The following is a 57671-nucleotide window of genomic DNA, read 5'->3' as shown; positions in this document are numbered from 1 at the left end:
TATTTTTACAAAAATCGGGAAATCAATCTGTTTTGCATGCACGAGTTGTGACTTTTATTAGCAGAATTTTTTCTTATAATCTTTGATAATTTAAGGTGAATTGGCGAAAAATAGGATAGTGATTGTATGTTAAGGGGGAGTATGTGTGGAGTTTTTCAGCTCTCAAGAGACTCTTACTGCGGTTCAATGGATGTTAAGAGCAATCGTCGGTGAACCTGGAGGAACGGTTTCCTTCTTTTTACGGTCCCAATACCAGCCACTGACCCCATCGACGTTTGGTGCGCCAGTTAAACCATTTAAGCTTCCTAAAACGGTAATCAAAGAAAAAAAGATTGACTATAAAGAATTAGAACAGCTGGGAAAAGACGAAGGATGGCTGTTAAACAAACTTTCACTTACATACAACAACATCAACGTGAATGATATTTTGCTGGGTACTATCGATGAAAATGAAAACCTGAATGTTTTCCTTTATCATTCCAGCAGAAATTAAATATTTGTATGGTCCAAACAAGAAAGCGAGCACTTTTGGCTCGCTTTTTTCTAATCTTCTAATTTAGATAAGACGTCTGAAAGGTCGGTAAAAGCATTATAGAGTTTGTGCTGGTCTTCGTCCGTCAAGGAGGACAATCGTTCTTTCAGTATGTTTTCCATCAGCACTTTTTTTTCAGCTAAAAAAGACTTCCCTTGCTCAGTCAATTCTATGAACGTTACCCTTCGGTCTTTTTTTCCTTTTTTACGGATAATTAAATTTTTCTCAATCAATTTATAGACCAATGGAGTTAGATTCGATTTTTTAATCGTAAGCTTCTGGGCGATTTCCGACATGCGAAGGGCCTCTTCCTGCTCTACGAGGTGCAGTATATGAAAGTGAGTAGGGTGTAAGTCTTCTTCTTGCAGCAGCTGAACTTTGCTGAATAATTTTTTAGGTAAAATTGGAATGATGGATAGTGTTTGATCAACCAGCTCATCCATGCTTTCTTCTGTTTTTTTCATCCTTTTCCTCCTACGCCCGTTCACGTTGACTTCTTTTGATTTTAAGCGGATAATGTTTAATAGTTATTATATCATAACTATTTCAGATGGGGGAGACAAGTCTTGGGAACTATCATTTCTGTTAAAGACTTAACGAAAAAATATAAAAAAACAGAAGCTGTTAAAGGTATTGATTTTGAAGTGGAAGAGGGAGAAATCTTCGGCTTTCTTGGCCCGAACGGGGCCGGAAAAAGTACGACCATTAACATGATTTGCACGATGCTGAAACCAACGTCAGGAAGCATTGTGATCAATGGCTATGATGTAAATAAACATAAAGATTCCGTGCGCGGGAGTATCGGTATTATTTTTCAGGAAAACACGCTCGATAAAAAATTGACGGCAAAAGAGAACTTAATGCTGCACTGCCGCTTTTATAATGTCCCTAAAGGTAAACGCCAGGAACGGATTCAGGAAGTATTACAAATTGTCGATCTGATAGAGGAGCAGGAGCAGCGTGTCGAGACATTCTCCGGCGGAATGAAGCGACGTCTGGAAATTGCCCGGGGCCTTCTCCACTATCCGAAAGTATTGTTTTTGGATGAGCCGACGGTGGGGTTGGACCCACAGACACGAGCGCATTTGTGGGAATATATTTTGAAGCTGAAGGAAAAAGAAGGAATCACGATGTTCCTCACCACCCACTACTTGGATGAAGCCGAAATCAGTGACCGTGTCGCTATCATGGATCAAGGCGAAATCATTGCCATTGATTCTCCAACAGCCCTGAAAGACCAGCTGGGCGGTGACATCATTGAACTGTCCACAGAGGACAACAACCAGGCTTTAACTGAAATCGAGGAAAAAGTCCAGGGCGCAGAAGTGACTGTAGAAGGGGATACCATACACCTGAAAGTGGCCAGCAGTGACGCATTTATTTCGTCTTTCATAAAAACATTAGAAATCCCGATTACAAGACTGAATATCCGTAAGCCGACACTGAACGATGTATTCCTGGCATTCACAGGTAGAAAAATCGGAGAAACAGAGGAATAGGAGGCTGCTTATGGAAGGAATTATTGCTATCTGGCAACGCGACTTAACAAAATTTTTCAGGGACAGAGCGAGGCTTTTCGGTTCATTTACCATGCCGATTTTATTTTTATTGATTTTCGGTGGAGGAATGAGCGGAACGATGGAAACAATGATGACAGGAAGCATGCCGGCAGGAGCGGAAGATTTCAATTATGTAGAATTTGTCTTTCCGGGAATCGTAGCGATGACACTTTTAATGACTTCTATTTTTTCAGCAATGTCAGTCATAGAAGATAAAGATTTCGGCTATATGAAAGAGATTCTTGTGTCCCCAATATCACGCGTGAGTATTGCTATAGGAAAGATGCTCGGAGCAGCTACAATTGCAACGATTCAGGGTGTCATCCTTTTTTTGCTTATTCCATTCTTGGGGTTGTCTTATACTATTACGGCACTGGTTCAGGTCATCCCGTTCATGTTTTTATTAGGTTGTGCTTTATCAGGACTGGGGTTATTATTTGCAAGTTTCATCAGGTCCACTCAAGGCTTCCAGCTTACGGTGCAAGTTCTTGTCATGCCGATGATCTTCTTATCGGGCGCATTATTCCCTGTCAATAATATGCCACCCTGGATGGACTTCATTGTGAAGGTTAATCCTGTCACCTATGGTGTGGATGTCATGAAAAAAATTATGATTGATATCGAAAGTATGCCTTCGCCCGTACTGGACGCGATGGGGCTAAACCTTACTGTTTTCGGCCAACAAGTGACGATGTTTGCAGAAGTCATGTTCATCCTTGGATTCGCCGTTGTGCTCGTGTTACTGGCAACACTCAGCTTCAAACGAGCTAACGCTTGAATAAGCGGGCTAGTATCTATAAGTTTACGAAATCCGGCATCTATTATAAAACTTATTGAAAATGAAGCCATAAAAAAGCAGCTATGAAAAGCTGCTTTTTTTGTGACTTATTGTTTTAAATCAGGATTTTCTCTTTTTGCTTCATTGACTTTCTGCTTTCGATATCCACCAGCTTTATCTGCCTGTTTGAATTCTTTCGCATAGTGGACTTCCTGTGCATCTGTTGGATCAATCCCATTTCCGCCAACAGGCTGATACTGTGCCTTTCTTGCCATAGTAGTACTCATCCTTTCTGTTGGAATTGGGTTATATAAATTTTTTCCCGCTACGACCTGCCACTAAACATGGAGGTCGGTTCTCGCTTAAATGACAAGATAGAAAGTAGTCAACGTGAGTGTAGGGTTTTTTTTCAACGAAGAAAGAGCGATTTTCTTATTCGGTTTTAAAATATATGTAGAAATTTTCGGAAAATTGAGTGATAGGGGGGAGGAAACATAATAATTTTAATCGAATAAAAGAAGTAGTATGCTCTTTTTCTGACTAAATTTAAAACCATTCAAAGAGGTGAAGGATTCCGTGGTGGAACAAATCACAAAAGGTGATTGGAGACGATTTGTCCAGGAAGGTGTATTGGATGATTCACGTATTAATGAGCGAATTCAAACATCGTGGAACCATTGTAGAAGTCTTGGGGTCGACCCTTACAACGGGAAAGGAACCCAATTGTTGTCTTATGATGCGTTACAGAAACGGAGAAGAGAAAATAGCCGCTTGATACAATTGGCAGAACCCTTTATCAAAAAGCTTGCAGCAATGTACCATGATTCTAATGTGATTTTGCTTCTTGTCGATCGTGACGGCTATGTCCTTCGGATGGTAGGGGAGAAACAAGTGAAAGCTACAGCGGGTCAGATAAACTTTACAGAGGGCGTGAAATGGACGGAAGAACAAGTCGGAACGAATGCAATAGGAACTGCATTGTCAATTGGAGAACCAATCGCCATCAATGGCATGGAACATTTTTCAGTAGCTTCGCAAACTTGGGGCTGTTCCGCTGCGCCCATTAAAGATGAAAATGGCGAGGTGATTGGTGCTTTGGACATCTCAAGTCCTTATATTCCCTATCACTATCAACATGTGCTTGCGACAGTTGTGGCTGCTGCATATGCGATTGAAAGCAAGTGGCAGCATATGATGAAGGAAGAAGAGCTTGAGTTAATCCATTTTGGATTGAAAGAAGAAAAAGGCAGTGACCGTTCCTTCATGCTTTATAATCGTAATCACCAGTTGGTTTACGCATCCCCTGCGATTACAAATGGTCCTGCTGCCATTTCTGAATTACCGACAAACCACAAAAAGTCTCCTGTATACGCAAAAGATTCAAGGGAAATCATCGGTCATCAAATCACTTTAACAAATCAAAAAAAATCACCTGCAGTCCAAGGTTGGAACTCCTCGTTCCAATTTCATGGTGTAGCCGGGAAAAGCAGCGCATTTCAAAAAGTAATAGATCGTGCGAAAAAGGCTGCTGAAAAGAATGTCACCATTCATATTACTGGAGACACAGGGACAGGAAAAGAAGTAATGGCAAGATCGCTTCATGATTGCAGTAAATCCAATGGCCCGTTTGTTGCGGTCAATTGTGGTGCCATACCTGAAAACCTGTTGGAAAGCGAACTGTTTGGTTATACAGGAGGAGCATTCACTGGTGCTCAAAAGGGTGGTTATGAAGGAAAAATTGTTCAGGCCGATGGCGGAACATTATTTTTGGATGAAATTGGTGACATCTCGGTAAAGACCCAGGTTGCCCTCCTGCGTACGCTGCAAGAGAAAAAGGTAGTGCCTATTGGCGGTAAAAAGCCAATACCTGTCTCATTTCGTCTCATTACAGCAACCAATAGGTCCCTTGGAGTGCTCGTTAAGAAAGGGCAATTCAGGGAAGATCTTTATTATCGAATATATGTCTATCCTCTTCACATGCCGCCGTTAAAAAGCAGGCTGTCGGACATCCCTGAGTTAGTTGATTATTATTTTCAGAAACAAAATTGGCAGTTCACCTGGAGAGAAGAAGCTATTCGAGCTTTACAAAGCTACCATTGGCCAGGTAATATTCGTGAGCTTTTTAATGTGTTGGAAGGTATTTATACCGAATATGGTGAGCAATCACCAGAGTCTGCAGAAGTTGAAGCCTATATTCGGAAAATTACTCCATATGAGAGTGGCAAGAGTTTTTCTGTTGAATTATCTACACGTGAGCAAATGGAGAAAGAGTATATTGAAAAAGCGTTGAGACAGCACGGAGGAAAAGCTTCGGCCGCTGCCCGGCAGCTTGGGATACCACGCAGCACTTTTTATCGGAAATTGAAAAAATACAATCTGGGATAATGGAACATATTGAGACAGAATGAGACAGTTTCCCGATTTGTCTCATTTTCCAGTCGAAATTTAATAAATGAATGTTTAAAAACGCTTATCATGTAAGCGTTTTCTTTTTTGGCATGAAACTTGCAACAGTTAAAAGTAGAACGCTCCATAGGCAAATTCCGTTAGAGCGTTACAAAAATCAAGGAGGGCGACGTGTATGAGAGTGTCGGAAGTCCAGCAAGAGTCACTGACAGCTAAAAAAGCCAAATGGATGTATCAGAAGATGGTAGAGATTCGTAGATTTGAAGATCAGGTCCATGAAACGTTCAGCACCGGAACCATACCAGGATTCGTACATCTATATGCTGGGGAAGAGGCGGTTGCGGTCGGCGTTTGTTCCCATTTAGATGACAAGGACTACATTACGAGTACACACCGTGGACATGGACATTGTATTGCTAAAGGGTGCGATTTGAAAGGCATGATGGCAGAAATCTATGGAAAAGCCACGGGGTTATGTAAAGGAAAGGGCGGCTCCATGCACATTGCCGATGTCAGTAAAGGGATGCTTGGAGCAAATGGTATTGTCGGTGGCGGTTTCCCGCTGGCGACTGGAGCAGGCTTATCGGCTAAATTAAGAAAAACTGGTGGGGTTGCGGTTTGCTTCTTTGGTGATGGAGCCAACAACCACGGAACTTTCCATGAAGGAATCAACCAGGCAGCTATCTGGGACCTTCCTGTCATTTTTGTAGCGGAAAACAATGGATATGGAGAATCGACTCCGTTTGAATATGCCTCCAGTTGTAAATCGATTGCTGATCGGGCAGCCGGATATAATATCCCGGGTGAAACGGTGGACGGAAAAGATACAATGGCCGTGTATGAAGCGGCACAACGAGCGGTAGAACGTGCCCGTAATGGAGAAGGACCTAGTCTGATCGAGTGTGTCACATATCGAAACTATGGACATTTTGAAGGCGATGCCCAGACCTATAAAACATCAGAGGAACGGGAGCAGCACCTGAATGAATTAGATGCAATTATTCGATTCCGGGAACATCTGTTATCGAATAATCTTGCATCCGAGGATGAGCTCCACTCCATTGATGAAAACGTACGGAAAGCTGTCGCAGATGCTGTGGAGTTTGCGGAGAAAAGTCCAATGCCGGATGCCGATCAGCTGATTACGGATGTGTACGTGAACTATAAACCAGGCGGGGAGGAATAAACGATGGCAAGACAAATTTCATTTGCTGACGCGATTAATGAAGCGATAAAGGAAACGATGAGAAATGATGAAAATGTTATTTTGCTGGGAGAAGATGTAGCCGGTGGAGCGGACCTTGATCATCTCGGAGATGAAGATGCCTGGGGCGGAGTAATGGGGGTAACAAAAGGCTTAGTCCAGGAGTTTGGACGGGATCGGATTCTTGATACGCCAATTGCTGAAGCAGGCTATGTTGGAGCAGCTGTAAGTGCTGCCGCCACTGGTATGCGGCCAATTGCTGAATTGATGTTTAATGACTTTATCGGCAGCTGTCTGGATGAAGTGATGAACCAGGGTGCAAAATTAAGATACATGTTTGGCGGCCATGCAAAAATTCCCCTTGTAATTCGGACGATGCATGGGGCTGGATTCCGTGCAGCAGCTCAGCACTCCCAGACCCTTTATGGCATGTTTACGGCAATTCCAGGTGTTAAGGTTGTTGTACCTTCCACCCCGGCTGATGCCAAAGGACTGCTGATTTCAGCTATAGAAGATGACGATATGGTAGTGTTCTTTGAAGATAAAACCCTCTATAACGTCAAAGGCGAAGTACCTGAAGGGCATTATACCATTCCGATTGGAAAGGCGGACATCAAACGTGCCGGGGACGACTTAACGATTGTAGCAATCGGAAAGCAAGTCAACACAGCGCTTGCTGCGGCTGAACAACTTGCCCAAAAAGGAATCGAAGCCGAAGTTGTTGATCCTAGAAGTCTTTCTCCATTGGATGAGAATTCAATTTTGAAATCCGTTCAGAAGACAAGCCGGCTGGTCATCGTCGATGAAGCCAACCCACGCTGCAATGCAGCAACAGATATTTCAGCACTGGTAGCAGACAAAGGGTTTGATTATCTGGATGCACCAATCAAGATGGTTACAGCACCTCATAGCCCGGTACCGTTCTCGCCAGCTTTAGAAGACTTGTATTTGCCAACACCTGAAAAAATATTAGCCGTAGTTTCTGAGTTGATTGATGATGAATCAATCGTAACTATCTGACTAGTTTTTAATCTGATGAAAGAAGGAGTGGGAATGCCATGGCGGAGAAAGTGGTGATGCCGAAATTCGGAATGAGCATGCAGGAGGGCACCATTGCTGAATGGTTGAAAAAGGAAAACGAACCAGTAAAGAAAGGGGAACCCCTGGTTACAATCAGCTCAGAGAAAATAACCAATGAATTAGAGGCTCCGGCGAATGGAGTAATCTTGAAAATTATGGCGAAAGAAGATGAAACGTTAAAAGTGGGCAATACATTAGCCTATATTGGAGAAGTAGGTGAAAATATCGACACTTCTTCTAATGAGGGAGACAAGCCTTCAACATCTTCTAAAGAAACATCAGCTGCAAGGGAGGTAGCTGCCACTGCGGTTATGACCGAGGAAAAACTGGCACCAGATACGGGTAAGAGAATAAAAATATCACCAGCTGCTAAAAAAATGGCGAAATCCAATGGAGTTCCAATGGAAGAATTAGTCGGGACAGGCCCACAAGGACGGATTACCAAGCAGGACGTACAGAATTATTTAGACCAAAATTCAGCTGTTGAGGAAGAAAAGGAAAGTCTGGCAGCTGCACCGACTTCTTCACATGAACAACCTTCCCAGGACCATGCAAATTCAAGAGTAGCTCCAGCTAAAGGAATGAGGAAAGTAATTGCAGATCGAATGCATCAAAGTCTACAGGAAAGCGCTCAGTTGACTCTGATGAAAAAGGCAGATATCACCGAGTTACAGGAAATTCAAAAACAAGCGAAACAGGAATTGCAAAAAACAGATGCCGACATTTCTCTAACATTGACAGCGTTTATTGCCAAGGCAACAGTAATGGCCTTAGGAAAACATAAAGCAGCTAACAGTGCTTATATCAATGATGAAATCCATACGTACGAAACGATTAATCTGGGAATGGCAACATCTTTGGATGATGGACTAGTTGTTCCGGTCGTTTTCCAGGCTGAAAATAAAACCATCCTGGAGTTAGCGGAAAGTGTTTATACTCTAAGTAAAAAAGCAAGAGAAAACAGGCTTTCCAATGATGAGATGAAGGGATCCACATTTACCATCACCAATTTAGGTGCGTCCGGAATTGAATACTTCACACCGATCTTGAATCCACCAGAAGCCGGGATTTTAGGAGTAGGAACTTATCAAACATCGGTCGTATTCCAGGGCGGAGAATTAGCAGAACGAACCCTTTTACCACTTAGCTTGACGTTTGATCACCGGGCTCTTGATGGAGATCCTGCCAGTTCCTTTTTAAATGAAATCGTCTATTATCTTGAGCATCCTTATCAAATGCTATTGTGAGAAAGGGAGAAATTAACATGCTTAATACGGATGTTCTCATTATTGGAGCCGGGCCAGGTGGTTATGTGGCAGCATTACGGGCAGCACAGTTTGGAATGAAGGTCACACTAGTGGAAAAAGAGAAGCTGGGAGGCACTTGCTTGAATGTCGGATGCATCCCCTCCAAAGCACTGATTGAGGCCAGCCACTATGCCGCAATACCGCAAAAAGCTGCAGAAGCAGGTGTGCATTTTCCAAAGGCAAAGGTGGACTTCGCAGAATTGCAAACCTGGAAAAATAATATTGTCAGGCAGCTGACCGACGGAGTTGCCGGGTTGCTTCACCATCGAAACGTAAAGGTGATACAAGGAGAGGCCGCTTTTCTCGATTCTAATACAGTAACCGTTTCTGGCGAAGAAGATATGGTAGTTTCATTCAATTCGTGCATTATCGCCACAGGATCTAAGCCTATCAACGTTACTGCATTTCCTTTTGGAGAGCGAATTCTATCTTCTGAAGGCGCCTTATCACTAAATGAAAAACCCTCCTCCATCGCTGTCATTGGAGGAGGGTACATTGGAATTGAACTGGGCACCATGTTTGCAAACTTCGGAACAGAGGTGAGTATCCTGGAGGGACTGCCTTCCATACTTTCAGGTTTCTCACCAGAAATGAGTACACTGGTGCAGGAGGAGCTGAATAGTAGAGAGAATGTCGCCATTCATACCACTGCAACCGTGTCTACAGTTGAGAGCTCGAACGATGGTGTGGTGGTTAATTTTGATGTCAACGGAGAATGCAGGCAGGTTGCAGCGGATTATGCGCTAGTAACCGTTGGAAGAAAGCCCAACACAGAAGCTTTGGGGTTAGATAAAGCGGGAATTGAATCGACAGAGAAAGGATTCATTCCAATAGACTCCGCCTGTCGTACTGATCAGTCCCATATTTTTGCTATTGGAGATGTGACCTCAGGCCAGGCTCTTGCTCACCGTGCTTCGCTGCAAGGGAAAATAGTTGCAGAAACTATCATTGGAGACACGGTAGATCAATCCGATTATGTCATTCCGACGGTGGTATTTTCGGATCCGCCTCTTGCTACCTTAGGGCCTTCGAAAGAGGAATTAACAACAGATGGAGTCACAGTAGATGTACACCATTTCCCTTTCAGCCATAATGGCAGGTCGTTAACCATGAATAAGGGGGAAGGGTTTGTGAACCTGCTGGTTGATTCACTTGACCAGACAATCCTTTCTGCAGAAGTGGCAGGAGAAGGGGCGCCGGAGTTAATTAATGAACTTGCTATTGCTATTCAGTCCGGTCTTACTGCAGAAGATGTTTCCCTTGTTGTCCATGCCCATCCGACTCTTGGAGAAAGCATCATGGAAGCGGCTGACAAAGCGATCGGTCTTCCTGTCCACAGTTTATGAGATGTATAAAATTTGAGAAAAAGTGAAGGCGCTGCTATTGCAGCGCCTTGTTATTGCTTATCCATTTTTGTCTACAGACACTAATTCTGCCTGGACAATGTAACGGTCTGGTGCAGAACCGATAAAATCGAAGGGATAACAAGTAGTCAACGTGAGTGTCGGTTTGTTTTTATCCACGATGACAGAACGGTCTTCTTCGTCTGTTATCCATGTCTTACGAATCTGATAATCATACGTTTTTTCTTCAAAATTGACATAAAGGTGGTCCCCTTCTTTTACCTTATCCAGCTGCCTGAACACCGTATCACGATGACCGGAGAGAACCACATGACCAGGATTATCCGGAGCGACCGTCCACTTGCTGTCATACATCCCTACACCTTGTTTTAGCGTATCAGCACCTGTACCCCAGTAGACATCATATTGGCTGCCGATACGGGGGATGTCCAACTTTCCGACACTTTCTCCATGCTGATAAGACTTGGTGTGGGACTTTTGCTTGTCATCGATGGATGTCAGCTGTTGCTGATAGACGGTATCATCCCAATTTTCGTACTGCTGGTGAAGTTCCTCCGTATTGTTGGTGACTGCCTGGGTCTGTTCCCACCAGGAATAGCCGCTCCAGGCTATCATCACCAGTCCTGTGAGCAATAGCAAAATACCGAGCTTCTTCATGTGGTTACACCCTTATTTAGACAGTTGATTTTCTTCGGAAAATAAGGAGAAGTGCTCCTATTGCCATAACAGCACCACCGGAAGCCATTACGATTGGAAGGGAAGTAGCTGTGTCAGGCAATTCTCCGCCACCCTCGGAGGAGGAAACATGATTCATCCGATCACCGAATACCCATTTACCAGCTTCATAGCTGTAAGTGATATTCAATGTGTACTCGCCTCGCAGTTGATTTTCTCCTTGCTGGGTCAGTTTGTACTTATCGTCGCTGACCTTTTCCAGTGTATAATCCTGGTCGGTGTTCAACTGAACAGGACCGTCCATTTCTTTCAAGTATAATTTTCCGTCACGCTCTTCAAAATAGGTATCCAAATAATGGTCTGCCAGCGGCCAAACCATGATACTCTTCATTTCTTCTTCTAATCTGTCCATGGAATCATATTTTTTCACTTCGCCATCCTCTGTAGTCTCTAAATAAATCAAATCATTGAACTGCTGTTCCAGTTCTTTGACAGGTGTCTCCCCGTGATTGTCCGCAAAAACAGGATTGTGAAACCCTGTAAGCGCTACCAAAAACATGACTACTACTGCAGAAAATCTTTTTAACAACCTAAAACCTCCTTTAAGTAGTTACGTTCATTGTAGTATCCATATAATGGTGTGTAAACATGTTATTGTAAATTTTTCGCAATCTTTTTAATGTGTTTGATATGAAATTGCAATAAAAAAAACAAACCCTTGGCTGGCAAGAGTTTGTTTAATAGATGAATCAATCCATTGTTACGATAGAATGCATTTCTTCCTTTACTAAAGATTGCTTTGCCATTTCGATGAATTCACGTACTGCAAACGGGAGGTATTTGTTCTTCTTCCATATCATCCCCAACTCCAAACTTGCGTTGGAATTAATCAATGGAACTGTAACCAAACTTCGTCCGTTAATTTCATTGGCAATTTTACCAGGAAGCAAAGCGACACCAAGTTTTGCCTCAACCATTTCAATCATAAAATCCCGTTGCGAACTGTGACAGACAACATTGGGAGTAAAACCTCTTTTCGAGCATTCTTCGATGATCCGGTCGTGGAGGGTGAAATCCTGCCGGTATAAAATGAAAGGTTCATCTTCAAGTTCAGCGAGATCTATCTGTTCTTTTTTGGCTAAAGGATGATTTTTGTGTACAAGCAAGGTCAGTGGGTCATTGATGACTTCGATCATTTCGAATAACTCTTGTTTTTTGGCCGGTAAATTACAGACCAGCCCAATATCCAGTGAACCATCTTCTACGCCCTGCTTGATCATTTTTGACCCGACCTCATTCAGCAGGATTTCCACTTGTGGATATTCCTCTTTATAACGGGTGATGATGCTGGAAAAGAAAGCAGCGCCGATAATCGGGGGAATGCCGATTTTCACTTCTCCTTTTTTCAAATCAATGACATCGTTCAGTTCAGAATTCAAATTATGGAAAGCATCCAGCACATTTTTTGCGTTGACCAGGACAGCCTTTCCGGCATCGGTCAAGGTCAGTTGCTTGGCACGGTAAAATAAAGGTACGCCCAGCTCATCCTCCAGCTGCTTAATCGCTTTGCTGAGGGAGGGCTGTGATACATGCAAGGTGAAAGCGGCTTTGGTAAAACTCAGCTGTTTTGCTACCTCTGAAAAGTATTCCAGATGGCGGATATCCACATCAATCACTCCTGTTTACTGTTTCGGACCTCTGTAATAAAACAGTTTTAATATGTATTTATTGTACTATAACTAAAAGGAATAATGTTAATTCCAAATATGTATTTTTGATATGTTCGCTTTTATTATAAGATAAATGATAACGAATGGATAGAAAATTCGGAATTTTGAATCGTTACTCCTATTGATGTGTCAATTTACCCTGCTATCTATTCTAACCATTGATCTTAAGGAGGAATTTACAGTGAAAGACTACGTACAAATCGGTAATCTTCAAGTAGCTCCTGAACTTTATTCATTCATTAATGACGAAGCTATCCCGGAAAGCGGGGTTACAAGCGAAGACTTCTGGGCTGGATTGGATGCGATCATCCAAAATCTTGCCCCTGATAATAGGGCGTTATTAAAAAAACGTGAAGATATTCAAAAGAAAATCGATGCCTGGCATAAAGAAAACCAGAGCTTCAACTATGAAAAATATAAATCTTTTTTAAACGATATGAATTATTTAGAGCCGGAGGTCGACAATTTTGAAGTGACTACACAAAATGTCGATGATGAAATCACGGTACAAGCCGGCCCACAGCTGGTTGTGCCGGTCAATAATGCCCGCTATGCTATCAATGCCGCTAATGCGCGCTGGGGCAGCCTGTATGATGCCTTGTATGGCACAGATGCCATCAGTGAAGAAGATGGCGCGGAAATCAAAGGGGATTACAATCCGGTCCGAGGAGATAAAGTCATTGCCTATTCCAAAGGATTCCTTGATGAAACGGCTGCTTTAAAAGAAGGGTCCCATAAAAATGTAACCGCCTACAAAGTCAGCGGTGGCAAGCTATCTGCCGAGTTGACGGATGGAAGAAGTGTAGGTCTTGAAGACTCCTCTCAATTCGCCGGTTATATTGGTGAGCAGGAGGAGCCGGAGGCAATATTGCTGAAAAACAACGGCATCCATCTTGAGATCCAGATTGACCATAGCCATCCAATCGGAAGAACAGATCAGGCTGGGGTGAAAGATGTCCTGGTAGAATCCGCTTTGACTACAATCATGGACTTTGAAGATTCTGTCACAGCTGTAGATGCCGAAGATAAAGTGCTTGTCTACCGAAATTACCTTGGTCTCTTGAAAGGGGATCTGAGCGTTAAGTTCCAAAAAGGTAAAAAAGAAATGACACGTAAGCTGAATCCGGACCGTTCTTATACTACTCCTGATGGCGATGAATTGACGCTTTCCGGACGTTCCTTAATGTTTGCGCGGAATGTCGGTCACTTGATGACCAATAACGCTGTGCTGGATGAAAACGGGGAAGAGGTTCCAGAAGGGATTCTTGATACGGTAATCACCGGTCTGCTTGCTAAGCATGACGTGCTAGGGAATGGACAATATCAAAACTCTCGCAAAGGCTCCGTTTACATCGTCAAGCCGAAAATGCATGGTTCTGAAGAAGTTGCTTTTGCTGAGGAACTATTCAGACGTACAGAAGTCTTGCTTGGATATGAAAGGAATACGTTGAAAATAGGCGTCATGGATGAAGAACGACGCACAACGCTTAATTTGAAAAACTGTATCAGTAAAGTAAAAGATCGTATCGCATTCATCAATACAGGCTTCTTAGATCGTACCGGAGATGAAATCCATACCTCCATGGAAGCAGGACCGATGATCAGAAAAGGTGATATGAAAGGTTCTACATGGCTAAACGCCTACGAGAAGTCGAATGTCAGTGTCGGTCTTTACAGCGGTTTCCGCGGTAAGGCACAAATTGGCAAAGGGATGTGGGCGATGCCTGATTTGATGGCTGCCATGCTGGAACAAAAAGGCGGCCAGCTGAAAGCAGGTGCCAACACGGCCTGGGTGCCTTCTCCTACTGCCGCAACACTGCATGCCCTCCATTATCATCAGATTGATGTTGCAGATGTACAAAACGAGCTTGCTTCATCAACTGGAAGTTATGAGGATGAAATTTTGCAGATTCCGTTTGCCGAAAATCCGAATTGGAGCCAGGAGGAAATCCAGGAGGAATTGGATAATAACGCACAAGGCATCCTTGGCTATGTCGTCCGCTGGGTCGAACATGGGGTAGGCTGCTCTAAGGTTCCGGATATCAATAATATCGATTTGATGGAAGACCGCGCGACCCTTCGTATTTCCAGCCAGCACATCGCGAACTGGCTCCATCATGGCATCTGCACCGAAGAGCAAGTGATGGAGACATTGGAGCGGATGGCGAAAGTCGTAGACCAGCAGAATGCCGGAGATGCAAATTACCGTCCGATGGCTTCTGATTTTGATAATTCTGTAGCGTTCCAGGCGGCTTGTGATCTGGTCTTTAAAGGATGCGAACAGCCTAGCGGATATACCGAGCCAATCCTGCATCGCCGCCGCATCGAAGCGAAGTCCAAAGAATTGGCGAAAAGGTAAAGGAACTGAACAAGAGCCATTAACGATAAGTTAATGGCTCCTTTTATAGAATATGTACTTTGGTAAGTTTATCGATCCTAAACATAAGAGGTGAATGAAATGGAAATTCAGGATATGCCTCAAACATCAATAACAGCTTCATCCACGTTAAAGGATGACAAATTCGGAAACAACGGTGCTGAAATGGCAGCGCCGGTAAGTGAGGAAGAAACCGCGGATGTTCTTCGCAAAGCAAATGAGGACGACAAAAAGGTAGCTATTATTTCCGGAGGTACAAAGCGGGGATATGGCGGTTTGAAAAATGACTATGATATCCTCCTTTCGTTATCTCAGTATAAAGGAGTCGTTGAGCATACTGCCGGTGACATGACCGTTACCGTTCGTCCGGGGACTACCATCAAGGAACTGCAGGATTTTCTTCGTGAGTTTGATCAAATGGCTTCCATTGACCCAGCCTGGCCCGAACAGGCGACCATTGGCGGTGTCATCGCCGCAAATGAAAGCGGTCCCAAAAGGATGAAGTATGGCTCGGCAAGGGATCTCGTTATCGGATTGAGAGTGGCCTATCCTGATGGGACGGTCATCCGTACCGGTGGTAAAGTAGTTAAAAATGTCGCGGGCTATGACATGAATAAGCTATTTATCGGATCGATGGGCACGTTAGGAGTCATTACGGAAATAACAATGAAACTTCGACCTGTTTCAAAATGTGAAAGTCTAGTAAAACTTTTTGTATCAAAGGAACAGCTGCAAGATTTGAAGGCATTTGTAGTACAAATACAAGATTCCATGATAGAGCCCGCTTCTCTGGAACTGGTGAATCCTGCCCTTTCTAAGAAACTGTTTAAACGTGATGCCTATACGCTACTTGCTGCGTTTGAAGATGTGGAAAACTCAGTCCGCTATCAGGAACAGTGGATAGAAGAAAACAAGCCGGAAGGAATGGACATGGATGTTTCAAGTCAAACCGAAGCAACAGCTTTTTGGAATGCGTTCTCCACAATTGCACCGAACAGCCTTACAGATTACGAATCAAATGTTGTCAGGGCTGTCGTTAAAATAGGCAGCAAAAATATGGATGTGTTCGAATGGCTGACAGAAGCTGAAACGTTACAGACACAGAATCTGACGATCGAAATGCATGGTGGATTAGGCCATGGGATCACCAACGCTATATGCACGGGTGATGAAAATGAAGTCAAGCAGGCTATTGAACGGATCCGTAGTCGAACGGAAGAAAGGAAGGGCTATGCGATAGTGAAACATTTGCCATACTCACTACGGCATGAAATTGATGTGTGGGGACACAAGCCTGCTTACTTTTTCTTGTTCGAAGGCATAAAGAAGAAAAATGACCCAAACAACACGTTGAACCATCAGCGTTTTGTAGGAGGGATATAAATGGCTAAAAGCTTAGCAGCTCAACTGGAAGAATCAGCCCCGCCATGTGCTGACAACAGTCCCAGCAATTATCTATTGATGGATCATCCTGACGAAAATAAATGGGCCGACTGTGTCCATTGCGGAATGTGTTTAGAATCTTGTCCTACATATTTGGAGACAGGGAAGGAGCAGCATTCTCCCCGAGGACGTGTCCATTTGATCAAATCGGTAGCCGAAGGGAAGCTCAACGTAAATGCGCAGTTTGCCGACCCGGTATTCCAATGTCTCGACTGCCGCGCCTGCACTACAGCCTGCCCGGCCGATGTCGATGTAGGCGGCTTGATAGAAGAAGCACGGGGGCAGGTAAGGAAGGCGATGCCACTCAAAGGATGGAAAGGAGCAGTCAGCAGCTTTTTCCTGAAGGGGCTTTTCCCTCATCCAGAGCGGATGCGGACGGTCAGCGGCCTGTTGAAATTCTATCAAAAAAGCGGTATCCAATCCGCTGTTCGAAAGACAGGAGCTCTCAAAATCATGCCCGCACATTTGGCTGATATGGAAGCAATCATGCCTGAGTTGAAGCAGCCTGTCCAAAAGAAATATAAAGATTATAAATTCATTCCAGCCAAAGGCAATCCTAAAGCACGAGTTGCGATGCTCACCGGATGTATTATGGATGTCATGTTCAGTGATATCAATGAATCTACGATTAATGTATTAACTCATAACGATAATGATGTGGTAATTCCTAAGAACCAGACCTGCTGCGGAGCGCTTCATGTCCATGCGGGGGACCGGGATATGGGCAGGAAGCTTGCCAAACAAAATATTGAAGCCTTTCAGGGAGAAGAAAAAGTGGTCGTAAATGCGGCAGGCTGCGGATGTGCTTTGAAGGAATATCCTGAATTATTCAAGGACGACCCTGAATGGAAAGCAAAAGCGGAGTTATTTTCTGAAAAAGTAGAGGACATTTCCAAGTACCTTTATGACACTGGCTATGAAAAACCGAAAAGTACGGTGAATAAGAAGATTACGTATCACGATGCCTGTCATTTAGCTCATGGGCAGGGCGTCCGTCATGAACCACGCCAGCTTCTCAAGGATATTCCGGGAGTGGAATATACGGAAATGGCCAACGCCGATACATGCTGCGGGAGCGCTGGGATCTACAATATTACGAATCCCGAAATGGCGGGGGCTGTGTTAGAAAGAAAAATGGAGAATGTTCCGGATGAAGTAGAAATGATTTCTATGGGCAACCCAGGCTGCATGCTGCAAATGGCGATGGGTGTACAAAAGTATGGCCGGAGAAGTGAAATCGTCCACACTGTCCAGCTTCTTGATTGGGCTTACCAAAAAGATCAGGAAAACCTAGGGGCAAATCAGGAAGCAACTTCAAGGAAGGGGTGAGTTCGATTGTTCAGATCCAGAAGAAAGAAACAGACGCGGAAAGACATACATGTAGCACAACTGGAAGCCATCGTTGGCCCGACTGAAATTCTTTATGAAAAAGAAGACCTGCTTTCTTATGACTGTGATGGATTCACCGTCCATAAGGCGATGCCAAAGGCAGTGGTTTTCCCTAAGAACACGGAAGAGGTAGCAGCGATTGTCCGATATTGTTCCGTGCATAACCTCCCGTTTCTGGCACGTGGAGCTGGGACGGGGTTAAGTGGCGGTGCAATTCCGTTGAATGGAGAAGTAATCATCAGCTTAGGCAAAATGAGGAACCTGCTCAGTGTCGACTATGAAAACCGGCAGGCGGTCGTCCAGCCTGGATTCGTTAATCTGAAATTGACGAACTCCATTTCAAGTAAGGGGTATTATTACGCTCCCGACCCATCCAGTCAATATGTGTGTACCATCGGAGGGAATGTAGCAGAAAATGCCGGCGGCGCACATTGCTTGAAGTACGGGGTGACCACCAATCATATTCTTGGTTTGGAGGTTGTGTTGCCAAATGGGGAAGTGATCGAAATCAGTGATGGGGGAATTCCGGACAGTCCTGGATATGACCTGATGGGTCTATTGACAGGATCGGAAGGGACACTTGGTATTGTCACAAAGATCACTGTGCGTATTTTGAAAAATCCACAAGGAAAGCAAACTGTGCTTGCCTACTTTGATCATGTCGAGGATGGGAGCCGTGCCGTTTCTGGGATTATCTCGGCTGGTATTGTCCCTGCCGCGCTCGAGATGATGGACAAAACAGCGATTGAAGGCGTGGAAGCGGGCGCTTATCCAGTCGGACATCCCAAAGATATCGAAGCACTGCTCTTGATTGAAGTGGATGGAATCAAGGCAGGAATTGATGAACAGATTGACGAGATCCTTGCCGTTTGTAAATCAAGAAATGTTAGAGAAGTAAAAGTAGCCGAGAGCGAAGAGGAAAGAGGGAAATGGTGGGCGAACAGAAAGACCGGATTCGGAGCCATGGGAGCGATATCTCCGGACTATTTAGTACAGGATGGCGTCATCCCGAGGAGTAAGCTTCCCGAGGTTCTCCAGCGAATCAATGAAATCAGTGAAGAATCCGGATTAAGAATTGCCAATATCTTTCATGCCGGTGATGGGAATCTCCACCCGCTGATTCTATTTGATTCCCGAGTTCCTGGTGAAACGGAAAAAGCCCTCGAAGCAGGGACCGCTAGTTTAAAGGCCTGCGCAGATGTTGGCGGATCGATAACAGGAGAACATGGGGTCGGTATTGAAAAGAAAGAAGAAATGCGTTTCATTTTCACCGACGAAGAACTGGAAGCGCAAACCCTTATCAGGGAAGTTTTCAATCCGGATGACCTGCTTAATAAAGGGAAGCTGTTCCCGACACCGAGTCGTTGTATGGACGTGAAAAAAGTAGTCAAAGACACAGTAGCAGCAAAATAATCGTTTTGGAATGGAGGAAGTCATATGAAATTTGCACGATTCACTCATAATGGAAACAAACGAGCTGGAGTAGTAACCGATAATGGAATCCATATAATCACAGGGGATATGCTTTCCGATTGGGAGTATACAGATGAAATAGTGCAGGAGGAGGAAGTCGAATTGCTGGCCCCTGTGACACCGGGAAAAGTAATCGGTATCGGCGCCAACTATGTCAAGAGCAAAGAGGAAGTGCCTGAGCAGATTCCGGATCTGCCAGTGTTCTTTTTCAAACCATCTTCATCGGTCATCGGTCCTGAAGCGGACATTCAAATACCAGACTTGATCGAAGAAGTGAAGTTCGAATCAGAACTCGCTGTAATCATCGGAAAAGACATGAAAGATGTACCGAAGGAAAAGGTTCTGGATTATGTGTTTGGCTATACGGTTGGGAACGATGTCACCGCACCGCAATTTTTCCATGATGACGGACATTGGACGGTTGGGAAGTCATTCGATACCTTCACCCCACTCGGACCATATATCGAAACAGAATTGGACCCCTATCAGATCCATGTAAAGGCGGACATCAATGGTGTGGAAAAACAAAACAGTCCAACAAATCTTATGATTGTACCGTTAGTAGAGATGGTTTCCTATCTATCAAAGGTGATGACACTAAAACCTGGAGACTGCATTTTGACAGGCAGCCCGTTGGGAGCCTATATGATCAAAGCGGATGATGTAGTCGAATGCAAGATAGACGAAATCGGAACATTGAAAAATAAAACAGTGAAAACCTCGGTTTCCGTCAGTACTTAAGGAAATAGTTTACGTTATGCCAGGACTAGGTTGAATTGTTAACAGTTGTCATACTCAACAGCATTAAATCAACGAAAGTCCTGGCTTTTTAATATTAAGGAAAGAACAATGGGAGGAGTATGGCGTTTCTTAGCGAAGCAGTTAATTAAAAATGGAGGGTGATTCATGAATACTGGAACCTTAGCAATTTTGTCGCTGTTACCGATTGTTGCGGTCGGAGTATTTCTTGTAGGACTCAGGTGGCCGGCAAGCAAAGCCATGCCTATTTCCTACATAGTCGCGGTCCTGTTAGCCCTATTTGTCTGGAAAGTTCCTGGTGCAATTGTTGCTGCCGCTTCTGTCAATGGATTGGTTGTCGCAGGTACGCTGCTCTATATCATATTTGGCGCAATACTTTTATTAAATACTTTACAAGAGAGCGGCGGAATCAAAACAATTCGCCAGGGGTTTGTCGATATATCACCGGATAGACGGATCCAGGTCATTATCATCGCGTGGCTGTTTGGTTCATTCATCGAAGGTTCAGCAGGATTCGGAACGCCTGCAGCGGTAGCTGTTCCGTTGCTGGTTGGTTTAGGCTTTCCTGCCATGGCAGCAGTTGTGGCTGGGATGGTGATCCAAAGTACACCAGTTTCGTTCGGCGCAGTCGGAACACCGATTCTTGTCGGTGTTCAGACAGGGTTGGCTGCTGATGCCACAATTACCGATAACTTCCTATCCCTCGTGACTATGGTTGGTGGTAGAGTGGCCCTCATCCATGCAATTGTAGGTACGCTGATTCCACTTTTTGTAGTAGCTCTGATGACAAGGTTTTTTGGGAAGAACAAGTCATTCAGTGAAGGGCTTCAAGTATGGAAGTTCGCTCTGTTTGCAGCCTTTGCAATGACGATTCCATATGTGATTGTCGCCAATCTGCTTGGACCGGAGTTTCCTTCCATGGTAGGCGGGCTGGTGGGTCTTGCCATTGTAGTCCCGGCTGCTAAAAAGGGTTTCTTGATGCCTCCGAAAGAAGAGTATTGGGATTTTGAAGATAAAGCCAATTGGGATCCATCCTGGACTGGCAGAATCGAGATAAAAGACGTTGCTCATAAAAGCGGCAGTATGAGCATGATGCGCGCTTGGACGCCATATCTGTTGATAGGACTGTTTCTTGTTTTGACAAGATTGAAAGCGTTACCATTTTTGGAATGGATCAAAGCCTGGAATGTTGAAATTCCAAATATATTCGGTACCGAAATTACTTCCAGCTTCCAGCCGCTATATCTACCTGGTACCATTTTTGTATTGGTATCTCTGATCACGTTCTTTATCCATCAAATGAGTGGTAGCTCTTATAAAAAGGCGTGGGCTCATTCAGGTAAAACAATGATACCAGCATCAGCAGCACTGGTTTTCACCGTTCCGATGGTACAGGTGTTTTTGAACTCTGGTGGCGGCGCTTCCGGCTTTGAAAGTATGCCGATGGAATTAGCCACTGGTGTTGCTGCATTGACTGGTGACTTTTGGCCGCTGTTTTCTACATTCGTAGGGGGACTAGGCGCCTTTATTGCGGGAAGCAACACAGTCAGCAACATGATGTTTTCTTTGTTCCAATTCAATGTCGGCTCGCAAATTGGAGTCGATGCTCCTTGGATCGTAGCACTTCAGGCGGTTGGAGGGGCAGCAGGGAATATGATTTGTGTTCACAATGTTGTCGCGGCAAGCGCTGTTGTAGGGTTAGTAGGAAAGGAAGGGGATGTCATTCGAAAAACCATTATCCCATTCATTTATTATGCTACTTTTGCCGGCGGTTTAGGGTACACGATTGTCTGGACGGCTGAAAAGGGTATCTTCAATATTGGTACGATCATTGTCGCTGTTATCAGCACAATTGCTGTTTATATCCTGGCTACTAACCGGAACAGACTGGCAGCTATGTCACTTGAAAATCAAAAGCACTTGAGCTCAGCAAAATAACAATAAAAAGCTTGTAGCTAAGCCATTTGGCTTTCTACAAGCTTTTTTTAATCATTTACCTTTATAAAGAGTTGACTCGTTTCATGGCCGTTTTCATTGAAGTCATCGTCTTTTTCATTATATTGAAGGTCTGCGATGATCAGATAGGTTAATATCAATCCAATGACAACCAATAGGACAGTAACAGCAGCGGCCAGATAATTAAGTATCCTTTTCATAGTCATCCTTCCCCCTTGTTCCTACCATAAGGCTACCAAACCAAATATTGCCTGTAAATAATATGGAAGGAAAGGAGATCAAGTACGTGGAACCAGACTCAGCACCCTGTCTCCAGGATGGCCTTCCAAACTGTTTTCGATTGTGAAAAATTGTACTTCTCCTTCTTTTTTCTGTATCAATATCATCACAGCTTCTTCCGGGAGCTTTGCTTTGTAATCTTCGAGGGAATAAGACTCCGATAATTCCTCTGTTTTGAAAAAGAATCCATCCTCCATCCGTTTGATTAAAGCATCCCAGCTCATACCTTCTTCAAATAAGATGGTGCCATGGTTAGTATGTGCAATGTCATTTAGGTGGCCCTCTTCATTTGATTTCAGGCTCAATTGGTAAACATTGCTTCGTCCGAACTCTGCCATAAAGTTCGTGCAGACCAGAGCGTTATAAGAATCCAATTCTGTCCCGGCCAGTAACTTGTCATAAGGAGTCATATCTAACCGATACTCCGTTTTCTCCGCTAATATTTCTCCATAATATACTTTTTTGAAATCATTTTGTTTCGCAAGCTGAACACGGTTCCAGGAGGATTCGGTAATCAGGACTGGAATGTCAAGATCACGGAGTGTAGAAGCGAGCTTGACAGTGAAATGGTTGCTGCCGACGATTAGAATACCTGGTTTCTCTTTCGCAGCCATTCCTAACTTTTGAGCCAGCCATGTGATAGAAAAACCATGGACAACAACAGTGGCAAAAACCAGACCAAAGGTTAATGGCACTAAAATGGAGGCATCCGTAAAACCTTCATCAACAAGCACACTGGCAAAATAACCAGACACCGTAAGTGCTACAATTCCACGTGGTGCTATCCAGCCTACTAGGATCCTTTCGCGTATGGACAGCTCCGTTTGGATGGTAGATATCCAGATGGAAAGGGGGCGAACAATAAATAGCATCAACAATACATAGAAAAGAATATTTATTTCCAGCATTGAAATTAAAGTATCCAGTGATAAAGAAGCTGTCAGCATGATGAAAATCGTTGAAATCAGCAATACAGATATGTTTTCTTTGAAATGACGCATGTCGTTAATGGAAGAAATTTGCAAGTTTGCCATCGTAATCCCCATGGCAGTCACAGAAAGAAGGCCGGTTTCATGCATGATTTCATTCGGGATGGTAAAACAAAAGATGACCACGACGAATACAATCGGTGACTTAAGAAATTCGGGAATATGCCCATGTTTGAACATCCAGGCGATGCACCACCCTAACAGCCAGCCAAGCAGAATGGCAAATCCGGATACTAAGATAAATAGTAAGAGTTCAGACATGCCCACTTCTTCCAGTACAAGAAAACGAATGATTTCATATGAAAATACGGCAAGCAAGGCACCCAGCGGGTCTACAATAATACCTTCCCATTTTAAAATGGAGGCAGGACGCGGCTTTAATTTAGCCTGTCTCAGCATCGGCAAGACGACAGTAGGACCGGTGACGATCAACAGACCACCAATGACAAACGATACAGCCCAGGACAGTCCTGCTACATAATGTGCAGCGAAGGAACCGAGTATCCATCCTAACAAGGCACCAAGAGTAACAATTCTTAACACAGAGCGTTCCATCCCTTTTATTTCCCGGAACGAAAGCTTAAGGCTTCCTTCAAATAAAATGATGGCCACAGCAACAGAAATAATCGGTTCATAAAGTCCGGCAAAATTTTCTTCCGGGTTCATGAAACCAAAAATGGGACCCGCTAACAAGCCGACTACTGACATGACGACGATCGAAGGCCATTGAAAACGCCAGGCCACCCACTGTGACCCGATACCAAGCAAACCGATCATCATAAATAAAAACAGGGTAGAATCAAGCATCGCTCTATCTCCTTTTATCCATTCTTCTCCTTAGATTTTGTTAGTCCTGGCTGTTACATGCGTATAAGTGGAAAGAATAGAAAAAAACAGCAGCCCTTTGGTTAGGGCTACTGTCTGTGAAGAAAAAATTTACGGTTTTAAGACTACCTTGATATTTCCGTCTTCTTTTTTATCGAAAATATCATAAGCTTTTGCTGCATCATCAATCGACATTCGGTGGGTGATAATATCAGTCGGATCGAATTCATTGTTTTCTACCATATCATATAGCTTTGGCATCAAGTGGATAACCGGTGCCTGTCCCATTTTCAAGGAAACATTTCGGCTGAACAAGTCACCGATTGGGAAGCCATTCGCTTCAGTTCCATACACACCAGTCAATTGGACAGTACCGAATTTACGGACTGCCTGAGAAGCTGTCACGATCGGGCTGATTGTCCCGAATTGGTTATCGTGTTCGGAACCGAACTCTTCATTCGGAGGCACGGTGCCATCCATTCCGACGCAATCGATGACAACATCGGCACCGCCTTTAGTTTCTTCATGCAATATAGAACCGATGTCTGGATTTTCTTTGAAATCGAATGTCTCTACCTGGTTAGTCTTTTTAGCATGTGCAAGACGGTGATCTACCTGATCGACAGCTATGACTCGCTCAGCGCCCTTCAAGCGAGCAAACTTCTGAGCCATCAATCCGATTGGCCCGCTTCCTAATACAATGACAGTGTCACCCTCTTTCACACCACTGTGCTCGACACTCCAGTAAGCAGTTGGGATGACGTCAGATAAGAATAGGACACTTTCATCATCAAGATTACTGTTTTCGGGAACCTTGAACGAAGTGAAATCTGCATAAGGTACCCTTAAGTACTCTGCCTGGCCTCCTGGGAAGTTACCGAACATTTCTGTAAAACCGAATAAGCCGCCTATTTCACCGTGTGGATTGGAGTTATCACACTGGCTTTCCATCTGGTTTTTACAGAAAAAGCATTCGCCACACCCAATGTTGAATGGGATGACGACGCGGTCACCTTTTTTCAAGTTCTTTACTTCAGGTCCAACCTCTTCGACAATCCCCATCGGTTCATGGCCAACGATGTAATCCTGTTCCGGCTCGATTCCGCCTTTGTATAAATGGAGGTCAGAACCGCATATGCCACTTGCTGTAATTTTTACGATCATATCATCCGGCTGTTGGATGGATGGAGCTTCAACGTCTTTCACTTTCATGTTTTCTTTTCCTTGAAACGTTACTGCTTTCATTCCTTCACATCCTTTCCGTGTTTTAATGGGCTATAACCATTTTATAGAAGTTCTAAACTCTGTGACTTTAGGATGATAGGAATGAGAGTGTTTTGTGTTGATTTTTACAGTTCTCCCTTTACTTGAAGACTCAGTTTCGAGAGAAACTGTTTCCGTTACGGTTGGGAGCGTTTGGAGGTCCGGGATATCACTCGCTTTCCAGACGCCCTTACTCCTGACTCGGCAACGGACCCGAAGTATCTCGAAATCAAGTCTTCGACTTTTCGTATCTATGTTGAATATGCTTTTATGGTAAATCAACAACCATGTTTAACAGAGAGACTTTCCATAAGAAAAACGACCAGATTATATCCGGCCGTTTCAATGTTTTGGTGTAACACCTTGTTATTTGTTTTCCTTAAAGAGTTAAGGTATATGCCAAGTGTTTCTAATGTTTATTCAGGTAATCAACGATTCCCATGGCACATACTTCGAAATCAACTTCCAGCACCTGATAGACAGGATGATCGTCAGGGATGTTCTGGGTTTGTAAATAATCTGAAACCAGCTCGTATAGGCGTTTTTTGACACCGGCTTGTCCTTCATCATTAGCCAATGCTTCTTCGCCGGCTGCTACAAACTTTGGCAGCCATGATTCTGTCTGCTGGAACACTTCTTCCGGTTCGGCAGATTCACCGAAGTGGCCGAAGTAAATCCGGTCGACACCCAGCTGACGGAACCTGTTGATGGAAGCGCGCATAGCATCGGGGTCGAACTGGTTTGGTGACGTAGAAGGCAAATAGAAGGTCAATCCTTTATCCTGGGTTTGATGATATCTTACACCAACCGTGTCTCCAGTGAAAATGCCGTTGCTTTTGGAGTCGTGGATACTGAAATGGTGTTTGGCATGTCCGGGTGAATCATAAAAAGTAAGGGTGCAGTCCGGACCGATATCCAAGGTTTCTCCATCTTCTTTCACAAGCAGGCGATCTTCTGGAATCGGAACGATCGGATCGAACAGTTCATCGAACTTGTCTACATAGACGGCACGGGCACCGGCAATCAATCGGGATGGATCAGCGAGGTGCCGTTTACCGCGCGGATGGACGACTACTTCTGCATTGGGACACTCTTTCAATAAAAGTCCTGCTCCGCCTGCATGGTCCAGGTGGATATGGGTCACAATGATATAGCGGATAGCTTCAGGATTGATATCCAATTCTTTCAAACCCTCAAGTACATAAGGAATAGAGGGACTGGGACCAGTTTCAACAAGGGTCAAGTGCTCTTCATTAAGCACATAGGTGCCCGTTCTGCCGGGCATCCCCAAATCAAAACCATCAATTAACTGGATGCGGTTTCCTAATTCGATTGGAGCTTTTGTTTTCATTTGGCTCACCTCATAAAGAATTTCTGTCACTTCTTTACTACATTCACTTTTCAAACAAAAAATCCTTCTTTCTGACAGTCATTTCAATGGGGAAAAAATCTAATCAGTCAAAAGTCATAAATACACTAGACCAATTAGCTGTTTTTTGAATAATTGTTAAAATTTTCAGTATTTTTTGCTACGGTTGAAGTATTAATTATTCAAGGAGGAAGATACATAAGATGCTGCCTGCAAAAGCGAAACAAATGGTTGTTATGTTTCTATGTTCTTTAATGTTGTTTGCCCCTTATCAAGCCTATGATAACCCGCAAGTGACCGCCTCTTCTGAAAATGAGGCGTTGACCGATCAGCTGAATATGATTATGACAGATGAAAAATTAGAAGGGGCACTGGCAGGCGTTAGTATCCGCTCTGCCGAAACCGGGGAAGTAATTTACGAGCATGACGCTGGTAAGCGGCTGAAGCCGGCTTCTAATATGAAGCTGTTGACAGCGGCTGCCGCATTAGAGATTCTTGGTCCTGACTACACTTTCCCGACTGAAGTTCTTGCCGATGGAGAAATAAAAGGGAATAAACTGCATGGCGATCTATATTTAAAAGGAAAAGGCGACCCTACATTGCTGGAAGAAGACTTTGACACTTTAGCCAATGCGTTAAAAGAAGCAGGGATTAAGGAAGTGAAAGGGAATGTGATAGCAGATGACAGCTGGTACGATGATGTCCGGTTGTCCGAAGATATTTCCTGGAACGATGAAACGAACTATTATGCTGCTCAGGTTTCTGCCTTGACTGCGGCTCCTAATGAAGACTACGATGCAGGCACCGTCATCGTTGAAGCTCATCCAGCAGAGACTGCTGGAGAACCTGCAGATGTAAAAGTTGTACCGGAAAACGATTATGTAGAAGTAATTAACAACGCAAAAACAGTGCCAATGGATCAGGAGAAAGATATTTCTATTGAACGCAAGCATGGCACCAATCAAATTATTGTTGAAGGGGAGATCCCTGTAGAAGGATATCGCTCCCGCTCCTGGGTTGCCGTCGATGAACCGGCAGGATTGGCTTTAAACTTGTTCGGCAAAGCATTAGATAAGGAAGGCATAAAAGTGAAAGGTGAGTTATCGGAAGACAGTGAAGCACCGGAAACTGCCGAACTGCTTACTTCCAAACAGTCAATGCCATTGGAAGAGCTGTTGATCCCCTTCATGAAACTAAGCAACAATGGACATGCGGAAGTTTTGATTAAAGAGATGGGGAAAGTCGTTCATGATGAAGGAAGCTGGGAAAAAGGGCTGGAAGTAGTGGAAGAATTTCTGGAGGAGACCGGCGTTGATGCTGATACGATGCGTTTGCGAGATGGTTCCGGCATGTCCCACGTCAACATGGTACCCGCTCATGAAATTTCAGAACTACTGTATCAAGTAAGAGGGAAAGAATGGTTCCCTGCTTACTTAGCTTCACTGCCTGTAGCCGGGAACAGTGAACGGTTTGTCGGTGGAACACTCCGCTACCGGATGAATGATACACCAGCAGAAGACAACGTCAAGGCTAAGACCGGCTCTTTGACCGGTGTCACTTCACTGTCCGGTTATGTAACCAGCAAAGACGGAGAAGAGTTGATTTTCGCTGTCGTATTAAATAATTACCTGGGATCGGTTCAGGATATTGAAGATGAAATTGCTATTACATTGGCTGAACATAAATTCAGCACAGAAGAATAAATGAACAAACGGACTCCTGTCTTTACGGAGTCCGTTTGTTATGTTTTTTTTCGGGGGATACTCCTGACAAACAGGATACTTTTTAATCCATATCTAAAATAAAAAAGTCGATGCTGGAATGTGGTGTCCAGTATCGACGCTTTTTGCCTAGTATTCGTTAGAAGTTTCTAGTAAAAAATTGAAAATGTCTAGTGTTTTCCTCACTATGTCTAGTAAACTTTAGAAAAAGTATAGGAACCGACCTGCCTTGTCTAGTACTTGGCCATGCTGTCTAGTAAAGAACAGAAAAAGCATAAATGAGCATCATGAAATAGGATTACGCAGCTGGATCGGAATCTGCTTCCTCATTGCGGTCAATGACGGCAGAGCCGACGATATCCCCTAAAACATTCGATGCCGTACCGGCCATGCCGATCAGGACATCCACGCCTGCAATCAGGGCTACAATTTCCAGCGGCAAGTTGAATAGAGTGAGCACGGCTGCCAATGTCACCAGTCCGGCGGCTGGAATTCCAGCTGTCCCGATCGATAGCAGCGTCCCTACTACTACAATGGTGAGAAAGTCCATGACTGATAAATCCAGGCCAGTGATATTGGCGGCAAATACAATTGAGACTCCCATCCGCAGTGCCCCGCCGTCTGAGTTGAATACGGCTCCGATCGGCAAGGAAAAATTAGCTGTCCGCTCGGAAATACCGGCTTTTTTTGCCGATTCGATCGCAACAGGCAGGGAAGCTATGCTGCTGGATGTAAAGAAAGCGGTAAAATACGCTTCTTTCGTCTGTTTAAAAAAGTCCTTGATACTGATTTTTGCATACTTGAGAAAAGCAGTGTAGATGAAAAGCCACAGTAGAACCACCCCGAGATAAAATACCCCGGTAAACGCCAGTAGCGATTGGAAAGTCTGCCAACCCTGGCTCCCGAAGGAAGAAGCACTAATGGCGAATATTCCAATAGGAGCATATAGAAGAATTCCTTTTAATAGTAAAAAGAATAACTCATTGGCAGCAGAAAAGAATCGGTGCAGTGTCTCTCCCGAATCACGCAAGTCGACTTTATCGGCGTAGCGCATCCTGGCCATCCCCAATCCGATGATGACGGCTAAGAAAAGAATGCCCATCAGCTCCCCGGATGCGAAAACCTGGAAGATATTGTCCGGTACAATATTCAATAATACGTCCGAAAAACCTGGGGTTTCCGGCTTTTCTACCTGGGCATCAGGTAATGAAAGCTGGGAACCTGGATTGATCCATAGCGCAAGAGCTACACCGATGACTACTGCTGCGCCTGTCGTCAGCCCGTAGTAGATAAGCAGTTTCCCGCCCAGGCGACCTAAATGTTTTGGCTTCATCTGATTGATGGCCAGGACGACGGTCAGGAAAATGACTGGAATTGCAATCAAGCTTAATAGGTTGATAAGTATCGTACCGAGCGGTTTCAGTACTTCCGCCTGCTGTCCGAAGATGATACCAACAGCAATACCAAGCAGAAAACCAATTGTCATTTTTAGAATGAATGAAGAATGTTTGTATGTATGCCAGATTTTTTGCATGATTGAACCTCACTTTCATGTAGATAGTTAAAGTATAACAGGAAGTGAGTGGCACGATTAGGAGATTAGCATTATTTTTGATAATGTAAGTGTTTTCATTGTAAGAATAGAGAAAAAAGTCAGAAAATATATTGACATTCATCCGAGCATCTTGTAGGGTAGAATTTAACTTAATTACGGAAAACATCCTTATCGCGAGCAGGGGAGGAAATTGGTCCCGTGAACCTGCAGCAACCTGTTATTTTCTTTGGGGAAATAATAAGGTGCTACGTCCAACAGACGCTGTTGTCTGAAAGATGAGGAAGAGAAAAAACCTCTTCCTCCGGGAGAGGTTTTTTCTATATTAAAACGGAGGTTTTCTTAGTATCAAGGGGATATTTATTGGTTTTAAACTTACTAAACTGATAAATATAATCAACTTTGCAACAGGCACGAAGGTAACATATTTTTAAGGAGGCAAAAGAATGACAACAGTAGGATATTGGTTTATCGGTTTTGCTTTGGCCTATACGTTCTTTTTAATTTTTATGAGCCAGCTTGGAATGAGGCGGGCGAAAGATGGCAATGGATTTTTCGTAGGAGGGCGCGGGTTCAATACCCTGTTCGTTACGGTATGCATCACGGGATTGTTCTCCGGTTCGTCGTACATAGCGGTTCTGGAGCTCAGCTATCTGACAGGGGTGTCGGCCATCTGGTATGGCGTGGCGGAAACAGTGCATGTCTTGATTATCGCCCTTGTTTTGATTGCACCATTCCGAAAACGGGCACTGGTGACAATCTCTGGTCTGCTTGGGGACCGTTACGGTGAAAAAGTCCGAGGACTTGCCGGAGCGATTACAGCTTTCACATTCCCGATGTGGTCAGTGGCTACTGCGCTGGCGTTTGCATCCGCGTTGTCTGTTTTTACAGGTATATCGCTGGTATTATCCGTAGCTTTAACTGCTTTATTACTATTTGTTTATCTGCAATTCGGCGGCATGTGGTCTGTCGGTTTTACACAATTGAGCAACGTCGTGGTGTTTTTCATGATGCTTGCGATCGGGACTTACGCATTTTTTATCAATCCAGGGATCGATGGCATTCAGACATTGTTTCAGGAAAGACCCGAGTACGCGTCATGGAGTGCAGCCGGCCTGCAGACGATCCTGGCCTGGTTCGGGACATTCCTTTTCAATGTCATTCTTGCCCAGGCAGCATTCCAGATGGCATTGTCCTGTAAAACCCCGGAACAGGGGCGCCGAGGTTTAATTTACGCTTCGCTGCTCGGCATTCCGTTGATAATTGGTGCTGTTTTATTCGGACTGGCGGCCGCTCAGGTAGTGCCTGGGGAAACACGCGGACTGGTGGCAGTTCCGCTTTACTTGATGGAAACACTACCGGCACCGTTAGTCGGTCTGTTTTTCCTCGGATTTTGGGCAGCAGCACTCAGTTGGGGAGCGCCTTGCCAATTCTCCGGAGCCACCAGCCTCGGCCGTGATGTCGGAAAAGCTTTGAATCCTAAAGCAAATGAACTGCAGCTGATCAAGTATACCAAATGGTCCTTGTTGTTGTTGACTGGGTTAATGATCGTATTCGCCCTGCTGCGTTCCGAACAATCAGCGTGGTGGAATGTTTTTGCTTGGGTAACGCGGAATTCGGCGACATTTGCCCCGGTTGTTGCGGCAATATTCTGGCCGGTTGTTACGAAGCGGGCTGCCTTGGTCTCGTTGTTCACCGGCTCGGCATCAGGCCTGCTTTGGTATCATCTCAGCGGCTGGGCAATCAACGACTTTTTCATGAATACGCATCCAGTATGGATCGGGATGGGTATCAACATCATCACCATTGTGTTAGTCAGCCTGATCGACAACTCTGGCAACTGGGTATGGAAAGCATCGTTTAACAGCGTAGGGTTTTATTCCCTGCTCACTGCTGTCGGACTGGCCATCGTTTTCTTCAGCTCGTTTGACTTTTTACTTGCAAAAGGATTGGCCGGTATGGTCGGTTTGCTGATCATATCAGGGTTGTTCATTACCTGTATGAATTTTATTAAAGAGAAAAAAGAAACGGTTCCTGTGACGAAACAATGGAAGACGGGATGATTAGAAAAACTTGGCTTATCGCCAAGTCCTTATGGCGAAAGCCTTAGTATTTTCTTATACTTTAACCCTTTAACAAAGTTAAACTTTCCTAAAGTATAAAAAGAGAACGCGGCTTTTTGATCCGCGTTCTTTCTTTCGTTTCTTTAGGCTTGCTTTGATTTTTTGTTCGGGAATAGCAAACTGAATACGATACCGAAAAATGCTGCGATAAAGAAGGTAGTGAAGCGTGACGTAATGATGGAGTCCAGTGGTGTGCTGATCCAAAGTACCGTAAAAACGAAACCGGAAACGATGGTAGCAATGACACCGACTCCGGAATAACGTTTCCAGAAAAATGTCAGAATAATGGCAGGAGAGAGTGTGCCGCCGACTCCTGCCCATGCCCAGCCGACAATTAAGTACAGGAGGGTATCGGAAACAAGAGCGATTACCATACCAATCAGACCGCAGACGATGATGATGATCCGTGAAGCAGTGAGTAGTTGTTTTTCAGATAGATCCAGTTTCAAGGCTTTGTGGAGGATGTCTTCACTGACCGAACTGGTGACAACCATCAACTGGGAATCCGCAGTCGTGATGATTGCCGCCAGGATTCCGGATAATAGAATGCCGGCAATCCAGGCAGGCATCAAATCCATGACCATATGAGGGAGGACGGTTTCTGTGTCGGCAAAAGTTGTCTGACTATAGATGGTAATGGCTGTGACACCGATCATGAATGCCCCGCCGTAAGCAAGGAAAGTCCAAAGGATGGCAACATTACGTCCGGTCTTGACGTCTTTTTCCCCTCTTAAAGCCATGAACCTGGCACTTAACTGTGGCTGGCCTCCAAGGAATCCGAAGAACCAGGAAAAGTTATTGAAGAATAACAGACCGATGGCAAAACCGGCTGCCCCACCAAACCAGGCATCGTGAGTGGAACCGGCTTCTGCTAATGCCGATGAAATCGATAAATCATTCGTGTTGATATAAACGAGTGCGACAATTGGCAAGGCGACAAGTGTGATCAGCATCATGACGCTCTGGATCATATCTGTCCATACGACTGAAATAAAGCCTCCGGTAAAAGCCAAACCAATGACCACGATTGTAGCCAGCACCACCCCTGTCGTTTCATTCAATCCGAAAGTAGTGAACAGCATTTTCCCAGCACCTGCAACTTGAGCACTTAAATAAAACATAAGGAAGCTGCTGATCAAAATTGTTGCGAACCAGCGAATCAAATTCGCCTGGGCGCCGAACCGTGCTGCCAAATAATCAGGGAGTGTCAATACATTGTATTTATCACGTTCTTCCATGAATTTTTTTGCAAGGAACAACCATGAGAAAATGATACCAAGCGCTATACCGGCAGCTACCCAGATGCCGGACAGGCCGGTGGCGAAAACGAAACCGGTATAACCGAGCAGCAGCCAGGCCGACTCGCCAGTTGCTCGTTCGGAAAATGCCAGCGCCCATCCAGGCAGTTTTTTCCCACCTAGCAGAAAAGCGGAGTGATCAAGCTTTGTGCGGCTGAAATAATAGCCGATTCCAAGGATGATAAGACAATACAGGATGAATTCAACAATAATGATATTATTCATCTAATCTCCCCTTTGTAAGTTTTCATCACTTATAAAGTCAGTGAGGTACCGAGGTTTTGTTGTTTTGCTTTTTGATAGATCTGATGTGCTGCCACCGCATCGAATAAGGCCATTCCCGTAGATTTAAACACTACTGTTTTTTCCCTGGAAACGTGGTGGACGCCGGTGACGACTTTGGAAAAAGAGATTATTTGAGAAGGGTGGAGCCATTTTTGCTCCAATGGTTGTGCAAGATCTCCTGACTCCTGGATCGCATCGGTGCTGTCGACATAGATATTGTCAATCAGCCGGTAAACGGAATGGGGGAATTCGCGCATGTCCTGGCGATAAGATCCAATGCCGATAATCAACTTTCCTTTTAACAGGGCTTCATCATCTGGCAGTACAGGATGAGACGAGTTAGTGGCAGTGATGATGATGTCGCTTTTCGCAGCCGCGTCAGCAGCAGAATGATGGATGCTTATTTTGATGTGCTCACCTAATTCCGCCTGGAGCTTTTCCACGAAATCGATCATGCGTGCTTTGGATCGGTTGAATAGATGGATATGAGTGATGTTCCGCTCCGCACAAGCCGCAACTACCTGATAGAATCCTTGTGCCCCTGTTCCTATGAGCGCCAGGCTGTCTGCGTCAGGACTGCTCAAATGCCTGACAGCTGATCCACCGATCGCTCCGGTTCGAAGCCCGGTCAAAATTGCCCCATTCAAAATCGCAATGGGGGTACCGGTTTTCGCATCATTAACAGTGACCAGTCCCTGAATAACCGGCTCGTTCAGATTTTCGGGATGTACCGCAACTAATTTGGTGCCGATCACATCTTTGGTCAAACAGGGCATAAGCAAATAATCGTTGACACCGTGGGAAACTCTCATCCTGGACGGCATCTGGTATTGTTTCGCTTCATAAGTTTGATAAGCAAGGTCGATACTGTCGATGACCTGGCTCATAGTAATTGCTTGTTTGATCGTTTGTTCATTCAGATACAGCACGAAGAAAAACCTCCTGTTTTCATTAAACGATGGCTCCTTCCACGACGAGGTCCTTTTCCTCGAACCGTTCGAATCGGAGCGGCCTCAGGTCGAGCGTCTGATAGCTGCCGGTCATCAACAGCTCGGCCAGGCATTTTCCGACTGCGGGCGCCTGCTGCATGCCATGGCCACTGAATCCGCAAGCCAGATAATAACCGGCAAGTCCAGGGTGTCGGCCGATGATGGCGTTCTGGTCGCTGGTGTTATGACTATATAAGCCAGCCCATCCGCCTGTGATTTTTGCCCGTTCGAAGTTTTTGATACGCTGGGCCAGAACAGGCCACAATTGTTCCTCAAAAAACGCACGTGTCCAGCGGAAATCATAACCAGGCTTCACCTTTTCAGAAAAACCGGAGATGATTTCTTTACCTTCATGCCGGAAATAGACCCCAGTCGGGTCGATCGTTAACGGGAGATCTTTTGTGAGAGGGTTTGCAATATCAAATTGGATAACCTGTCGTTTCAAAGGAACAATCGGGAGCGGCAAATTCAATTTTTCGCTGAGCACAGGCGCCCACGGACCAGCGCAATTGATAACACGAGGTGCATAATAAATTTCTCCATTTTCCAACTGCACACCGGTGACACCGTTCCGGTCTGTTAGTATCTGGTCAATTCCTTCATAAACATAGCTGGCGCCCAGCTGCTTCGCTTTTTTGATGTAGCCTTGCATGACTGAATAGGGATCGAGGTAGCCATCTTCCGCACAATATAACCCGCCTGCGAGATCATCTGTTGTAAGTTCCGGAATGATATCCTTCAGTTCTTCCGGAGAGAGAAGCTGGGAGGGAACGCCGTATTGCTGCTGCTTTTTCATCTGATGCTCCAATTGTTTGTGCGTTTCCTGATACCCCAGAAAAAGGTAGCCTCTTTGTTTGAAGTCGATTTCAGCATGTTCGCCATCAATCGCCATATCCTCGGGGAAGCTCAAATATTTTTTCAAACTATAGCGGCTGATCTGTATATTGATGTCGGTTGTGAACAACTGCCGGATGCCACCCGCACTGCGGGGCGTTGAGGAAAATTCATATAGTCTATCTTTCTCAAAAACAGTCACTTCACCAGTAAAGCCATCCTGTAACAAGTGGCAGGCGATGCTTGATCCCATCACGCCACCGCCAGCGATTATGATGTCGGTATGTTTTGCCATAGATTCACCTCTTTTCAGCTTGTACTATGAAAATATTCGAGAAGGGGGGATTTCATGAATGAAGGAGGAGAGACTATCTGAGGGTTGGCCAATAAAATCAAAAAAGAAAGGCAGGAAATACCGTTTGCCAGCAATCAGTCAAGCGTACTTTTTACCAGATAATGAATGATAGCTTTTATAATTGCGGCTGTCCTTCCATTTAGAATTAAACACTTTTGTCCATTCCTGTGCCATTTTCCTGTCACGTATAATGACGATTACTTCATCGTTCCTGTGCTCAGCAGAATAGGTGAAGTTATAGGAACCGGTCGTAATGATCTGTTGATCGGCGATCATCATTTTCAGGTGCATAATGCCTGCATGGTTATTGACTTTAATTGGAACGCCGCAGTGTAAAAGCCTATGGACATTGTCAGTCTGCTTGCTAAGGGTCTTCACCTGGTTGTCATCCGTCAGCACCCGAACATGTACCCCTCGTTTAGATGCTTTACAAATATGCGTAACAAAGTCTTCCTCTGTCAAAATGAACACAGCAACATCAAGCGTATGATTTGTATCATCAATGATTCGAAGCAATTCTTCTTTCGGCGATCGAGTGCTTTTGGAAAAAATATAATCCGTGCTTTTATTTGTTAGTGCCTGATATTTTCGATAGGCCATATAGGAAACTGCCCCAGTAATCAGAGTGAAACCAGCCACAGTTAACAATTCCATACACATCCATCCTCTCCCGATAAATATATGAAGAAAATGGTTTGTCCTATACGAAAGCTTAAATGTAAAACTTCCGCAACCGCCCACCCCCATTTAGGTATCTGTCATAGTCTGTAGCGTAGGCATTCGACTTGCTTTTATAATACAAGGAGGCGAATTGACAGTATGGAACACGAATTTTATCCGTATCCGATGCCAGAACACATGGCTTCATACCCACCGATGGAAATGGATTATGATATGCGTGCGTATGGCGATGAAAGGAATTATCCTTTTATAGGGACATTTGCGACAGGACTTGCGGGTGGTTTACTCGGCGGCTTGCTGGTTCCAGGATTGTATGGCGGTTATGGAGGCTACGGAGGATATGGTTATCCTTATGGCGGCTATTACCCCTATGGCGGTTATTACCCATACGGCGGGTATTACGGCCGGCCATGGTGGTAATCAAGAACAATAGAAACACCAGTTACCGGAGTCAAACCGGTAACTGGTGTTTTTTTTTGATAAAATGAAATATTGCGACTTTTTCTCAACTCGCAAATTAGCTCCTGAACTGCTATTTGACGACTTCTGTTCGCTCTGAAATGAGATAAATAGAAATGGAAGCGTTTACGCTGACTATCTCGCGTATATACATATAAATTACGAAAAACCCCTTGAATAATAAAAACAGCGTGTTACTATGAAAAACATTGAATTCACACACACGAGAACTGCAAATAAAAGGAGAGATGTCATTGTTTAAACAAACAGTAGCTTTTTTAGGAGCCGGTTCGATGGCAGAGGCTATGATCAGTGGAGTAGTAGAAGCCGAAACGATTCCGGTCAACCAGGTGATCGTAACTAACCGGAGCAATCAAGACCGGTTGAATCATATACAATCCAAATATGGAGTGCGTACAACTCCACTCCATCAATTGAATTATGACGAAGTAGATATTTTCATTCTGGCGATGAAGCCGAAAGATATAGATAGTGTTCTGGAATCATTGAAAGATAAAATTAACCCAGACCAAGTGCTTCTTTCTGTATTAGCTGGTATTTCTACATCGCATATGGAAGATAACATGAACGAAGGACAGCAGGTCATCCGTGCAATGCCGAATACTTCTAGCATGGTCGGTGAATCAGCAACAGCTATTTCACCGGGAAAATATACAGGGATCGATAATGTCATGGCTGCTAAGAAGCTATTGAAATGTATCGGAAATGTATATGTTATCGACGAAGCACAGATGGATATTTTCACTGGAATCGCTGGAAGCGGACCTGCATATTTCTACTATTTAATGGAGCATATCGAAAAAGCAGGCCAGGAAGGCGGACTTGATCGTGAAACGGCAAGGGAAATTGGTGCACAAACGATTTTAGGTGCAGCCAGGATGCTTCAGGAACAGGACGACACATCAGCTCAACTACGTGAAAAAGTAACCTCACCAAATGGTACGACTGCTGCCGGGCTGGATGCCTTAAACGAACATGGCGGAGGAAACGCCATCGCCCAGGCAGTCAAAGGAGCTGCAGCCAAGTCTAATGAAATGAGTAAAGTAAGCAGCGAAAAAGAAAAAGAACTTGTCATAAAATAAAGGTAGCATAAAAATGCATCAGAGTGTATAATTATTTAAAAATTAATGATTATTAGAGTTGAACGAGAGGATAGGAGTGATAGATTGACACAAACACAGAAAAAACGCGTAGTCATCAAAATCGGAAGTAGTTCACTAACAAGCTTACATGGAGAAATCAGCCGCAGAAAATTAGAAAAGATAGTAGATGAAGTAGTTCGTTTGAAAGATGACGGACATGAAGTATTGCTCGTATCCTCAGGAGCAGTAGCTGCAGGCTACCGCAAGCTTGGATGTCTCTCAAGACCAAGCACTTTGCCGGAGAAGCAGGCAGCAGCATCCATCGGGCAAGGATTACTAATCGAATCTTATTCAGACCTCTTTTTATCCCACGGGTATGTTGCTTCACAAATCCTGATTACACGCAGTGATTTTTCAGATGAAAATCGCTACGAGAATGCCAGAAATACCATCAATGTTCTACTGGAAAGAGGAATCATTCCGATTATAAACGAGAATGACACCATCACGATCGACCGGTTGAAATTCGGTGATAATGATACTCTTTCTGCTAAAGTAAGTGCTCTTGTCGATGCAGATAAGCTGATTATTCTTTCTGATATCGATGGGTTGTATGATGCAGATCCTCGCAAAAATAAAGATGCTAAATTACTGGATAAAGTTCATGAAATTACACCGGAAATCGAGGCAGCGGCAGGCGACCCGGGAAGTGCGGTCGGTACCGGCGGTATGAAATCAAAGATTGATGCCTTCAAAATCACGATGGCTTCTGGGATTGCCGCATTTTTAGGGAAAGCCAATGCGCCAAACATTATCTATGATGCTGTTTATCAAAACGCCCGTGGCACTTATTTTGAATCGAAACCAGAAACGCTGAATCTCGACAGCAAAAAGCAATGGATCGCCTTTAACTCAGGACCAGAAGGAGAGGTCGTCATTGACGAGGAAGGAAAGGATTCAATTGTCGTGAGCAAAGAAGGATTGCTGCCGGGCAATATCCATCATGTGAAAGGGCGTTTCAGAGAAGGAGCGGTTGTACGGATCAAAGATGTACATGGAGAAGATATCGGTCTTGGGGTCGTCAACTATTCTTCTAAAAAGATTAGCCAGATTGTAAGTATGACAGAGGAAGAGATTGCCGAATACAAGCAAGCTGCTGTAGAAAAGAAACATCTTGTGTGTCATCTGGAAGTTTCTGTTCCAGTCGGTGTTTAAAATAATAAGGAGGGAAATGATGACAACCATCAAACCAACAGTGAACGTGGAAGCGCAAGCGATTGAAGCCAAAAAAGCTGCTAAAAAACTAGCGATGCTTACGACAGAGGAAAAGAATGAAGCATTGACCCATTTAGCTTCCATTCTTGAAGCGGAATATAAATCTATTTTAGAAGCGAATGAGCAAGACTTGGAAAATGGACGTGAAAAAGGTTTTGAAGATGCATTCATGGATCGCCTGGCTCTCACAAAAGAACGCATTTTTGATTTTGCCAATGGTCTGCGTGAAGTTGCTGAACTTGAAGACCCGACAGGTCACGTTTTGTCTGATTGGACGCTTGAAAACGGTCTTGGTGTAGAAAAAGTGACGGTACCACTCGGAGTAATCGGTATGATTTATGAAGCACGCCCGAACGTGACCGTTGATTCTACCGGACTTGCTTTGAAATCAGGAAACGCGATTGTCCTTAAGGGTGGATCTTCCGCAATCAATTCAAATCGCGCTATTGTAGAAGTACTTCATCGCGGATTGGAAGAGACCAAGGTGCCGAAAGAAGCGGTACAATTCATCGACAGTACAGAACGTGAAGCGACCCAGCAGTTGTTCACCATGAAAGAACATGTGGATGTCCTGATTCCGCGCGGAGGCGGATCGCTGATCAGTGCAGTCGTGAACAATGCGACGGTGCCGGTTCTTGAGACAGGAGTAGGAAACTGCCACGTGTATATTGATAAGGAAGCTGAAGTTGAAAAAGCGTTGAACATTATGGTAAATGCTAAAACAGACCGTCCGGCCGTATGTAATGCAGCTGAGACACTGATCGTTCACAAAGACTGGTTGAATGAAAACCTTGAGGCTTTGACGAAAGCACTGAAAGATAATGTAATCAGCGTCCATGGTGATGAAGAAATTCTTAAAGTTATGCCTGACGCTCAAGAAGCAGGCGAATCTGACTGGGCGAATGAATATTTAAGTAAAGATATCGCTATTAAAACAGTCAGTAATGTAGAAGAAGCGATCGATCATATTGAAACGTATGGTACGAAGCATTCGGAAGCAATCGTCACTGAAAATGGGGATACAGCGAAAACATTTATGAGCCTGGTAGATGCTGCTGCAATCTATCATAATGCTTCTACTCGTTTTACCGATGGCGGTGCATTAGGATTTGGTGCAGAAATCGGAATTTCAACACAGAAGTTGCATGCCCGAGGTCCAATGGGCTTGCCAGCATTGACCACAGTTAAATATATTATGTCTGGTAACGGACAAATCCGTTAACTACACTTTTGCTATCTAATATGATAATGCCTGGATTCTCCACAAATGGAGATCCAGGTTTTTTTATACTTTAAAAAGCTTAAGTTTGTTAAAGGTTTAAGTATAAGAAATACTAACGCTTTTGCCATAAGTACTTGAGGACAAGCCGAATTTTCTAATGAAATTTTTTAAAAAGTCTATGATTTTTTCGTATGTCTGTGGTAATCTATGTTATATGTTAACCAATCATTAATTATGGTTAACGTTAACAGATGATACTCAGGAGGATGAAACATATGAAAAGAAAAAAGTTTACAGCCCTTGATCTGACCATGGGGAGTTTATTTGTTGCTTTGACAGCTGTCGGAGCAAATATCACATCCATTGCCCCGTTCATGGTCGTTGGAGGAGTGCCTATTACCTTGCAGACATTCTTTGCAATCCTGGCCGGCATCGTCCTTGGCAGCCGCCTTGGTGCATTTTCAATGTTCGTCTATATGATTCTTGGATTAGCAGGAGCGCCGATATTTGCTCAATTCAAAGGTGGGGCAGGGGTCATGCTCTCCCCAACATTCGGATTCATTGTATCTTTTATTCTATTGGCCTATGTGGCAGGAAAAATGGTGGAAATGAAGCGTAGTTTTCCAATGTACGTAAGTGCAGCACTTGTGGGAATGGTGATTAATTATATTGTAGGAACAAACTGGATGTATGCGGCATACCTTTTCTGGTTCGAAGCTCCAGAAGGTCTAACTTATCCAATGGTATGGGGATGGATGATGGTTCCACTTCCGAAAGATATTGTTCTTTCTGTGCTTGCGGGTTACCTTGCGTTCCGATTAGAAAAAGGGGCATTATCAAATACCAAGTTCCGTAGACAAAAAGAAGCTGTTTAATATGGAAAAGGGGGAAAATATATGAATTGGAACCTGCTGGCTGAGCAAGTTTTAGCGGGACATGAGCTTACAGATGAAGAAGGACTTTCCATTCTGAATAGTTCTGATGATGACATCCTGGAACTGCTTCATAGTGCCTACCAAATCAGAAAGCATCATTATGGCAATAAAGTGAAGTTGAATATGATTATTAATACGAAGTCTGGCTTTTGTCCTGAAAATTGCGGCTACTGCGCCCAATCGATTGATTCTGAGGCACCGATCCAGAAGTATCGCATGATGGCCAAGGATACGATTGTGAAGGGAGCAGAACAAGCTCACCAGCTTCATTCCGGCACCTACTGTATTGTAGCAAGCGGTCGCGGACCTACTAATCGGGAGCTGAATGAAGTTACGTCGGCTGTAGAAGAAATTAAGCAAAAATATGATTTGAAAATTTGTGCTTGCCTTGGCTTATTGAAGCCAGAGCAAGCCCGGCAGCTAAAAGAAGCTGGAGTGGACCGTTATAACCACAACATCAACACGTCAGAAAACCACCACGATGCTATTACAACCACCCACTCCTACGATGACCGTGTCGATACGGTCAATCATGCTAAACAGGCGGGAATTTCTCCTTGTTCCGGAGTGATTGTTGGGATGAAGGAAACGAGGCTTGATGTCGTACATATGGCAAAAGCATTGAAGGAATTGGATGCTGATTCCATTCCTGTGAACTTCCTTCATGCAATTGATGGGACTGCATTAGAAGGAACCAATGAACTTAACCCGATTTATTGTCTGAAAGTGCTCGCATTATTCCGGTTCATCAATCCTTCAAAAGAAATCCGGATCTCAGGTGGCAGAGAAGTCAACTTGCGCAGCCTGCAGCCATTAGGTTTGTATGCAGCTAACTCGATTTTCGTCGGAGACTATTTGACCACCGCCGGTCAGGAAGGCACGAAAGATCATCAAATGCTGAAAGATTCAGGTTTTGAAATAGAATATCCAAATCCTCAGCATACAGGTGTTTAAGTCTGTAAAAAGCATGAAGCTGCCAACAGTTTCATGCTTTTTATGATGGATAAAATTAGTCTCTGTTCAAAAAGAGACTTATTCAGGCCGAATTATGGAAGACTCGATTTCGAGATGTTTATCTGAATAAAGGTCCTGTGGGGAACGACTCCCTTTCCGCGGGCATGCGCTGAGCCTCCTCAGACTTCGTCTTCCGGGGTCTCACCTGTCATTTTCATCCCGCAGGAGTCTCGCCGTTCCCCTCCGGACCTTGCCGTAGAAAGTTCTCGAAATCACACTTATGGCAAAACATCTTTGAAGAAGACTTCTGCCTCTTTATATCCTTAATAAATGCTTTTAGGATGAAATTTTTAGTTGTACATTCTTTCTGTTTTTGAAGGGTCCGTTTAATACAACACTGGCTGGATGGGAAGGGAAACGGCGAGACTCCCGCGGGAGAAGGGACTAGGCGAGATCCCACAGGGCTTTAGCCCGAGGAAGCTTGCCAGGTCCCCCGCAGGAAAGTGAGTCGTTTCCAAGACCATCTCCTTACACACATGGTAACAGACCCAACTATCTCGAAACTGAGTCTTCAACAATAGGGAACTTAGCTGTAAAATCAACACTGAAATTTAACACAACCAAAAGTTTAAATAATACCTGGAAGGATAAAGATAAATAGGTAAGCCTATGATGTAAGGAGTGGGGACATGACAAGATTATCAAATGACTACATACAAGAGATCGTCAAAGAATGCCGGCCATTTGCATCTTCAGGGGTGGTCGCCGATCACCTGCCGGGGAAAGACCAATCCGACCTGACCAACTTAGCAATCACCATAATTTCAGACAAGGGAGATGTTTATTCTGCTGGGGACGATGGCTATGTTTTTTCCTTGCAAAGTATCTCCAAGGTGATCAACTTACTAATGGCTCTTGAGGATTTTGGAGAGGAGACCGTGTTTCAAAAGGTAGATAAAGAGCCGACCGATGATTTTTTCAACTCCATCTCCAATCTTGAAAATTACGAAAATCACAAACCCTATAATCCGATGTTGAATTCAGGAGCGATTGCGGTGGCTAGCCTGATTAAAGGCTCAACCGTTGAAGAGCGTTTTAAACGCGTATTAACCTTTCTCCGTACCATTACGAATAATGATGGAATAGAGATGGATGAAAATGTCTACCAATCTGAAGTGAAAAATGGCTCGCGAAACCGCTCCCTGGCTTATTTTATGGAAAGTTTGGGGATATTACCGTATCAAGAATTAGAGGCAGCGCTTGATTTATATTTCCGTGTCAACTCTCTGAGAGTGACATCCCGTGATCTTGCAGAAATAGGCTGCTTCCTGGCAAAACAAGGTATGAAAGATGGAGAAAGACTAATCGATCCAAACCATGTCCGAACCACATTGGCTATCATGATGACCTCTGGAATGTATAACGAATCTGGTTCCTATGCGGTAGATGTAGGTTTTCCAGTTAAAAGCGGTGTGTCAGGCGGTATTACAGGAGTTGTGACCGGGAAAATGGGCATCGGTATCGTAGGACCAGCTATCAACAAAAAAGGGAACAGTATCGCCGGTGGTAAAGCCTTGAGAAAATTATCTAAAGACCTTAATTTAAACCTCTTTAACCTATGAATGCTCCCAGTCCCTGCTCCTAAGGGGCTTTTTTGCTATGCTGTTCCCTGTTAAAAAATTGTAATGAAAAAGTAAGATTAATCTGCTAGGAAAAAAGGAACTTAGAAAGGAATCTGTAATTATAACGTTTATTATTTTTTGATATTTGGGAGGGCGATTCTATGAAGGGAATTATTTTGGCAGGAGGCAGTGGCACCAGGTTGTCCCCAAGCACGGACAGTATTAATAAGCATCTGCTTGCTGTCTATGATAAGCCAATGATCTATTATCCTTTATCGATACTGATGCTTGCCGGGATAAAAGAAATTCTGATCATCAGTACGGTAGAAGATGTGCCTCGTTTTCAAAAGTTATTGGGCGATGGTTCATCGTTAGGAATCTCCATCTCGTATGAAGTCCAGGAAGATCCCAATGGTATTCCGGAAGCGTTCATTGTCGGGGAAGATTTTATCGGCGATGATGATGTGACTTTGATTCTCGGTGATAACATTTTTTATGGGCAAGGACTGACGGATATGCTGCGGAAAGCGATCCGTAACCATCAAGGTGCAACTGTTTTCGGTTACCGGGTAGGAAACCCGCAGCGGTTCGGTGTAGTGGAATTCGATCAAAATAAAAAAGTAATTTCTTTAGAAGAAAAACCGGAAGATCCTAAGTCTGATTTTGCTGTCACAGGATTATATATCTATGATAATCGCGTGATTGAAATGTCGAAGCAGCTGGATTTCTCTGATCGGGGAGAGCTTGAGATCACTGATATCAATAAACTGTATCTCGAAAGTGGAGAACTGGATGTACAGTTATTAGGAAGAGGATTCGCCTGGCTTGATGCAGGTACGCATGACTCCTTATTCGAATCGTCCCAGTTCATTAAAAATATCGAGCAGCGGCAGGGATTCAAGGTTGCCTGCATTGAAGAAATCGCATATTATATGGGCTACATTTCACGTGAAGAACTTTATGAAAAAGGGGAAGCGATGCAGAAGAATGACTACGGAAAATATTTGATGGATATTGCTAATCGGAGACACGTCCAGCAATACTGGGAAGACGTAGTCGATCAAAATCCAATGATAGGAACGGTGGATCATGATTAGAGATAAAAAAACATTATTGATTACAGGGGGAGCTGGTTTCATCGGCTCCAATTTCATCACTTATTTTTTGAAAACCCATGACAACTACGAGATTGTCAATCTTGATAAATTGACCTACGCTGGATCATTAGCGAACTTGCGAGAGGCAGAAGGCTATCGTAACTATCATTTTATTGAAGGTGACATTGCAGATGAATCAGTAGTAGAGAAGGTGTTTGCTGATTTTGACATTGACGGGATCATCCATTTTGCTGCGGAATCGCATGTAGATAAATCAATTGCTGATACGAAGCCTTTCATTACGACCAATGTTGTTGGCACTGTCAACTTGCTGCAAACCGCAAAACGGGATTGGGAACAGAAAGGGGTACTTGCTGATCGACGGTTCCACCATATTTCCACCGACGAAGTATATGGGTCGCTGGATGAAGATGGAGCTTTTACAGAAGAAACCCCGTATGATCCAAGAAATCCATATAGTGCTTCGAAAGCGAGCGCAAATATGCTGGTTAAGAGCTACCATAACACGTATGACATGAACGTCGTGATATCAAGCAGTTCCAATAACTATGGACCGAGACAGCATGACGAGAAACTGATTCCGACAATCATTCGAAAAGCGCTTGCGGGTGAGTCGATTCCTATTTATGGAGATGGACAAAATATTCGTGACTGGCTGTATGTAACCGATCATTGCCAGGCACTTGATGCTGTCTTCCATCATGGTAATACAGGTGAAAGTTATAACATCGGTGGTAGAAGTGAACGGACGAATTTAGATATGACGAATCGCATTTGTGAATTGTTGGACCACAACCAGCCTGATCGAAAAAAGCAGCTGAAGCTTACTACTTTCAAGGATTTGATTACCTTTGTTGATGATAGACCAGGACATGATCGCAGATATGCCGTAGATGATAATAAAATCAGAGAGACGCTGGGATGGAAGCCGGAGGTCAAGCTGGAGCAAGGGCTGGCAGAAACAGTCTCCTGGTATATCAATAAATGGGAGCAGCAAGTCCAGTGATTTCCGTTGTAGTGCCAATCTACGGATGTGAAAAATGTCTGAATGAGTTATATGTACGAGTGAATAAAACAATGAGCTCTATTCCAATGAATTACGAGCTTATCCTGGTCAACGACGCCAGTCCGGATGATGCCTGGCCGACGATTCAACAGCTTCACCAAAAGGATCCAAGGGTAAAAGGCCTCAACCTATCCAGGAACTTCGGACAGCATCATGCTATTACAGCGGGATTGGATTACACGCAAGGTGACTGGGTGGTTGTAATGGATTGTGATCTGCAGGATCAGCCTGAAGATATCAAGAAGTTATATGAAAAAGCCTACGAAGGCTACGATGTCGTTTTTGGTTCCAGAGTAGAACGTCAGGATCATCCGCTTAAGCGGGTGACCTCTAAACTTTTCTACAAAGTTTACGATTATCTGACGGAGCGGTCTTCAGACCATACCATTGCTAACTTTAGCATCAGCCGCAAGAAAGTCATCGAAAGCTTCCGTCAGATGAGGGAGCAAAACCGGCTTTTCCCGCTATTTATCCAATGGATGGGTTATAAATCCACAAGAATACCAGTCAATCACCATCAGCGTGAGCATGGTAAATCTTCCTATAATTTAAAAAAGTTAATCAGTCTGGCTACCGATGTCATCATTTCTCAATCGAATAAACCACTCCGATTGTCGATCCAGTTCGGGTTTACCATTTCACTTGTATCCTTTTTGTATGGCCTGTATTTGATTTTTAAGCGCCTTATGCTGGAGCATCATGTTCCAGGCTGGACGAGTGTCATGGTGTCGATCTATTTTATCGGTGGATTGGTTTTCTTCAATTTTGGGGTGTTAGGGTTATATATCGGTAAAGTATTCAATGAAACAAAAGGCAGACCACTATACATTATCAGCGAAACAACAGAAGATGAAGAATGATATGAGGTGATAGGATGATGAAACATTTACGGGAAGCTCCCTGGGATAGACGGAATTTTGGGATGGATACCTATGAAGTCCTGTCTCCTGAGGAGGAAGCATTGCAAGAAACGGATGAGACACCGGGACATTTTACTTTAAAGGTCGATCCCATGGTCAATAAAAAGCCGATACTGGAGCATGGATTTTATTATGCCGATACATTAATCACACCGGTATGTAAAGCCGAGCAATTGCGGACATTTTCTAATGAACAGGTTGGAATTACCCGAGAAGGAAGCTTTGATATCATTGCTTCAATTTCTGCCGGTGCCTTTAAAGTAGGGCGCTATCATAGAGATTTTAATGTAAAGGAAGAAACGGCAGAACAGCGATACATCAACTGGCTCCGAGATTTATATGAAGCGGGGCAGGTAATGTTCCTTACTTATGAAGGAGAAATCGTTGCCTACTATGCCTATCAGAACAACCGGATTCTATTGATCGGGATGGATGAAAAGGTGCGGGGGAAGGGACTAGCCAAGCCATTGGTAAGTAAAGCGTGTGAAGTGTTGTTTTCTTATGGCCATGAGGAACTGGAGACTTCCGTATCAGCAATTAACTTTCCTTCGATGCAGATGTTCTATTCGCTCGGGTTCAAAATGAAGCGAGCAGTAGATGTTTATCATAAATGGAATATAAAAATGCCTGACGGGGTCTGATGATGGGTTATTTTTATATCTTTGCAACCATTTTATTTACTGTCTATGGCCAATTGATATTGAAGTGGCGGATTGAGAAATACGGCAGTCTGCCACTGGAACTGAAAGATAAAGTCGTATTCTTATTCCAGCTTTTGCTCGACCCGTTGATTCTGTCGGGTTTTCTTTCTGCCTTTGTCGCTTCAATTTTCTGGATGGCGGCGATGACAAAATTCAATATCAGTTACGCGTATCCGTTCATGAGCCTTTCATTTGTGCTGGTGTTTCTGCTATCCGTCTTTTTGTTCGGAGAGCCGGTCACACCTCAAAAAGTGATCGGATTATCCTTGATTGTGCTAGGTATTATAGTAACGAGTCAATCTATTTGAGGTGTTAAGATGATTCCATTCAATAAACCATGTGTAACAGGAAAAGAAAATGAATATATCCAGGAAGCAATCCATAATCAGAAACTTTCCGGCAACGGGCCATTCGGAAAAAAATGTTCCAGCTGGTTAGAGTCTCATTTGGGAACGGAGAAGGTGCTTTTGACACCTTCTTGTACGCATGCCCTGGAAATGGCGGCGTTACTGGTCGATATCCAGGAAGGTGATGAAGTGATCATGCCTTCTTTTACATTCGTTTCTACGGCAAATGCGTTCGCTTTACGTGGAGCCCATATCAAATTTGTCGATGTTGATCCGTCTACAATGAATATGGATGCTACACTTGTCGAGGAAGCTATTTCGGAACGTACGAAGGCGCTTGTGGTCGTTCACTATGCTGGTGTGGGATGCGATATGGATGTCATCATGTCTCTCGCTGATCAGTATGAACTTTATGTGATCGAGGATGCTGCTCAAGGTCTGCTAAGTGCATATAAAGGAAAGGCATTAGGTACGATTGGCCATCTTGGTACATTCAGCTTCCATGAAACAAAAAACTATACGTGCGGAGAAGGCGGGGCGTTGATTATCAATGACTCCCGTTTCATCGACCGCGCGGAAATCATCCAGGAAAAAGGGACGAACCGCTCGCAGTTCATCCAGGGCAGGGTGGACAAATATACATGGCGGGATATTGGTTCTTCATACCTCTTGAGTGATTTGAATGCTGCTTATTTATTAGCTCAGCTGGAAGCGGCTGACAGAATCAATAAAAACCGTCTGGAAACATGGCAGCTCTACTGGGAAGGGCTGAAGCCGCTAGAAGGGCAAAAGGAGATCGAGCTGCCATTCATCCCGAAAGACAGGGAACATAATGCCCACATGTTTTATATCAAAACCAAGGATGAAAAGGAACGTAAACAGCTGATACAATACTTGAAAGAAAATGATATTATGGCCGTCCCTCACTATGTCCCGCTCCACTCTTCCCATGCAGGGGAGAAGTTCGGAGAAATGAGCGGCCCGGATACGTATACAAGTAAAAATAGTGAACGATTGCTGCGTTTACCGCTTTATTATCAAATGGCAAAAGAGGATGTCCGTCATGTGGTACACCATATTCGAGCGTTTTACTAGGCATAAATTATTATTTGTCGCCTGTTTGATTCTGGCAGCTTATTTGCTGCCTTATTATATTTTAGGTGAAGATACGCATATCAGGGTACATGATAATCTGGATTCAAATATTGTCTGGTATAAGCTGGTGGTTGAAAACAATCTGATTTTCGCCTCACCGAATGAAATGCTGTCGAGTATCATCAACGGTCTTCCACGGAGCGCTTTGCCTTCAGGCTTGGATGCGATGGTATGGCTGTATGCTTTGTTCGAGCCCTTTACCGCTTATACCATCAACCAGACCATCATGCGAGTGGTCGCTTTATTTGGCATGTATTTTCTACTGGCTTATGTTTTTGAAAAACAGACAGGTACATGGAGAAATTATCAGTTACCGATTGCGGGGGCCGCCTTGACGTTTGCGCTGCTTCCGTATTGGCCATCCGGCGCCCTTTCCATGGCAGGAATGCCGCTTGCATTACTTGCGTTTTTGAAAATCCGTGAGCTCGGCAGACAAGCGAAAAAGAGATACTGGATCCTGATTGGATTCATCCCGTTCCATTCCAATTTCATCCTGGCTTTTTCCTTTTTTATCTCGGTCATTGGTGTCATCTGGCTGGTGGATTGGATTCGCTTTAAAAAGTTCAATCGGCCATTTTTCAGTTCGATTGTATTGATGACAAGTATCTTTCTGATCAAAAATTATATGATTATTTACTCGATGTTTCTGGATAGTGCATTTGTACCCCATCGAGAAGAATTCACTTTGGGAGATAAGGATGCAGTTGGGGCGTTCCAGCTGGGAATTGAAAATTTTCTCTTTGCCCATACACATGATGAAACATTTCATTACCGCTTCATTCTCCCGGCGGCTATGGCTGCGATTCTCATTACTGTATGGAGAAGGGCCGTGGTACCTAAGCTGCTCCTATCTCTGCTGGCAGCCAATTTAATCCTGTCGATTTGGTATGGCTACTGGTACTGGGAAGGATGGCGTGTACTAAAAGATACGATTTCTTTGTTGAACAATTTCAATTTCAGCCGCTATCACTTCCTGCATCCAATACTCTGGTATCTTGTGTTTGGTCTTGCTATGGGGATTATCCAAAAAAGAGTATTTCTGGGTAAATTTATTGTACTTATGCTCATCCTTGGACAGATCGCTATATTGTTTCCGCTTGCCGAAGAATTTAAGTACAGAGAGTTTGATTCTTTCACATATAAGGGGTTTTACTCAGAAGCGCTGTTTGACGATATTAAAGAATATATCGGAGAAGAGCCTTCTGATTACAGGGTGGTGTCGATCGGCATGCACCCGACGATCGCCCAATACAACGGTATGTGGACATTGGATACCTATAATACAACAATACCGCTTTCTTATAAACATGAGTGGAGGGAAGTAATAGCACCCGAATTGGAAAAGAACGATAAGCTAAGGCATTATTTTGATACATGGGGAAGCAGGTTATATTTGTATGTGGATGAACTAGGGAAGAATTATGATTTCACAAGGGACAGTGACAAAAAAATTGAGAACCTCGATATCAATACCGACAAGTTGGAAAGTATGGGGGGAGACTATATTCTTTCAGCTGTTCCCATTGAGAATTATGAAGCGAACGACCTTGTTTTTGAGCGAGTGTTTGAATCTGAGGATTCACCATGGAGAATCCATTTATATAAAATAGATGGATAATAAAAGCTGTATTTCACCAATCAGATTGGAGAAATACAGCTTTTTAAGTACTCCATTATTCATATGTCTGGGAACGATTTTCGAGTGCGCTATATATCGTAGGCAAGAGGTTGTAATAGCGGGGTTTCATGAGGAAATTATCGACATTATAATCCATCGATATCTTAATGGTATCTTCGTTTTGATGATGTAATAAGATAATGACACTTGTATCTTTGGCGATACTGTTCAATTCAGCTAGCAGAGAGAAACAAGACTCATCAAGCAAAATGACATTGATATCATTTTCCTCTAAAAGGGATTTGACATCCGCTATATCGATGTCTTCACATCGACTGTATATACCTTCGTCGTAGAAGACATGTTGTAGATGTTCCAGGTCTGATGCATCTTTGGACAGCAACAATATTCTTGGCTGCATGGTAATCCTCCTTTCATGAACCCGTTGGTAACGGAGTGGGTAGGGCAATTCGGAAAAACGGAGGATAAACTTTAAACACAACATGAATGTTGATCAGCAATTCCTATGACCCTTTCTCCATGCTAACAGACAAATGACGACATTTAAACAGCCGTTAGTACGAGGTTATCTGCTGGCAGGTCATCAATGGGAGCATGCAGGGTGGGGGACATCGCTTCTCCCGCAATGGGCGGCCACTGACAATTTTTTCTTTCCTCAAAAATATCTGCCCGATATCCATATTGTTCTAACGTGATCACGTATGATAATCCTGCTAAGCCGGCATCGATAATGGCGATTTTTACCCTTCATCCTTATCAACATTTTCTACCTTAAGACATGGTTTTATACGCCAAACATAAATGCAGTTAATGTGTAGAAACTAAGGAGGAAGGAGGTTTTCGATATGAAGAAACAAACGAAACGAGACATTCAGGCAGATAGAACTTATCAGCCATCTGATTATGAAAAAGGTGATCAATTTTCACAAGGACTTGCAATTACACACGAGCAGGCATCCGATACATTGACAGAAGGGACTATTGATGGACAGATTGACCAGGTAGATGAAGAAGGCAAGCTGGTCAGTCATGAAGGAAAAGAATTAACAAGGGTGGAGCAGCGTCATGGGAAGAAAAAATAAAATCCTCGTTCCGGAAGCGCGTGAAGGTCTTGATCAATTGAAAGAAAAGTTATTAAATGAACGCTATGGAACGAACGACAAATATGAAATAGCACAAGAACAGAATGTGCCGATCTCAGAGGGGTATAACGGAGAAATAAAAGCCAAAGATGCCGGGAGAATGGGCGGAGCTATTGGTGGAAGTATGGTCAGAGAACTGGTCAGGTTGGCCGAACACCAGCTGGGACAAAATAAAGAACAGCACAAATAAATCGTGTGCTGTTCTTTTACATAACTGTTATGGCTGCATTGATTTGATTTTCGCTTCGTTTCGTGCGATTTTTTCTTCCCAGTTATTCGTGTAAACACTTAAAATATCGTTGATTTTATCAATTAATCCAAGCCTCACTAAGCCGTTACCTTCGGCCTGTTTTGTATAACCGAGGGGCATTGTTCGTTTAATCAGTTGGGCATAGAGTTCAGCTTCTGTTAATTTACGTTTGAACTGCGATTCTGACAAATTAATCAACAAGGCAAGAGCGCCGGACACGTGGGGAGTGGCCATGGAAGTCCCGCTCAATCGAGCATATTCACCATTTAAATAAGTGGAGAGAATATTGACTCCAGGAGCTACTAAATCAATTTCATTATTTGTATTGGTGAAATCCGCTAATTTTCTTTCAAAGTTGATTGCGCCGACCTGAATGACTTCGTTATAAGCGCCAGGGTATCCGAACTCATCGGTATCTTCCCGGCCATCACCAGCGTTTCCGGCAGCGCATACGACGGATATATCCTGATTGACGGCCTGCTTAATCGCCTCATGCAGTTCTGGAATGTCGCTTGGTCCACCTAACGACATTGACATGACTCGAACACGCTCTCCGTTCGGTCCTTCCCAGTTAGTGGCGTATTCAATTGCATCGATAATCCAATCCATACGGCCTCTGCCGCTACCTGTCAATACTTTCAAAATCAGAAGATCTGACTGGGGTGCGACACCAACGACTCCGGTGCCATTTTCCGTGGCGGCGATCGTTCCGGCAACATGAGTGCCATGCCCGTTGTTATCCGAGAAATTATTCTCATCACCATCATAATCAGTGGTAAAGTTTCTGCCGCCAATAATTCTATCTTTCAATTCAGGATGATCCGGCTGGCAACCGGTGTCAATGACTGCAACGACATTTCCTTTTCCCTGATCGGTCTGCTCCCAGAGTAGAGGTGCTTCAATCATTTCCACACCTTCTGGCACATTTGATGACATTGGGAGAACTTCTTCTACTTGAAAGGGAATCAGTTTAAGCTCGTCCATTTCTCATCCTCCTTCAACTTACATGTTTAGAATATTCTTACAATTTAATTCTATCAAAGCTGTCAGGTATTTTGAATGGGTCAAATATCCCTCGTTTTGGGTATTTGCACATAGAAATTGAATTCTTTAATGAAAAATATTATGTTTGACTTTCGTTAAATGGAGGAAGGATTTATACTAGAGAATGAGACCGGAATAAAACGTCCTGTCTTAAAAAAGGAATGAATGATATGGATAAACAATCACTGCAAGCAGAAATCGCCAGTTATACAGGAAAATTATTACGAGATAATTTTGGCAAGGGGCCTTCCTCTGTATATGTGTCGATTGAAGAGCCATATATCACCATCTATTTGCGCGAATTTTTAGCACCGATGGAACGGGTATTGGTCAGCCAGAAAAACGATATGAAAGTCGAAGAAACAAGGGACTTGCTGATGGAAGAACTGCTTCCGGATATGCGGGCTACTTTAAGGATAATGACCGGGTTAGAGATTGATGATCTCTTTTATGACTGGTCCCTTAATAATCGTTCCGGTGTTTTCTTAGCGGTAATTGCAAAAGAACATCAGGACGAAGAGATTCATCTGGCTGATTATCCAGACAAGGAAAAAATCCATGAAGAGATAATCCGTGTGAGTGAACAGGCAGAAAAAGCTCCTACGAAAGTAGATTCATTCATGTTGAATGAGCGGACACTAATGGTGGTCCGTGATGGTATATTAGTACGGATTGAAAAAGAATTGATACGTTCAGGCTTTGGTGAAACGTTAAAGCTTACTAAACGAAAGCTGGAAAAAGGCCTGTTAAGCCAATCTTATTGTGAAAACATTCTCGATACCCAAGTCATCGATGTATTTGTGGATTGGGATTTTAATGAAGATAAAAGTTACATCATTTTTATTTTAAAACCGAAGAAGCCAGGTGGAAATGGGCTGGACAATTAGAGCCAGACATAAGCCGGAAAAGGGATCGTACCTTTTTCGGCTTTTTTATTTTTAATCTGAAAGAAAGAAAGGGGTATCTATGAAATACATTGTAGTAGCAGAAGATGCTAATCAATTAAGAGTAGGATTTGCGCAGCAACAAGAGGAGGTCATATTTTCGACTTATGAAGAGGCACAAGCGTTCATCAAAAGTGTCCATGAAGAGAATGTCCTTCCAGATAAATATAGGTTGAAAATAGAATCCTACGACGAAGCAGCAGAACATTTGAACCAGCAACAGCAAGAATAAGCAAATTCTAAACTTTCTTACCAATCTATCCCGTAGTATGGCTGCGGGATCCCCGGGTGGTTCCCCCCGATCCCTTCTTACTTATACCTTCTATTGTAATCTGTTCCCCTGTGATCGGCTTTCGTTTAACTTAATGGCGCATGTGTAATATAAAAAGCAGGAGGTTTTTTATGAAACATACTGTCTTTTATGATGCGCAATGTCCGCTTTGCTTTAACATAAAACGTGTATTACGCAGGCTTGATTGGTTTCATAAACTTGAATGGCTTTCCGTGCAGGAAGTTGAAAATAGCGAGGATTTTCGATACTTAGATGGGAAAGACATATATGATCAAATCTATATGAGGACTTCAAATGGTAAGTTGCTGTCGGGTTTTTATACAATCAGAAAGCTGTTCGTTTCACTGCCGCTGACATTTTATGCAGGCGCGTTGATGTATCTCCCTTTCGCAAGCCGCCTAGGTTCTCCGTTATATAAATGGATATCCAAGAACCGTTATGACTGGTTTGGGAGATATGAAACGCCAAGAAAATAACCAGTTCACTTCAATTAATGACTCGCTTTTATAAAAGGGGTTGTTTGATTATTATGAGAAACTTATTCAACAATAGGACCGAAAAGTCGAAGACTTGATTTCGAGATATTGTTGGAATTAGGGACTCCGGGAAACGATTCGCTTTCCGTGGGCGTGTGCTGAGTCTCCTCAGGCTTCGCCTTGCGGGGCCTCATCTATCACTCAATTCCCACAGGACTTTGAATTTTCTTCTTGACCTAACCCACGCACGAAGGAAATGCGTAGCATTTTCGAGGAGTCTCACCGTTTCCCTACGCCCCTTGCATAATAGGAAATTCTCGAAATCACACTTATGGAAATCGACCATGATAGAAAGAAGGCTTTGGCGCCCTTATATCCTTTTTAAATGCGTCAACATGAAGGTTTCAGCTACATTCTCTCTCTTTTTGAAGGGTCCGTTTAGTACAACACTGGCTGGATGGGCAGGGAAACGTCGAGACTCCCGCGGGAGAAGGGGCTAGGCAAGATCCCGCAGGGCTTTATCGTTTCACGAACCATCCCATTTCTCTTATGGTAACGGCTTAACTGTCTCGAAACTGAGTTTTCAAGTAAAGGGAGCTTTAACTGTAAAATCAACACGGGGATTTAACAAAGCTTAACAAAAAAGTGCTGCCCTTCATTGGGCAGCACTTTTTGCATGCAAGCTGGCTTTAAATTTTTTGGAAAGTTCTTTGTTATGCCGATCAGCTATTGCTGAATTTTGGTGCGCCTTCACGTACAGCGATGAATTCAGGACGTTCTTTCCCTGCAGAGAAAGGCTTTACTAATTGATTTTCCACACTATTATAAACCATGAACAGGTTGTTACGGCTGTATGGTGTAATATTGCCATTAGAACCATGCATGGTATTGCTTTCGAATAAAGTGATAGAACCTGCTTTTCCAGTCGGTACGGAAATACCGCCGCCCTGCTCAGCAAGCCATCTCAAACTTTCCTGATCCGGTACACCGAGCTTCTGCTTTTTCAAAGATTCTTTGTAGTTGTCATCTGGTGTTTCACCTACACAACTGACATAGTAGTTTTGGGACCCTGGTATAAGCATCAAAGGCCCGTTAAAGGAATAGTTGTCAGATAATGCGATAGACATACTGACTGCTCTCATCCTGGGCATTCCATCTTCAACATGCCAAGTTTCAAAGTCAGAGTGCCAATCAAACTCTTTACCGGTGAAGCCTGGTTTATAGTTGATACGGGACTGATGGATGTAGACGTCGCTTCCGAGCAAGTGGTTTACTATGTCGAGTAAACGTTGGTCATAAGCTACTTTTTTGAAATATTCGTCATCGTTATGCACATGGAATATGGATCTAATTTCATCACTTTGTGGTTCGCGAATTACTTTGTCGGAAGTAACGTCTTTACTGTCATCTTGTAATTCGAATATCCCTTTTTGCATGTCAGATACTTCATCTTCCGAGAAGAAATTCTCAATTTGTAAGAAGCCGTTTTTCTCATAAAAATCAAGCTGATCCTTTGATAGTGGTGCTTGATCATCTTTTGAACGATCCGTGTGGATGACAGGATCTTTACGTTTTATAATTTCAGGCTGGTTATTCTTTCTTGAAGGATAAAGATCTTCCATTCTAAACACTCCTTGTGTCGAAAAATTTTCCATAACTCGTGTTGGTGATTATGACTGCTTTTTGATTGACTGCCAGCTTACATAAATCTGAAAGAACCTTCCGTTGTACGGGGATTTTACCCATCAAAATTCTCAATTAAACACCTAAAATTCAAATTTTTTGTAAAAAAAAGAAAATGGAAGCTTAGAGGCAATAAACCAAGCAGCAAGAGGGTGGCTTTAATAGAATAGCTGTTAAAACCATACAGGATTCGTCATCAAAGTTAGAAAATTTAACAAACGGATCTATTAATAGAATATGACAAAATTTTTACAAAGGAGTTTTTAGCAAGATCATTGCGGGTAAACGAATACTAAGAAAATAGAGCTTGTATGGAGGAAATATTATGAGTCTAAAAGAAAAGCTATTAGAAAAAGGTTACAACAACATAGATATAATGGTCATCGATGAAGATAATAACCAATCGACAATTCCAGATCTTACTCTTCATAAAATCAATAATCTCGAGTATAAGCTGTATCTCGATCCTGACTCTGTGGAGTTGAATTTAGATGAAGAGCATCCTTATTTTACGGCACGCCAAAAGAGTGAAGATAGAGGAGATGTGGGAATCAAAGGATTTATCCTGGAATGGTAGTTGATAACGGAATAATGATAAAAATGGGGCTGTCCCAAAAGCCTCTTTAAAATGAAAAAACCACGAAGAAATTGATTTTTCTTCGTGGTTTTTTCGTTGTGAGCTTATTTCCCCAGTGAAACAGGCGGTTCCACTCCGCCTGTTTCAGGAAG

54 protein-coding genes and 1 riboswitch are annotated in these 57671 nt (G+C 43.6%); of the genes, 36 read left to right on the top strand and 18 right to left on the bottom strand.

Annotated features, from left to right (window positions below):
• Window positions 1-145 precede the first annotated feature (145 nt).
• Entirely contained in the window at window positions 146-493 is a 348-nt protein-coding gene (locus tag ACGTN9_RS19665; RefSeq protein WP_499596104.1) for a YetF domain-containing protein, read from the top strand.
• Window positions 494-543: 50 nt separating this feature from the next.
• On the opposite strand, the gene ACGTN9_RS19660 is transcribed toward ACGTN9_RS19665, so the two are convergent.
• On the bottom strand, window positions 544-996 hold the full coding sequence (locus ACGTN9_RS19660) for a MarR family winged helix-turn-helix transcriptional regulator (RefSeq protein WP_499596103.1): 453 nt from the start codon (window positions 994-996) through the stop codon (window positions 544-546).
• 102 nt (window positions 997-1098) lie between these two features.
• On the opposite strand from ACGTN9_RS19660, the gene ACGTN9_RS19655 reads away from it, so the two are divergent.
• Window positions 1099-2031, top strand: coding sequence for an ATP-binding cassette domain-containing protein (locus ACGTN9_RS19655; RefSeq protein ID WP_499596101.1), 933 nt, complete (start codon window positions 1099-1101; stop codon window positions 2029-2031).
• Window positions 2032-2041: 10 nt separating this feature from the next.
• Complete coding sequence (locus ACGTN9_RS19650) at window positions 2042-2869, top strand: ABC transporter permease (RefSeq protein ID WP_499596099.1); 828 nt, start codon at window positions 2042-2044, stop codon at window positions 2867-2869.
• A gap of 107 nt (window positions 2870-2976) precedes the next feature.
• Here the strand turns inward: ACGTN9_RS19650 and ACGTN9_RS19645 are convergent, their stop codons facing one another.
• On the bottom strand, window positions 2977-3144 hold the full coding sequence (locus ACGTN9_RS19645; RefSeq protein ID WP_499596097.1) for a YfhE family protein: 168 nt from the start codon (window positions 3142-3144) through the stop codon (window positions 2977-2979).
• A 301-nt stretch (window positions 3145-3445) separates the two neighbouring features.
• On the opposite strand from ACGTN9_RS19645, the gene ACGTN9_RS19640 reads away from it, so the two are divergent.
• The 5 genes from ACGTN9_RS19640 (at window position 3446) to lpdA (ending at window position 10212) form a co-directional block, all read left to right on the top strand.
• Window positions 3446-5254 (top strand): sigma-54-dependent Fis family transcriptional regulator, encoded by a 1809-nt coding sequence (locus tag ACGTN9_RS19640; protein WP_499596095.1) that lies wholly within the window; start codon window positions 3446-3448, stop codon window positions 5252-5254.
• Between the two features lie 196 nt (window positions 5255-5450).
• Window positions 5451-6461 (top strand): thiamine pyrophosphate-dependent dehydrogenase E1 component subunit alpha, encoded by a 1011-nt coding sequence (locus tag ACGTN9_RS19635; protein ID WP_499596093.1) that lies wholly within the window; start codon window positions 5451-5453, stop codon window positions 6459-6461.
• 3 nt (window positions 6462-6464) lie between these two features.
• Window positions 6465-7499: an alpha-ketoacid dehydrogenase subunit beta gene (locus ACGTN9_RS19630; RefSeq protein ID WP_085505542.1), complete on the top strand. Its 1035-nt coding sequence runs from the start codon at window positions 6465-6467 to the stop codon at window positions 7497-7499.
• Between the two features lie 38 nt (window positions 7500-7537).
• Window positions 7538-8806 (top strand): dihydrolipoamide acetyltransferase family protein, encoded by a 1269-nt coding sequence (locus ACGTN9_RS19625; RefSeq protein WP_499596091.1) that lies wholly within the window; start codon window positions 7538-7540, stop codon window positions 8804-8806.
• Between the two features lie 17 nt (window positions 8807-8823).
• Window positions 8824-10212, top strand: a complete 1389-nt coding sequence (lpdA, locus tag ACGTN9_RS19620) for a dihydrolipoyl dehydrogenase (RefSeq protein ID WP_499596090.1) — start codon at window positions 8824-8826, stop codon at window positions 10210-10212.
• A 57-nt stretch (window positions 10213-10269) separates the two neighbouring features.
• Here the strand turns inward: lpdA and srtD are convergent, their stop codons facing one another.
• From srtD to ACGTN9_RS19605, 3 genes are all read right to left on the bottom strand, one after another.
• A complete protein-coding gene (srtD, locus tag ACGTN9_RS19615; RefSeq protein WP_499596089.1) occupies window positions 10270-10887 on the bottom strand; it encodes a class D sortase, LPxTATN-specific in 618 nt (205 codons plus the stop codon).
• A 16-nt stretch (window positions 10888-10903) separates the two neighbouring features.
• Window positions 10904-11494 (bottom strand): LPXTG cell wall anchor domain-containing protein, encoded by a 591-nt coding sequence (locus ACGTN9_RS19610; protein WP_499596087.1) that lies wholly within the window; start codon window positions 11492-11494, stop codon window positions 10904-10906.
• Between the two features lie 160 nt (window positions 11495-11654).
• Window positions 11655-12572 carry a LysR family transcriptional regulator gene (locus tag ACGTN9_RS19605; protein ID WP_499596085.1) on the bottom strand — a complete coding sequence of 306 codons (918 nt, stop codon included), beginning with the start codon at window positions 12570-12572 and terminating at the stop codon, window positions 11655-11657.
• A gap of 244 nt (window positions 12573-12816) precedes the next feature.
• Here ACGTN9_RS19605 and ACGTN9_RS19600 point away from each other — a divergent pair, with 244 nt between their 5' ends.
• The 6 genes from ACGTN9_RS19600 (at window position 12817) to ACGTN9_RS19575 (ending at window position 22014) form a co-directional block, all read left to right on the top strand.
• On the top strand, window positions 12817-14994 hold the full coding sequence (locus ACGTN9_RS19600) for a malate synthase G (protein ID WP_499596084.1): 2178 nt from the start codon (window positions 12817-12819) through the stop codon (window positions 14992-14994).
• 99 nt (window positions 14995-15093) lie between these two features.
• A complete protein-coding gene (locus ACGTN9_RS19595; RefSeq protein ID WP_499596082.1) occupies window positions 15094-16395 on the top strand; it encodes an FAD-binding oxidoreductase in 1302 nt (433 codons plus the stop codon).
• On the top strand, window positions 16396-17784 hold the full coding sequence (locus ACGTN9_RS19590) for a (Fe-S)-binding protein (RefSeq protein WP_499596080.1): 1389 nt from the start codon (window positions 16396-16398) through the stop codon (window positions 17782-17784).
• A 6-nt stretch (window positions 17785-17790) separates the two neighbouring features.
• The gene (locus tag ACGTN9_RS19585; RefSeq protein ID WP_499596078.1) at window positions 17791-19257 is read left to right on the top strand and encodes an FAD-linked oxidase C-terminal domain-containing protein; all 1467 of its coding nucleotides are present in this window, start codon (window positions 17791-17793) and stop codon (window positions 19255-19257) included.
• Window positions 19258-19281: 24 nt separating this feature from the next.
• The gene (locus tag ACGTN9_RS19580) at window positions 19282-20058 is read left to right on the top strand and encodes a fumarylacetoacetate hydrolase family protein (RefSeq protein ID WP_499596076.1); all 777 of its coding nucleotides are present in this window, start codon (window positions 19282-19284) and stop codon (window positions 20056-20058) included.
• Window positions 20059-20223: 165 nt separating this feature from the next.
• The gene (locus tag ACGTN9_RS19575) at window positions 20224-22014 is read left to right on the top strand and encodes an L-lactate permease (protein ID WP_499596075.1); all 1791 of its coding nucleotides are present in this window, start codon (window positions 20224-20226) and stop codon (window positions 22012-22014) included.
• Window positions 22015-22061: 47 nt separating this feature from the next.
• Here the strand turns inward: ACGTN9_RS19575 and ACGTN9_RS19570 are convergent, their stop codons facing one another.
• The 4 genes from ACGTN9_RS19570 to ACGTN9_RS19555 all read right to left on the bottom strand — a co-directional run bounded on the left by ACGTN9_RS19570 (window position 22062) and on the right by ACGTN9_RS19555 (window position 26739).
• On the bottom strand, window positions 22062-22232 hold the full coding sequence (locus tag ACGTN9_RS19570) for a hypothetical protein (protein ID WP_499596073.1): 171 nt from the start codon (window positions 22230-22232) through the stop codon (window positions 22062-22064).
• Window positions 22233-22310: 78 nt separating this feature from the next.
• Window positions 22311-24107 (bottom strand): cation:proton antiporter, encoded by a 1797-nt coding sequence (locus tag ACGTN9_RS19565; protein ID WP_499596071.1) that lies wholly within the window; start codon window positions 24105-24107, stop codon window positions 22311-22313.
• Window positions 24108-24236: 129 nt separating this feature from the next.
• On the bottom strand, window positions 24237-25370 hold the full coding sequence (locus ACGTN9_RS19560) for a zinc-dependent alcohol dehydrogenase (RefSeq protein WP_499596069.1): 1134 nt from the start codon (window positions 25368-25370) through the stop codon (window positions 24237-24239).
• A 427-nt stretch (window positions 25371-25797) separates the two neighbouring features.
• On the bottom strand, window positions 25798-26739 hold the full coding sequence (locus ACGTN9_RS19555) for an MBL fold metallo-hydrolase (protein ID WP_499596067.1): 942 nt from the start codon (window positions 26737-26739) through the stop codon (window positions 25798-25800).
• Between the two features lie 221 nt (window positions 26740-26960).
• Here ACGTN9_RS19555 and dacB point away from each other — a divergent pair, with 221 nt between their 5' ends.
• A complete protein-coding gene (gene dacB, locus ACGTN9_RS19550; RefSeq protein WP_499596065.1) occupies window positions 26961-28460 on the top strand; it encodes a D-alanyl-D-alanine carboxypeptidase/D-alanyl-D-alanine endopeptidase in 1500 nt (499 codons plus the stop codon).
• A gap of 316 nt (window positions 28461-28776) precedes the next feature.
• Here dacB and ACGTN9_RS19545 read toward each other — a convergent pair whose 3' ends face one another.
• Entirely contained in the window at window positions 28777-30012 is a 1236-nt protein-coding gene (locus tag ACGTN9_RS19545; RefSeq protein ID WP_499596064.1) for a dicarboxylate/amino acid:cation symporter, read from the bottom strand.
• A gap of 186 nt (window positions 30013-30198) precedes the next feature.
• A riboswitch (SAM riboswitch) is annotated at window positions 30199-30315 on the top strand.
• Between the two features lie 161 nt (window positions 30316-30476).
• Between ACGTN9_RS19545 and ACGTN9_RS19540 the strand changes: the two genes are divergently transcribed.
• Window positions 30477-32093, top strand: coding sequence for a sodium:solute symporter family protein (locus ACGTN9_RS19540; protein WP_499596063.1), 1617 nt, complete (start codon window positions 30477-30479; stop codon window positions 32091-32093).
• A 143-nt stretch (window positions 32094-32236) separates the two neighbouring features.
• On the opposite strand, the gene ACGTN9_RS19535 is transcribed toward ACGTN9_RS19540, so the two are convergent.
• The 4 genes from ACGTN9_RS19535 to ACGTN9_RS19520 form a co-directional block, all read right to left on the bottom strand.
• Entirely contained in the window at window positions 32237-33676 is a 1440-nt protein-coding gene (locus ACGTN9_RS19535) for a sodium/proline symporter (RefSeq protein WP_499596062.1), read from the bottom strand.
• A 29-nt stretch (window positions 33677-33705) separates the two neighbouring features.
• Window positions 33706-34665 carry an ornithine cyclodeaminase family protein gene (locus ACGTN9_RS19530; protein WP_499596060.1) on the bottom strand — a complete coding sequence of 320 codons (960 nt, stop codon included), beginning with the start codon at window positions 34663-34665 and terminating at the stop codon, window positions 33706-33708.
• A gap of 22 nt (window positions 34666-34687) precedes the next feature.
• Window positions 34688-35854 carry an NAD(P)/FAD-dependent oxidoreductase gene (locus ACGTN9_RS19525; RefSeq protein WP_499596058.1) on the bottom strand — a complete coding sequence of 389 codons (1167 nt, stop codon included), beginning with the start codon at window positions 35852-35854 and terminating at the stop codon, window positions 34688-34690.
• Between the two features lie 138 nt (window positions 35855-35992).
• Window positions 35993-36568, bottom strand: coding sequence for a phospholipase D-like domain-containing protein (locus tag ACGTN9_RS19520; RefSeq protein WP_499596056.1), 576 nt, complete (start codon window positions 36566-36568; stop codon window positions 35993-35995).
• A gap of 165 nt (window positions 36569-36733) precedes the next feature.
• Between ACGTN9_RS19520 and ACGTN9_RS19515 the strand changes: the two genes are divergently transcribed.
• From ACGTN9_RS19515 to ACGTN9_RS19450, 14 genes are all read left to right on the top strand, one after another.
• Window positions 36734-37015, top strand: coding sequence for a hypothetical protein (locus ACGTN9_RS19515; protein ID WP_499596054.1), 282 nt, complete (start codon window positions 36734-36736; stop codon window positions 37013-37015).
• Window positions 37016-37302: 287 nt separating this feature from the next.
• On the top strand, window positions 37303-38157 hold the full coding sequence (gene proC, locus ACGTN9_RS19510) for a pyrroline-5-carboxylate reductase (RefSeq protein WP_499596052.1): 855 nt from the start codon (window positions 37303-37305) through the stop codon (window positions 38155-38157).
• Between the two features lie 84 nt (window positions 38158-38241).
• A complete protein-coding gene (gene proB, locus ACGTN9_RS19505; protein ID WP_499596051.1) occupies window positions 38242-39372 on the top strand; it encodes a glutamate 5-kinase in 1131 nt (376 codons plus the stop codon).
• A 19-nt stretch (window positions 39373-39391) separates the two neighbouring features.
• Window positions 39392-40654 (top strand): glutamate-5-semialdehyde dehydrogenase, encoded by a 1263-nt coding sequence (locus ACGTN9_RS19500; protein ID WP_499596050.1) that lies wholly within the window; start codon window positions 39392-39394, stop codon window positions 40652-40654.
• A 275-nt stretch (window positions 40655-40929) separates the two neighbouring features.
• Window positions 40930-41529, top strand: a complete 600-nt coding sequence (locus ACGTN9_RS19495; RefSeq protein ID WP_499596048.1) for a biotin transporter BioY — start codon at window positions 40930-40932, stop codon at window positions 41527-41529.
• A gap of 21 nt (window positions 41530-41550) precedes the next feature.
• Entirely contained in the window at window positions 41551-42543 is a 993-nt protein-coding gene (gene bioB / locus ACGTN9_RS19490) for a biotin synthase BioB (RefSeq protein WP_499596046.1), read from the top strand.
• Between the two features lie 689 nt (window positions 42544-43232).
• Window positions 43233-44165: a glutaminase A gene (gene glsA / locus ACGTN9_RS19485; protein WP_499596045.1), complete on the top strand. Its 933-nt coding sequence runs from the start codon at window positions 43233-43235 to the stop codon at window positions 44163-44165.
• 161 nt (window positions 44166-44326) lie between these two features.
• The gene (gene rfbA, locus ACGTN9_RS19480; RefSeq protein ID WP_499596043.1) at window positions 44327-45262 is read left to right on the top strand and encodes a glucose-1-phosphate thymidylyltransferase RfbA; all 936 of its coding nucleotides are present in this window, start codon (window positions 44327-44329) and stop codon (window positions 45260-45262) included.
• Window positions 45255-46289 (top strand): dTDP-glucose 4,6-dehydratase, encoded by a 1035-nt coding sequence (gene rfbB, locus ACGTN9_RS19475; RefSeq protein WP_499596041.1) that lies wholly within the window; start codon window positions 45255-45257, stop codon window positions 46287-46289. The genes rfbA and rfbB overlap by 8 nt, the downstream gene beginning before the upstream one ends.
• On the top strand, window positions 46268-47209 hold the full coding sequence (locus ACGTN9_RS19470) for a glycosyltransferase family 2 protein (protein WP_499596039.1): 942 nt from the start codon (window positions 46268-46270) through the stop codon (window positions 47207-47209). Before rfbB ends, ACGTN9_RS19470 begins: the two co-directional genes overlap by 22 nt.
• Before the next feature lie 14 nt (window positions 47210-47223).
• Window positions 47224-47910 carry a GNAT family N-acetyltransferase gene (locus ACGTN9_RS19465; RefSeq protein ID WP_499596037.1) on the top strand — a complete coding sequence of 229 codons (687 nt, stop codon included), beginning with the start codon at window positions 47224-47226 and terminating at the stop codon, window positions 47908-47910.
• A gap of 2 nt (window positions 47911-47912) precedes the next feature.
• A complete protein-coding gene (locus ACGTN9_RS19460; protein WP_028784971.1) occupies window positions 47913-48278 on the top strand; it encodes an EamA family transporter in 366 nt (121 codons plus the stop codon).
• 9 nt (window positions 48279-48287) lie between these two features.
• Window positions 48288-49412, top strand: a complete 1125-nt coding sequence (gene rffA, locus ACGTN9_RS19455; protein ID WP_499596036.1) for a dTDP-4-amino-4,6-dideoxygalactose transaminase — start codon at window positions 48288-48290, stop codon at window positions 49410-49412.
• Complete coding sequence (locus ACGTN9_RS19450; protein WP_499596035.1) at window positions 49381-51090, top strand: DUF6044 family protein; 1710 nt, start codon at window positions 49381-49383, stop codon at window positions 51088-51090. The genes rffA and ACGTN9_RS19450 overlap by 32 nt, the downstream gene beginning before the upstream one ends.
• Window positions 51091-51145: 55 nt before the next feature.
• Here ACGTN9_RS19450 and ACGTN9_RS19445 read toward each other — a convergent pair whose 3' ends face one another.
• Together ACGTN9_RS19445 and ACGTN9_RS19440 are read right to left on the bottom strand one after the other, a co-directional pair.
• On the bottom strand, window positions 51146-51511 hold the full coding sequence (locus tag ACGTN9_RS19445) for a hypothetical protein (RefSeq protein WP_499596034.1): 366 nt from the start codon (window positions 51509-51511) through the stop codon (window positions 51146-51148).
• A gap of 143 nt (window positions 51512-51654) precedes the next feature.
• The gene (locus tag ACGTN9_RS19440; protein ID WP_499596032.1) at window positions 51655-51810 is read right to left on the bottom strand and encodes a hypothetical protein; all 156 of its coding nucleotides are present in this window, start codon (window positions 51808-51810) and stop codon (window positions 51655-51657) included.
• Between the two features lie 146 nt (window positions 51811-51956).
• On the opposite strand from ACGTN9_RS19440, the gene ACGTN9_RS19435 reads away from it, so the two are divergent.
• Both ACGTN9_RS19435 and ACGTN9_RS19430 read left to right on the top strand, forming a co-directional pair.
• Window positions 51957-52193 carry a YozQ family protein gene (locus ACGTN9_RS19435; protein WP_499596031.1) on the top strand — a complete coding sequence of 79 codons (237 nt, stop codon included), beginning with the start codon at window positions 51957-51959 and terminating at the stop codon, window positions 52191-52193.
• Window positions 52177-52443: an alpha/beta-type small acid-soluble spore protein gene (locus ACGTN9_RS19430; protein ID WP_499596029.1), complete on the top strand. Its 267-nt coding sequence runs from the start codon at window positions 52177-52179 to the stop codon at window positions 52441-52443. The genes ACGTN9_RS19435 and ACGTN9_RS19430 overlap by 17 nt, the downstream gene beginning before the upstream one ends.
• 27 nt (window positions 52444-52470) lie before the next feature.
• On the opposite strand, the gene ACGTN9_RS19425 is transcribed toward ACGTN9_RS19430, so the two are convergent.
• Window positions 52471-53487 carry a S8 family peptidase gene (locus tag ACGTN9_RS19425; RefSeq protein WP_499596028.1) on the bottom strand — a complete coding sequence of 339 codons (1017 nt, stop codon included), beginning with the start codon at window positions 53485-53487 and terminating at the stop codon, window positions 52471-52473.
• Window positions 53488-53717: 230 nt separating this feature from the next.
• Between ACGTN9_RS19425 and ACGTN9_RS19420 the strand changes: the two genes are divergently transcribed.
• From ACGTN9_RS19420 to ACGTN9_RS19410, 3 genes are all read left to right on the top strand, one after another.
• Complete coding sequence (locus tag ACGTN9_RS19420; RefSeq protein WP_499596027.1) at window positions 53718-54434, top strand: Na-translocating system protein MpsC family protein; 717 nt, start codon at window positions 53718-53720, stop codon at window positions 54432-54434.
• 79 nt (window positions 54435-54513) lie between these two features.
• Window positions 54514-54723, top strand: coding sequence for a hypothetical protein (locus tag ACGTN9_RS19415; protein ID WP_499596025.1), 210 nt, complete (start codon window positions 54514-54516; stop codon window positions 54721-54723).
• 170 nt (window positions 54724-54893) lie between these two features.
• Window positions 54894-55259, top strand: a complete 366-nt coding sequence (locus ACGTN9_RS19410; RefSeq protein WP_499596023.1) for a thiol-disulfide oxidoreductase DCC family protein — start codon at window positions 54894-54896, stop codon at window positions 55257-55259.
• A 722-nt stretch (window positions 55260-55981) separates the two neighbouring features.
• On the opposite strand, the gene thpD is transcribed toward ACGTN9_RS19410, so the two are convergent.
• Window positions 55982-56881, bottom strand: coding sequence for an ectoine hydroxylase (gene thpD, locus ACGTN9_RS19405; RefSeq protein WP_499596022.1), 900 nt, complete (start codon window positions 56879-56881; stop codon window positions 55982-55984).
• A 386-nt stretch (window positions 56882-57267) separates the two neighbouring features.
• Between thpD and ACGTN9_RS19400 the strand changes: the two genes are divergently transcribed.
• Window positions 57268-57519: a hypothetical protein gene (locus ACGTN9_RS19400; RefSeq protein WP_499596021.1), complete on the top strand. Its 252-nt coding sequence runs from the start codon at window positions 57268-57270 to the stop codon at window positions 57517-57519.
• Window positions 57520-57671: the final 152 nt, after the last annotated feature.

Source organism: Halobacillus sp. B23F22_5, assembly GCF_043497085.1.
GTDB lineage: Bacteria > Bacillota > Bacilli > Bacillales > Halobacillaceae > Thalassobacillus.
The sequence above is the reverse complement of the archived record's forward strand: the minus strand, read 5'-3'. Positions and strand labels throughout refer to the sequence as shown.

Excerpts from the sequence above, each read along its gene's own strand:
- ACGTN9_RS19580 (WP_499596076.1), top strand. The coding sequence starts at position 19,282 with ATGAAATTTGCACGATTCACTCATAATGGAAACAAACGAGCTGGAGTA.
- bioB (WP_499596046.1), top strand. The coding sequence starts at position 41,551 with ATGAATTGGAACCTGCTGGCTGAGCAAGTTTTAGCGGGACATGAGCTT.
- proC (WP_499596052.1), top strand. The coding sequence starts at position 37,303 with ATGTCATTGTTTAAACAAACAGTAGCTTTTTTAGGAGCCGGTTCGATG.
- ACGTN9_RS19450 (WP_499596035.1), top strand. The coding sequence starts at position 49,381 with ATGTGGTACACCATATTCGAGCGTTTTACTAGGCATAAATTATTATTT.
- ACGTN9_RS19415 (WP_499596025.1), top strand. The coding sequence starts at position 54,514 with ATGAAATACATTGTAGTAGCAGAAGATGCTAATCAATTAAGAGTAGGA.
- ACGTN9_RS19565 (WP_499596071.1), bottom strand. The coding sequence starts at position 24,107 with ATGCTTGATTCTACCCTGTTTTTATTTATGATGATCGGTTTGCTTGGT.
- ACGTN9_RS19500 (WP_499596050.1), top strand. The coding sequence starts at position 39,392 with ATGACAACCATCAAACCAACAGTGAACGTGGAAGCGCAAGCGATTGAA.
- ACGTN9_RS19460 (WP_028784971.1), top strand. The coding sequence starts at position 47,913 with ATGGGTTATTTTTATATCTTTGCAACCATTTTATTTACTGTCTATGGC.
- ACGTN9_RS19590 (WP_499596080.1), top strand. The coding sequence starts at position 16,396 with ATGGCTAAAAGCTTAGCAGCTCAACTGGAAGAATCAGCCCCGCCATGT.
- ACGTN9_RS19570 (WP_499596073.1), bottom strand. The coding sequence starts at position 22,232 with ATGAAAAGGATACTTAATTATCTGGCCGCTGCTGTTACTGTCCTATTG.
- ACGTN9_RS19470 (WP_499596039.1), top strand. The coding sequence starts at position 46,268 with ATGGGAGCAGCAAGTCCAGTGATTTCCGTTGTAGTGCCAATCTACGGA.
- ACGTN9_RS19515 (WP_499596054.1), top strand. The coding sequence starts at position 36,734 with ATGGAACACGAATTTTATCCGTATCCGATGCCAGAACACATGGCTTCA.
- ACGTN9_RS19635 (WP_499596093.1), top strand. The coding sequence starts at position 5,451 with ATGAGAGTGTCGGAAGTCCAGCAAGAGTCACTGACAGCTAAAAAAGCC.
- ACGTN9_RS19435 (WP_499596031.1), top strand. The coding sequence starts at position 51,957 with ATGAAGAAACAAACGAAACGAGACATTCAGGCAGATAGAACTTATCAG.
- ACGTN9_RS19425 (WP_499596028.1), bottom strand. The coding sequence starts at position 53,487 with ATGGACGAGCTTAAACTGATTCCCTTTCAAGTAGAAGAAGTTCTCCCA.
- rfbA (WP_499596043.1), top strand. The coding sequence starts at position 44,327 with ATGAAGGGAATTATTTTGGCAGGAGGCAGTGGCACCAGGTTGTCCCCA.
- ACGTN9_RS19495 (WP_499596048.1), top strand. The coding sequence starts at position 40,930 with ATGAAAAGAAAAAAGTTTACAGCCCTTGATCTGACCATGGGGAGTTTA.
- ACGTN9_RS19430 (WP_499596029.1), top strand. The coding sequence starts at position 52,177 with ATGGGAAGAAAAAATAAAATCCTCGTTCCGGAAGCGCGTGAAGGTCTT.
- ACGTN9_RS19660 (WP_499596103.1), bottom strand. The coding sequence starts at position 996 with ATGAAAAAAACAGAAGAAAGCATGGATGAGCTGGTTGATCAAACACTA.
- ACGTN9_RS19445 (WP_499596034.1), bottom strand. The coding sequence starts at position 51,511 with ATGCAGCCAAGAATATTGTTGCTGTCCAAAGATGCATCAGACCTGGAA.
- ACGTN9_RS19525 (WP_499596058.1), bottom strand. The coding sequence starts at position 35,854 with ATGGCAAAACATACCGACATCATAATCGCTGGCGGTGGCGTGATGGGA.
- ACGTN9_RS19645 (WP_499596097.1), bottom strand. The coding sequence starts at position 3,144 with ATGGCAAGAAAGGCACAGTATCAGCCTGTTGGCGGAAATGGGATTGAT.
- ACGTN9_RS19420 (WP_499596027.1), top strand. The coding sequence starts at position 53,718 with ATGGATAAACAATCACTGCAAGCAGAAATCGCCAGTTATACAGGAAAA.
- glsA (WP_499596045.1), top strand. The coding sequence starts at position 43,233 with ATGACAAGATTATCAAATGACTACATACAAGAGATCGTCAAAGAATGC.
- ACGTN9_RS19595 (WP_499596082.1), top strand. The coding sequence starts at position 15,094 with ATGGAAATTCAGGATATGCCTCAAACATCAATAACAGCTTCATCCACG.
- rfbB (WP_499596041.1), top strand. The coding sequence starts at position 45,255 with ATGATTAGAGATAAAAAAACATTATTGATTACAGGGGGAGCTGGTTTC.
- srtD (WP_499596089.1), bottom strand. The coding sequence starts at position 10,887 with ATGAAGAAGCTCGGTATTTTGCTATTGCTCACAGGACTGGTGATGATA.
- ACGTN9_RS19520 (WP_499596056.1), bottom strand. The coding sequence starts at position 36,568 with ATGGAATTGTTAACTGTGGCTGGTTTCACTCTGATTACTGGGGCAGTT.
- ACGTN9_RS19535 (WP_499596062.1), bottom strand. The coding sequence starts at position 33,676 with ATGAATAATATCATTATTGTTGAATTCATCCTGTATTGTCTTATCATC.
- ACGTN9_RS19650 (WP_499596099.1), top strand. The coding sequence starts at position 2,042 with ATGGAAGGAATTATTGCTATCTGGCAACGCGACTTAACAAAATTTTTC.
- ACGTN9_RS19400 (WP_499596021.1), top strand. The coding sequence starts at position 57,268 with ATGAGTCTAAAAGAAAAGCTATTAGAAAAAGGTTACAACAACATAGAT.
- lpdA (WP_499596090.1), top strand. The coding sequence starts at position 8,824 with ATGCTTAATACGGATGTTCTCATTATTGGAGCCGGGCCAGGTGGTTAT.
- ACGTN9_RS19410 (WP_499596023.1), top strand. The coding sequence starts at position 54,894 with ATGAAACATACTGTCTTTTATGATGCGCAATGTCCGCTTTGCTTTAAC.
- ACGTN9_RS19545 (WP_499596064.1), bottom strand. The coding sequence starts at position 30,012 with ATGCAAAAAATCTGGCATACATACAAACATTCTTCATTCATTCTAAAA.
- dacB (WP_499596065.1), top strand. The coding sequence starts at position 26,961 with ATGCTGCCTGCAAAAGCGAAACAAATGGTTGTTATGTTTCTATGTTCT.
- ACGTN9_RS19575 (WP_499596075.1), top strand. The coding sequence starts at position 20,224 with ATGAATACTGGAACCTTAGCAATTTTGTCGCTGTTACCGATTGTTGCG.
- ACGTN9_RS19555 (WP_499596067.1), bottom strand. The coding sequence starts at position 26,739 with ATGAAAACAAAAGCTCCAATCGAATTAGGAAACCGCATCCAGTTAATT.
- ACGTN9_RS19560 (WP_499596069.1), bottom strand. The coding sequence starts at position 25,370 with ATGAAAGCAGTAACGTTTCAAGGAAAAGAAAACATGAAAGTGAAAGAC.
- ACGTN9_RS19630 (WP_085505542.1), top strand. The coding sequence starts at position 6,465 with ATGGCAAGACAAATTTCATTTGCTGACGCGATTAATGAAGCGATAAAG.
- rffA (WP_499596036.1), top strand. The coding sequence starts at position 48,288 with ATGATTCCATTCAATAAACCATGTGTAACAGGAAAAGAAAATGAATAT.
- thpD (WP_499596022.1), bottom strand. The coding sequence starts at position 56,881 with ATGGAAGATCTTTATCCTTCAAGAAAGAATAACCAGCCTGAAATTATA.
- ACGTN9_RS19625 (WP_499596091.1), top strand. The coding sequence starts at position 7,538 with ATGGCGGAGAAAGTGGTGATGCCGAAATTCGGAATGAGCATGCAGGAG.
- ACGTN9_RS19465 (WP_499596037.1), top strand. The coding sequence starts at position 47,224 with ATGATGAAACATTTACGGGAAGCTCCCTGGGATAGACGGAATTTTGGG.
- ACGTN9_RS19540 (WP_499596063.1), top strand. The coding sequence starts at position 30,477 with ATGACAACAGTAGGATATTGGTTTATCGGTTTTGCTTTGGCCTATACG.